This window comes from Alteraurantiacibacter lauratis (assembly GCF_037154155.1).
Taxonomy (GTDB): domain Bacteria; phylum Pseudomonadota; class Alphaproteobacteria; order Sphingomonadales; family Sphingomonadaceae; genus Alteraurantiacibacter; species Alteraurantiacibacter lauratis.
In genome coordinates, this window is the sequence record NZ_JBANRN010000007.1 from 57,672 (window position 1) to 115,342 (window position 57,671).

39 protein-coding genes, 1 tRNA gene and 1 pseudogene (2 of these 41 cut by a window edge) are annotated in these 57,671 nt (G+C 63.8%); 17 read left to right on the top strand and 24 right to left on the bottom strand.

The genetic code is table 11. The annotated features are described in order from the left end of the window. Positions 1-2,277, top strand: partial view of a glycoside hydrolase family 3 protein gene (locus tag WFP39_RS08310; RefSeq protein ID WP_336918939.1) — the 3' portion only. 255 nt of this gene lie to the left of the window's left edge; 2,277 of the gene's 2,532 nt are visible here — the last part of the coding sequence; its start codon lies off the left edge, out of view; its stop codon occupies positions 2,275-2,277. Between the two features lie 57 nt (positions 2,278-2,334). Then, complete coding sequence (locus tag WFP39_RS08315) at positions 2,335-3,456, top strand: hypothetical protein (protein ID WP_336918940.1); 1,122 nt, start codon at positions 2,335-2,337, stop codon at positions 3,454-3,456. Positions 3,457-3,480: 24 nt separating this feature from the next. Here the strand turns inward: WFP39_RS08315 and WFP39_RS08320 are convergent, their stop codons facing one another. Next, positions 3,481-4,749: an MFS transporter gene (locus WFP39_RS08320; RefSeq protein ID WP_336918941.1), complete on the bottom strand. Its 1,269-nt coding sequence runs from the start codon at positions 4,747-4,749 to the stop codon at positions 3,481-3,483. Positions 4,750-4,809: 60 nt separating this feature from the next. Further along, entirely contained in the window at positions 4,810-6,498 is a 1,689-nt protein-coding gene (locus WFP39_RS08325; RefSeq protein WP_336918943.1) for a glycoside hydrolase family 43 protein, read from the bottom strand. A gap of 98 nt (positions 6,499-6,596) precedes the next feature. On the opposite strand from WFP39_RS08325, the gene WFP39_RS08330 reads away from it, so the two are divergent. Genes WFP39_RS08330 through WFP39_RS08360 form a run of 7 tightly spaced genes read left to right on the top strand, consistent with a single transcriptional unit; the run spans position 6,597 to position 15,014 of the window. Further along, positions 6,597-7,721 (top strand): fumarylacetoacetate hydrolase family protein, encoded by a 1,125-nt coding sequence (locus WFP39_RS08330; RefSeq protein ID WP_336918945.1) that lies wholly within the window; start codon positions 6,597-6,599, stop codon positions 7,719-7,721. Between the two features lie 8 nt (positions 7,722-7,729). Further along, entirely contained in the window at positions 7,730-9,169 is a 1,440-nt protein-coding gene (locus tag WFP39_RS08335) for an aldehyde dehydrogenase family protein (RefSeq protein WP_336918947.1), read from the top strand. A gap of 5 nt (positions 9,170-9,174) precedes the next feature. After that, positions 9,175-9,960 carry a D-xylose 1-dehydrogenase gene (xylB, locus tag WFP39_RS08340; RefSeq protein WP_336918949.1) on the top strand — a complete coding sequence of 262 codons (786 nt, stop codon included), beginning with the start codon at positions 9,175-9,177 and terminating at the stop codon, positions 9,958-9,960. Continuing rightward, the gene (locus WFP39_RS08345) at positions 9,957-10,847 is read left to right on the top strand and encodes an SMP-30/gluconolactonase/LRE family protein (protein ID WP_336918951.1); all 891 of its coding nucleotides are present in this window, start codon (positions 9,957-9,959) and stop codon (positions 10,845-10,847) included. The genes xylB and WFP39_RS08345 overlap by 4 nt, the downstream gene beginning before the upstream one ends. 59 nt (positions 10,848-10,906) lie before the next feature. Further along, entirely contained in the window at positions 10,907-12,835 is a 1,929-nt protein-coding gene (locus WFP39_RS08350; RefSeq protein WP_336918953.1) for a sialate O-acetylesterase, read from the top strand. Then, positions 12,832-14,163: a glycoside hydrolase 5 family protein gene (locus WFP39_RS08355; RefSeq protein ID WP_336918955.1), complete on the top strand. Its 1,332-nt coding sequence runs from the start codon at positions 12,832-12,834 to the stop codon at positions 14,161-14,163. Before WFP39_RS08350 ends, WFP39_RS08355 begins: the two co-directional genes overlap by 4 nt. 2 nt (positions 14,164-14,165) lie before the next feature. Further along, on the top strand, positions 14,166-15,014 hold the full coding sequence (locus WFP39_RS08360; protein ID WP_336918957.1) for an aldose 1-epimerase: 849 nt from the start codon (positions 14,166-14,168) through the stop codon (positions 15,012-15,014). Positions 15,015-15,078: 64 nt separating this feature from the next. Here the strand turns inward: WFP39_RS08360 and WFP39_RS08365 are convergent, their stop codons facing one another. The 8 genes from WFP39_RS08365 to WFP39_RS08400 all read right to left on the bottom strand — a co-directional run bounded on the left by WFP39_RS08365 (position 15,079) and on the right by WFP39_RS08400 (position 27,398). Further along, positions 15,079-16,872: an IlvD/Edd family dehydratase gene (locus WFP39_RS08365; protein WP_336918958.1), complete on the bottom strand. Its 1,794-nt coding sequence runs from the start codon at positions 16,870-16,872 to the stop codon at positions 15,079-15,081. Continuing rightward, positions 16,872-17,999, bottom strand: coding sequence for a LacI family DNA-binding transcriptional regulator (locus WFP39_RS08370; RefSeq protein WP_336918959.1), 1,128 nt, complete (start codon positions 17,997-17,999; stop codon positions 16,872-16,874). The genes WFP39_RS08365 and WFP39_RS08370 overlap by 1 nt, the downstream gene beginning before the upstream one ends. Positions 18,000-18,068: 69 nt before the next feature. Then, the gene (locus WFP39_RS08375) at positions 18,069-20,156 is read right to left on the bottom strand and encodes an alpha-glucuronidase family glycosyl hydrolase (protein WP_336918960.1); all 2,088 of its coding nucleotides are present in this window, start codon (positions 20,154-20,156) and stop codon (positions 18,069-18,071) included. A gap of 32 nt (positions 20,157-20,188) precedes the next feature. Further along, on the bottom strand, positions 20,189-21,694 hold the full coding sequence (locus WFP39_RS08380) for a tryptophan halogenase family protein (protein ID WP_336918962.1): 1,506 nt from the start codon (positions 21,692-21,694) through the stop codon (positions 20,189-20,191). A gap of 19 nt (positions 21,695-21,713) precedes the next feature. Then, complete coding sequence (locus WFP39_RS08385) at positions 21,714-22,745, bottom strand: cupin-like domain-containing protein (RefSeq protein WP_336918963.1); 1,032 nt, start codon at positions 22,743-22,745, stop codon at positions 21,714-21,716. Beyond that, positions 22,745-23,476, bottom strand: coding sequence for a SapC family protein (locus tag WFP39_RS08390; protein ID WP_336918964.1), 732 nt, complete (start codon positions 23,474-23,476; stop codon positions 22,745-22,747). Before WFP39_RS08390 ends, WFP39_RS08385 begins: the two co-directional genes overlap by 1 nt. Before the next feature lie 172 nt (positions 23,477-23,648). Beyond that, a complete protein-coding gene (locus tag WFP39_RS08395) occupies positions 23,649-26,711 on the bottom strand; it encodes a TonB-dependent receptor (protein WP_336918966.1) in 3,063 nt (1,020 codons plus the stop codon). A 561-nt stretch (positions 26,712-27,272) separates the two neighbouring features. Then, positions 27,273-27,398, bottom strand: a complete 126-nt coding sequence (locus WFP39_RS08400) for a hypothetical protein (protein WP_336918967.1) — start codon at positions 27,396-27,398, stop codon at positions 27,273-27,275. Between WFP39_RS08400 and WFP39_RS08405 the strand changes: the two genes are divergently transcribed. The 3 genes from WFP39_RS08405 to WFP39_RS08415 are packed head-to-tail and all read left to right on the top strand — an operon-like array spanning position 27,397 to position 33,457. Next, positions 27,397-29,832, top strand: coding sequence for a glycoside hydrolase family 3 N-terminal domain-containing protein (locus WFP39_RS08405; protein ID WP_336918968.1), 2,436 nt, complete (start codon positions 27,397-27,399; stop codon positions 29,830-29,832). The two genes, WFP39_RS08400 and WFP39_RS08405, sit on opposite strands and share 2 nt — an antisense overlap. Beyond that, positions 29,829-32,255, top strand: a complete 2,427-nt coding sequence (locus WFP39_RS08410) for a glycoside hydrolase family 3 N-terminal domain-containing protein (RefSeq protein WP_377923388.1) — start codon at positions 29,829-29,831, stop codon at positions 32,253-32,255. Before WFP39_RS08405 ends, WFP39_RS08410 begins: the two co-directional genes overlap by 4 nt. Beyond that, positions 32,252-33,457, top strand: coding sequence for an endo-1,4-beta-xylanase (locus WFP39_RS08415; protein WP_336918969.1), 1,206 nt, complete (start codon positions 32,252-32,254; stop codon positions 33,455-33,457). Before WFP39_RS08410 ends, WFP39_RS08415 begins: the two co-directional genes overlap by 4 nt. Before the next feature lie 198 nt (positions 33,458-33,655). Here WFP39_RS08415 and WFP39_RS08420 read toward each other — a convergent pair whose 3' ends face one another. Beyond that, the gene (locus WFP39_RS08420; protein WP_336918970.1) at positions 33,656-37,027 is read right to left on the bottom strand and encodes a TonB-dependent receptor; all 3,372 of its coding nucleotides are present in this window, start codon (positions 37,025-37,027) and stop codon (positions 33,656-33,658) included. A 156-nt stretch (positions 37,028-37,183) separates the two neighbouring features. Between WFP39_RS08420 and WFP39_RS08425 the strand changes: the two genes are divergently transcribed. The 3 genes from WFP39_RS08425 to WFP39_RS08435 are packed head-to-tail and all read left to right on the top strand — an operon-like array spanning position 37,184 to position 41,315. Next, positions 37,184-38,746: a tryptophan halogenase family protein gene (locus WFP39_RS08425; protein WP_336918971.1), complete on the top strand. Its 1,563-nt coding sequence runs from the start codon at positions 37,184-37,186 to the stop codon at positions 38,744-38,746. Then, on the top strand, positions 38,743-40,287 hold the full coding sequence (locus WFP39_RS08430; protein ID WP_336918973.1) for a tryptophan halogenase family protein: 1,545 nt from the start codon (positions 38,743-38,745) through the stop codon (positions 40,285-40,287). The genes WFP39_RS08425 and WFP39_RS08430 overlap by 4 nt, the downstream gene beginning before the upstream one ends. After that, positions 40,284-41,315 (top strand): cupin-like domain-containing protein, encoded by a 1,032-nt coding sequence (locus tag WFP39_RS08435; protein WP_336918974.1) that lies wholly within the window; start codon positions 40,284-40,286, stop codon positions 41,313-41,315. The genes WFP39_RS08430 and WFP39_RS08435 overlap by 4 nt, the downstream gene beginning before the upstream one ends. Positions 41,316-41,333: 18 nt before the next feature. On the opposite strand, the gene WFP39_RS08440 is transcribed toward WFP39_RS08435, so the two are convergent. The 5 genes and pseudogenes from WFP39_RS08440 to WFP39_RS08460 all read right to left on the bottom strand — a co-directional run bounded on the left by WFP39_RS08440 (position 41,334) and on the right by WFP39_RS08460 (position 46,484). After that, a complete protein-coding gene (locus tag WFP39_RS08440; protein ID WP_336918976.1) occupies positions 41,334-42,857 on the bottom strand; it encodes a tryptophan 7-halogenase in 1,524 nt (507 codons plus the stop codon). Beyond that, positions 42,854-44,386 carry a tryptophan halogenase family protein gene (locus tag WFP39_RS08445; RefSeq protein WP_336918977.1) on the bottom strand — a complete coding sequence of 511 codons (1,533 nt, stop codon included), beginning with the start codon at positions 44,384-44,386 and terminating at the stop codon, positions 42,854-42,856. The genes WFP39_RS08440 and WFP39_RS08445 overlap by 4 nt, the downstream gene beginning before the upstream one ends. 102 nt (positions 44,387-44,488) lie before the next feature. Then, positions 44,489-45,898, bottom strand: a complete 1,410-nt coding sequence (locus WFP39_RS08450) for a sugar porter family MFS transporter (RefSeq protein ID WP_336918978.1) — start codon at positions 45,896-45,898, stop codon at positions 44,489-44,491. Positions 45,899-46,088: 190 nt separating this feature from the next. Then, positions 46,089-46,169: pseudogene (locus WFP39_RS08455) on the bottom strand (Arm DNA-binding domain-containing protein); the annotation flags it as partial. Between the two features lie 228 nt (positions 46,170-46,397). Next, positions 46,398-46,484, bottom strand: a tRNA-Leu gene (locus WFP39_RS08460). 205 nt (positions 46,485-46,689) lie between these two features. Here WFP39_RS08460 and WFP39_RS08465 point away from each other — a divergent pair. Next, on the top strand, positions 46,690-47,625 hold the full coding sequence (locus WFP39_RS08465) for an SDR family NAD(P)-dependent oxidoreductase (RefSeq protein ID WP_336918980.1): 936 nt from the start codon (positions 46,690-46,692) through the stop codon (positions 47,623-47,625). A gap of 15 nt (positions 47,626-47,640) precedes the next feature. On the opposite strand, the gene WFP39_RS08470 is transcribed toward WFP39_RS08465, so the two are convergent. The 3 genes from WFP39_RS08470 to WFP39_RS08480 form a co-directional block, all read right to left on the bottom strand. Further along, positions 47,641-48,090 (bottom strand): NfeD family protein, encoded by a 450-nt coding sequence (locus WFP39_RS08470; protein ID WP_336918981.1) that lies wholly within the window; start codon positions 48,088-48,090, stop codon positions 47,641-47,643. Next, positions 48,090-49,034 carry an SPFH domain-containing protein gene (locus WFP39_RS08475; protein WP_336919038.1) on the bottom strand — a complete coding sequence of 315 codons (945 nt, stop codon included), beginning with the start codon at positions 49,032-49,034 and terminating at the stop codon, positions 48,090-48,092. The genes WFP39_RS08470 and WFP39_RS08475 overlap by 1 nt, the downstream gene beginning before the upstream one ends. Positions 49,035-49,173: 139 nt before the next feature. Continuing rightward, positions 49,174-49,986 (bottom strand): hypothetical protein, encoded by an 813-nt coding sequence (locus WFP39_RS08480; RefSeq protein WP_336918982.1) that lies wholly within the window; start codon positions 49,984-49,986, stop codon positions 49,174-49,176. A 290-nt stretch (positions 49,987-50,276) separates the two neighbouring features. Here WFP39_RS08480 and WFP39_RS08485 point away from each other — a divergent pair, with 290 nt between their 5' ends. Further along, positions 50,277-51,473, top strand: a complete 1,197-nt coding sequence (locus WFP39_RS08485) for a transaldolase family protein (RefSeq protein ID WP_336918983.1) — start codon at positions 50,277-50,279, stop codon at positions 51,471-51,473. Positions 51,474-51,567: 94 nt separating this feature from the next. On the opposite strand, the gene WFP39_RS08490 is transcribed toward WFP39_RS08485, so the two are convergent. The 5 genes from WFP39_RS08490 to WFP39_RS08510 form a co-directional block, all read right to left on the bottom strand. Further along, a complete protein-coding gene (locus tag WFP39_RS08490; RefSeq protein ID WP_336918985.1) occupies positions 51,568-53,016 on the bottom strand; it encodes a PepSY domain-containing protein in 1,449 nt (482 codons plus the stop codon). Positions 53,017-53,034: 18 nt separating this feature from the next. Continuing rightward, on the bottom strand, positions 53,035-55,200 hold the full coding sequence (locus tag WFP39_RS08495; RefSeq protein WP_336918986.1) for a TonB-dependent receptor: 2,166 nt from the start codon (positions 55,198-55,200) through the stop codon (positions 53,035-53,037). A gap of 176 nt (positions 55,201-55,376) precedes the next feature. Next, positions 55,377-56,291, bottom strand: coding sequence for an amidohydrolase family protein (locus tag WFP39_RS08500; RefSeq protein ID WP_336918988.1), 915 nt, complete (start codon positions 56,289-56,291; stop codon positions 55,377-55,379). After that, positions 56,284-57,363, bottom strand: coding sequence for a 4-oxalomesaconate tautomerase (locus WFP39_RS08505; protein ID WP_377923400.1), 1,080 nt, complete (start codon positions 57,361-57,363; stop codon positions 56,284-56,286). The genes WFP39_RS08500 and WFP39_RS08505 overlap by 8 nt, the downstream gene beginning before the upstream one ends. Then, a protein-coding gene (locus WFP39_RS08510; RefSeq protein WP_336918991.1) for a 4-carboxy-4-hydroxy-2-oxoadipate aldolase/oxaloacetate decarboxylase crosses the window boundary here: on the bottom strand, positions 57,363-57,671 show its 3' end. Its footprint extends 366 nt past the window's final position; 309 of the gene's 675 nt are visible here — the last part of the coding sequence; the start codon falls outside the window, past its right edge — the gene reads right to left on this strand; it ends in the stop codon at positions 57,363-57,365. Before WFP39_RS08510 ends, WFP39_RS08505 begins: the two co-directional genes overlap by 1 nt.

A 57,671-nucleotide genomic window follows, 5' to 3' on the forward strand; every position in this document is an offset into this window, starting at 1 on the left:
GTGCAGGCCGATCTGTGCTGCGTCACGCCGGAGGAAGTGCGCGAATACAATCTCGGCTCGGTGCTCAACGGCGGCAATTCCGGCCCCTATGGCAATGATCTGGCCCCGGCCGAAGATTGGCTGCGGCTGGCGGACGAATTTTGGGAAGCTTCCACCGATACCAGCGATGGCGGCGTGGGCGTGCCGATCGTGTGGGGCACCGATGCGGTGCACGGCCATTCGAACATCATCGGCGCCACGATCTTTCCGCACAATATCGGCCTTGGCGCGGCGCGCGATGTCGATCTGATCGAGCGGATTGGCCGCGCCACCGCGGTGGAAATCCGGGTGACCGGGCAGGAATGGACTTTCGCCCCCACCGTGGCGGTGCCGCAGGATTTCCGCTGGGGCCGCGCGTATGAAGGCTATTCGTCCGACCCCGCGATCGTCTCCTCCTATGTCGGCGCGATGGTGCGCGGGCTGGAAGGCGGCCCCGGCGTGCGCAACATGCTGGACGGCCCTTACGTTTTGGCCTCGACCAAGCATTTCCTGGCCGATGGCGGCACCGATAACGGCACCGATCAGGGCGACAGCTCTGTCTCTGAGGAGGAACTGCGCGACATTCACGGCGCGCCCTATGGCCCCGCAATTGCCGAAGGCGTCTCCACCGTGATGGCCAGCTTTTCCAGCTGGCAGGGCGTGAAGATGACGGGCAACCATTCGCTGCTCACCGGCGTTTTGAAAGAGCGGATGGATTTCGGCGGCTTTACCGTGTCCGACTGGAACGCGCATGGGCAGGTCGCGGGCTGCACCAATGAAAGCTGCCCGCAGGCGCTTATGGCGGGGATCGACATGTATATGGCACCCGATACCTGGCGGCCGATCTATAACGACCTGCTCGCCCGCGCGCGCAGCGGCGAAATCCCCATGTCGCGCGTGGACGAGGCGGTGACGCGCATCCTGACGGTGAAGGAACGCCTCGGCCTGCTCGACGCGCCGCGCCCGTCTGAACGCTTCCTGTCGGGCCGCTACGATCTGCTTGGCGCGCCCGAACACCGCGAACTGGCGCGCGAGGCGGTGCGCAAATCGCTGGTGCTGCTGCGCAATGATGGCGTGCTGCCACTGGCACCGGGCGGGCGCCTGCTGGTGGCGGGCGACGGGGCGGACGATATTGCCCGCCAATCGGGCGGCTGGACGCTGAGCTGGCAGGGCACGGGCCTGACCAATGATCTGTTCCCCGGCGCGACCTCGATCTTTGCGGGCCTGCACGAAGCCGTGACTGCGGCGGGTGGCAGCGCGGAACTTTCGCCCGATGGCAGCTTCACCCAGCGGCCCGATGCCGCCGTGGTGGTGTTTGGCGAGGAACCCTATGCCGAATTCCAGGGCGACCGCGCGACGCTGGCGCTCGATACCGCGCTGACCGGCCCCTATGCCACCATGCGCAGCTTGCGCGAACAGGGCATCCCGGTGGTGGCGGTGATGATCACCGGCCGTCCGCTCTATGTGAACGAGGCGCTGAACAATGCCGATGCCTTTGTCGTTGCCTGGCTTCCGGGCAGCGAAGGGGGCGGGATTGCCGATGTGCTGGTGGGCGATGCAAACCGCGCGCCGCGTTACGATTTCACCGGCACGCTGCCCGCCGCATGGCCGATCACTCCGGACATGGATGACGGCACTTTGTTCCCGCTGGGCTACGGCCTCACCTATGCCAGCGCGCCTGCCGCATGGTCGGAACTGCCGCTGGCGCAAGTGGCCGAGGCGGGCGACAGCCGCGTATGGTTTGACGCCGGTGTTCCCGCAGCGGCCTGGTCGCTCACTATCGCCGATCCCGGCCAATCGGGCAGCCAAACGCGCATCACCACCATGCCTGCAGACGCGTTGGAAGGCCGCGCGCGCATTACCGCGGTGAACCATATGGTACAGGAAGGTGCGCGCCGCTTTGAAATCGCGGGCGGTTCGGCCGCGGTTTCGGTCAGCAATCTGAACCCGGTCGACATCACGCGCGAAACCAATGCCGATATCCTGCTGCTGTTCACGGTGAAGGTCGATACCGCGCCGCAGGCACTGGGCGTGGCGATGCGCGGGGCCGATGGCACGCTGGGCGTCAACCCGGTGGTGCTGCCCGCCAATGGCCGTTTCGTGCGTTACGGCCTGCCGCTCAAATGTCTACGCGACAAGGGGATCGACATGGCAAGCGTGGCCGCGCCGTTCATCCTGGCTAGCGAAGGCAGGGCGGACTGGTCTTTGGCCGAAGTGCGGCTGGGCATGGATGCGGAGCAGGTTTTGCCCTGTTCGTGATGAGGATTTGGCGCGACCGGTACGAGCCGGCGCGTGTGATGTTGGGAGAAACGCAAGATGACCCTCGCAATTCGCAAGGCAGGGGTGGGCCTGGCTGCCCTTGCTCTCGCACTGTTTCCTTCGGCGCCCACGCTAGCGCAGGATGCGGACACCGCCGCACAGCTGGCCGAGATCGATGCCAGCCTGCCCGGCACGCTGATCAACGATCCCACCTCGCTCGAATGGCGCACCGCCGGGGCACGACTGCGCACAGCGGCGATCGTCGACCCAAATATTCCTGGCGGCGGGGCGGCAACGCAGTATGAAGTGCGCCGCGCAGGCGCCAATCCGTGGGATATGCAGGCCTATGCTCCGCTGACGGCCGATATCGCATCGGGCACGCAGGTCACATACGGCTTCTGGGCGCGCACCACCGAAAGCCGCGCCGCGGATGGCAACGGCCGCGTCACCGTGCGCGTGCAGCGCGATGCCGATCCGTGGCCCGGCTTTGGCGACACGACCTTTGTCATCGGGCGCGAATGGCGCTGGTATGAAGGCACCGCCACCGCCAACATCTCGATCCCCCGGCGCGAGGCGTTTCTGGTGTTCCAGATGGGGGCCGAACAGCAAACGGTGGAAATCGGCCAGACCTTCGTGGTGGCAGGTGCAGATCGAATCCTGGGCAACAATGCCCGCCCCACGCCCACTTTGCCGCCGCAACTGGAAGGGCGCGGCACGCTGATCAGCAATCCGTTCGTGTCGGATTACAGCTACCTTGCCAATGCCGGCACCTATGCTGTGCGCGAGGAAGGGACGATCTGGCTGGGCAGCGCGGTGCAGTTCACATCCCCCGCCGTGGCTCCGCAGGCCTGGGATCTGCAAGCCGCCGTGCCGCTGACCGAAGCGATTGCCGAGGGAGACCAGCTCGAAATCGCGGTTGCCGCCCGCACCGTGTCGGCCGCTACGGAAGACGGGCGCGCGCGGATCGGCGTGCGCGTGCAGCAGAACGTGCCGCCCTTTGGCGGGTTTGGCGACAACACCTTCAGCGTGGGGCCGAACTGGCAGCTTGTCCGTGTCCGCACCACCGCCACCGCGGCAATGGCCGGCGGCAGCGCGGTGGTCGCGCTGCATCTGGGCGGCGCACAGCAGGTGGTCGATATCGGCCCGGTCTATGTGGTGAAGCTGACAGCGGGGCAATAACCTCGCCGCCAGAACCCGCGCATGTCAGTGAGCGGACATTGCCTCTGCCGCACGCAGGGGCGGTGTCCGGCTCGCCTTCACCGCGAACAGCACCAGCAGCGCGTAACACGCCGCAGGCAGCAGCATGGCGGTGACATATCCGGTTGCGCCCGACACCAGCCCCACCAGCGGCGGCAACGCCGCGCCGCCAACGATGGAGGTGCACAGGAACCCGCTCGTCGCCTGCTCGCTGGCGGTGGATCGTTCCAGCGTCAGCGTGAAGATCACCGGGAACATGATCGAATTGAACAGCCCGATCGCCAGCGCGACATAGCCTGCCGAAACGCCGCCTACTGCCACCACATAAAGACACATGGCGCAGGCAATCGCGGTGAAGATCGCCAGCAGGCGCGCGGCATCGAACCGGGCCAGCAGCAGCGAACCGATCGCCCGGCCCACCATCGCCCCGCCCCAGTAAAAGCTGACGAACTTGCCCGCATCCTGCAGCGTAATGCCCCACACGCCATCATCGTTGAGGAACAGCGCCATCTGCGTGCCGATGGCGACTTCCGCCCCGACATAAAGGAAGATCGCCGCCCCGCCGAGCAGGCACCAGCGGCTCGACACCGCGTCGGCAATCATCGCGCCGATCCCCTTGGCAGGCGCGGGTTCGGGCGCGGCGGCCGCCACCGTGCGGCGCGAGAGGAAGAAAAACGCGAACAACAGCAGCAAGAGTCCGCAGATCCAGAAATAGGCCATGTCGATGCCCAGCAGCGCGTTCTGCCGCGCTTGATCGGTCACCAATGTGCCTTCCTTGACTTCGAGCCCTTCCAGGAACAGCACCGCTCCGACATAGGGGCCGATGAAGGTGCCGAAACTGTTGAAGGTCTGCGCCAGTGTCAGGCGAAAATGGCTCTTTTCCGGCGCGCCAAGCGCCGCCGCCAGTGGGTTGGCCGCCACCTGCAGCACGGTGATCCCGCTTGCCAGCACGAACAGGCCCAGCAGCACCAGCGAATATTGCGCGATATTGGCCGCCCCCAGCATGATCAGACACGCCGCTACCATGATCGCCAGCGCCAGCAATATCGCCGGAACCGCCCGTATCCGCGCAATCAGCACGGCGGCGGGGAAGGATATCAGCGCATAGGCGATAAAGAAGGCGGAAGCAGACAGCTGCGCTTCCATATCGGTCAGGGTGAAGATGCCCTTTACCGCCGCGACCAGCGGATCGATCAGCGATGTGATCAGCCCCCAGGCAAAGAACAGCGTGGTGACGGCAATGAACGCCGCCCGCACGGTAGCCTTGTTTTGCATTGTGATCCCTCCGCGAAAAGGGGCGCTCCGTACTCCCGTCAGGAGCGCCCCATTCGCAAATTACTCCCCGGCTACTGCATAGGGGCCGATCACCACTCCCGTAAAGAGGCCAGCATGGATGGAGGACAGCGGTTCCACATTCACCGTGGTGCCCAGATTCTGCCAGTTGCGCGAACCTGCGGCGCGGAAAGCGAGATTGGCCTGCCCGCCATCGAGGTTCAGGCGCAGGTCAACCGCGCCATTGCCCGGCAGCGGCGCGCGCGCAACCACTTGGCCGCGTTCGCCATGCTCAGGCTCATAACGCAGGCGAGCGACCATTTCGCGGCCCTGCCCGGTGCCTTCGACGCCAAAGGCCAGGAAGTGCCCTTCATCCATGAAGGCCAGCAATCCGGCAAAATCACCCTGCGCGGCGGGGGCAAAGCTGACGCGCGTGCTCACTTCCGCCTGGTGGTGGCGCAGGCGGCGCCCGGTAAAGGACGGACGACCCAGGCTCCCCGCTGCATCCGGGCCTGCGGTGACCCATAATTGCCCGGCAGAGGCATCAAGCCCCCATTGCTGCGTTGCCACCGGGGTGCGCAGCGCGATCCATTCGCCCGACAAGGGCGCGGTGAAATCGTCGCGGTAACGGCTCCAGTCGGTGCCGTTGAAACGCGGCAGATTGGGCCGCTTCACCACGGCGGGCACATATTCGCCCGGATCGAGGAATCGCGGCCAGCCATCTTCCCACGTCATCGGCAGCAGGAAGGTTTCGCGCCCCATCAGCGTCGATTGCCCGGCGAAGGGACGGGTGGCGAGGAACACGCCCCACCATGTGCCATCGTCCAGTTCCACCGCATCGGCATGGCCGGTCGCCTCCACCCGGTCGGGACGATTCGGGTCCATGTTGCGCTGGGTCAGGATGGGGTTGATGGGGCCCGGCGTATAGGGGCCGGTGAGTTCGCGCGAGCGGTAGATCGTCTGCGAATGCTGGTCGGCCGTGCCACCCTCTGCTGTCAGCAGGTAATACCAGTCGCCCACCTTGTAGATATGCGGCCCTTCGGCCCAGATCGGGTTTTCCGCCGGGTTCACCCCGCCATCGACCAGCAGTGTGCGCTCCTCGGCCATAGACATGGTTTCGGGGAAAAACTGCTGGATCCAGATCGCGCGGTGGCCTTCGTAACGCGGCTCCACCGCAGGGGCATCATTATAGGTGATCCAGGTGGTGCCATCCTCGGCGAAATAGAGCGAGGGGTCGATTCCGCCGAAAGGCAGCCACACCGGATCGCTCCACGGACCTTCGGGCCGGTCAGCGGTGATAACGAAATTGTTGCCGCATTCGATGCAGGTGTTCACGATCCAGAATTTGCCGTGTCCATAGGTGATCGCGGGCGCGAACAGCGCGCGATTCGTGCCAAGGCCGCTGAAATCGACCATACCCGGCCGGTCGATCGCATGGCCGATCAGGTTCCAGTTCACCAGATCGCGGCTGTGATAGATCGGCAGGCCGGGAAACCAGCTGAAGGTGGAATTGGTGAGGTAGAAATCATCCCCTACCCGCACGATCGAGGGATCAGGCTGAAAACCCGGCAGCACCGGATTGCGGAACGAATCAGCAGGCGTTGCCGGCACCTCGCCCGTGGCGCGGTATTCCATGTAATCGAACGTGGCCGTCGGCCCCACCCGCGCCGCCGCCCCGGTTTGCGCGATTGCCGGGGAAGCCAGCACCAATGTCAGCGCCGCAATCGATAAACCTGTCAGCCTTTTACGCATTCAACTTCTCCCTTTGGCACAAACCTTGGGTGTTTGCCCTTGCCGGAACCTTTTAGGCATCTTATGGTAGCGCTATCAAGGGGGAGGAATTCACGGCAATGGTAGCCGAAGTGACCCAATATTTGCCCGCTGACTATGCGGAAGGACAGTTTATTGGACGTGCGCAGGGGCCGGATGGCCCGCATGTGCTGGCGATTCGCGGCGGCCGCCTGTTCGATCTGACCGAAACCGTGGCGACATCCGCTGGTGCGGTGGCGCGCCGCATTTTCGATGGCGGCCGGGACATCGGCGCCGTGGAAGATGGCCTGCCCGAAGGCTGGAGCCTGCTTTCCCCCATTGATCTGCAGGCAGTAAAGGCTGCTGGCGTGACCTTTGCCCTGTCCGCGATTGAACGCGTGATCGAGGAACGCGCCCGCGGCGATGCCTCGGCGGCCGAAGCGATTCGCGCCACGCTAGAAGAAAAGGTTGGCGCTGGCATCCGCTCGGTCGTCCCCGGCAGTGCGGAGGCTGCCGAACTCAAGGCCGCGCTCATTGCAGAAGGGATGTGGTCGCAATATCTCGAAGTGGCGATTGGCCCCGATGCGGAGATATTCTCCAAATCGCCCACGCTTTCGACTGTGGGCACGGGCGCGCTGATCGGGGTGCGCAGCGATTCGAGCTGGAACAACCCCGAACCCGAAGTGGTGCTGGTGTGCGATGCGCATGGCGAAATCGTGGGCGCAACGCTGGGCAATGACGTAAACCTGCGCGATTTCGAAGGGCGCAGCGCGCTGCTCCTTTCCAAGGCCAAGGACAACAACGCCAGCTGCGCGATCGGCCCGTTCATCCGCCTGTTCGATGATGGCTTTACACTCGACGATGTGCGCACCGCCAAGGTGGAATTGCAGATCGACGGGCCCGAAGGTTACCGGCTGGAAGGCACCAACGACATGGGGCAGATCAGCCGCGATCCCACCGATCTGGTGGCGCAGTGTCTGTCGGAGCATCATTATCCCGATGGATTCGTGCTGTTCTGCGGCACGCTGTTTGCCCCCACGCAGGATCGCGACACACCGGGCGCCGGTTTCACGCACAAGGTGGGTGATACCGTTACCATCAGCTCGCCGCGTATCGGCACGCTGCAAAACACCGTCACGACTTCGCGCGATGCACCGGCCTGGACCATGGGCATCAGCGAATTCGTGCGCAACCTGGCCGCACGCGGCCTGATCGACCGCATCTGAGGAGTTTCATGACCAACCGTATCCTTTCCCACTATATCGGTGGCGAGTTCACCGGCGCGAGCGACGCGCTGGAGAGCATCAACCCGTCCGATACCAGCGACATCGTCGCGCGCTTTCCCGATGGGACGGCGGCTGATGTTGGCGCGGCTGTTGCCGCGGCAAAGGCGGCGCAGCCGGCCTGGGCCAATGCCTCGCCCGAAGTGCGTTCCGATTTGCTGGAAAAGGTTGCCTCCGCCCTGTTCGCCCGCGCCGCGGAACTGGGCGAATTGCTTGCGCGCGAAGAAGGCAAGCTGCGCGCCGAAGGCATGGGCGAAGTGCTGCGCGCCGCGCGCATCTTCCGCTATTTCTCTGGCGAAGCGCTGCGCCGCCATGGGCTGACGCTCGAATCGACGCGTCCCGGCCTTGATGTGGCCACCCATCGCGAGGCATTGGGGGTTGTCGGCCTCATCACGCCGTGGAACTTCCCCATCGCCATCCCCGCATGGAAAGCCGCCCCAGCCATGGCGTTCGGCAATACGGTGGTGCTCAAGCCCGCCAATGTCACGCCCACCATGGCCTATGCCCTGGCGGAAATCATTCACGAGGCAGGCGTCCCTGCGGGCGTGTTCAACATGGTGCTGGGCCGCGGCGATGTGGGCCGCGCGATTGTGGATCACGAAGATGTGGCCGCGATCAGCTTTACCGGCAGCCAGCAGGTGGGCGGCGCGGTGGGCCTTGCCGCGATGAAGCGCGGCGCCAAGGTGCAGATGGAAATGGGCGGCAAGAACCCGCTGGTGATCCTGAACGATGCCGATCTCGACAAGGCCGTGGCAATTGCGGCCGATGGCGGCTTTTTCCAGACCGGTCAGCGCTGCACTGCGTCCAGCCGCGTAATCGTGGAAGACGGCATTCACGATGCCTTCGTGGCGGCGCTGGCGGAAAAGGCCAAGAGCCTCAAGGTCGGCCCGGCGCTCGATCCGGCAACGCAGGTCGGCCCGGCCGCCAGCGAACAGCAGTTGGAGCAGAACTTCCGGTATGTCGCGATTGCCTGTGACGAAGGCGGGCGTCTGGCGGGCGGCGGCGAGGCGGTGAAGGGCGAGACCAACGGCTATTTCATGCAGCCCACCGTGATCGCGGATACCAATCCCGACATGCGCATCAACAATGAAGAGGTTTTCGGCCCCGTCGTCTCCACCATCCGCGTGAAGAATTACGACGAGGCGCTGGAACAGGCCAATCGCGGCAATTTTGGCCTTTCATCCGGTATTGTCACCAGCAGCCTTGCCAAGGCGCGGCATTTCCGTCGCAATGTCAAGGCGGGCATGGTGATGATCAATCTGCCCACTGCCGGTGTCGATTACCACGTGCCTTTCGGCGGCACGCGCGGATCGAGCTATGGCGCGCGCGAGCAGGGCTTTGCCGCAGTGGAGTTCTACACGACCGTGAAAACGGTCTACACAGGAGACTGAGCCAGATGGCTGAGGGGATGTTGCGGCCAGTGGCTCAGGGGGCGATTTACCCCAGCCTGGCCGGTAAGAAAGTACTGGTAAGCGGTGGCGGTTCGGGCATCGGGGAAGGCATTGTGGAAGCCTTCGCCCGTCAGGGCGCGGCCGTTGCCTTTGTCGACATTCAGGAAGCGCCCAGCGCCGCCCTGGTCGCGCGCCTCGCCGACGCATCGGTTCCGCCGATCTTCATGCCGTGCGACATTACCGATTGCACCGATTACGGCGCCAAGATCGGCCAGCTGATCGAGCGCCTCGGCGGCTGTGACGTGCTAATCAACAATGCCGCCAGCGATGACCGGCACAATTTCGCCGATGTGACGCCCGAATATTGGGACGAGCGCATGGCCGTGAACCTCAAGCACCAGTTCTTTGCCGCCAAGGCGGCCGTTCCGGCTCTGCGCGCGGCGGGCGGCGGGTCGATTGTCAATCTGGGATCGATCAGCTGGCATCTGGGGCTGAAGGATCTGGTGGTTTACCAGACAGCGAAGGCCGCGATCGAGGGGCTGACGCGCAGCCTGGCGCGCGAGCTGGGTCGTGACAACATCCGCGTTAACGCCATCATACCCGGCAATGTGCAGACCCCGCGGCAAATGAAGTGGTACACACCCGAAGGCGAGGCCGAAATCGTTGCCGCGCAATGCCTCGATGGACGCATCCAGCCCGCCGACATCGCCGCCATGGCGCTGTTTCTGGCAAGCGACGATGCCCGCTTCTGCACCGCGCATAATTACTGGGTGGATGCCGGATGGCGGTGAACCTGACCTCTTCGGCGCGGCCACGCCGGCTGATCGATGTCGGCAGCAAGTTGGGCGAAGGCGCGTTCTGGGATGCCGAACGCGCCATCGTCTGGTTCGTCGATATCAAGCAGCACCGGCTGTGGCATTACGATCCGGCCACGGGCAGCAATGCCATGGCCGAGGCGCCGGAGCAGATCGGCTGGGCCCTGCCCGCCGATAACGGCCTGCTTTTGTGCGGGCTGAAGGACGGGCTATACACTTTCGATCCCGCGCATCAGCGTTTTGAAAAGCTGATGGATGTGCCGGGTGAACCTGTGGGGAACCGCCTCAACGATGCCTGCACCGATCCTTGGGGCCGCGTATGGTTCGGCTCGATGGACGACAGCGAAAGCCAGGCATCGGGCCGCTTCTATGTGTTCGAGCGCGGCGAAATCCGTCCCGCCGGCCCTTCCGGCATTTCGATTACCAATGGCCCTGCTGTCAGCGCCGCAGGTGATCGCATCTATTTTACCGACACGCTGGGCCAGAAAATCATGGTGGCCCCGCTTACCGTATCGGGTGTTGGCGAGGCTCGCCTCTTTGCCGATACCGGTGCGCTTCATCCCAATGCCTATCCCGATGGTCCGGTAGTCGATGCCGAAGACCATGTCTGGACCGGACTCTACCTCGGCAGCCGCGTCGCCCGATTCTCTCCCGACGGTGATGTGGTGGCCGAGGTGGAGTTCGAAGCGAGGGATATAACCAAGATGTGCCTGGGCGGCGCGGATTTCCGCACCGCCTTTGTCACCACCGCGACCAAGAATCTGGAAGAGGGGGAGTTCCCGCAATTCCCCCATGCCGGCAGCCTGCTGGCCTTCGATTCCCCCGTCGCCGGTTTTGCGCAGGCACGGGCAAAGCTGGGTTAAGCCTATCAACCGCGCCACCGGACGTGAAGAACCGGGGCGTTTGCGGGACAGGAGTGAAAATGGCCGCAGGCACCAAACCGCTTTTCCGCGCATCCGTTCTTGCCGCTCTGCTGACAGCGGCGTCATCGCTGGCAGTGCAGGCCGCCCCGCAGCCCGGCGCCGCTTATGGCGATCACATGGTGCTCCAGCGGGGACAGCCCATCGTCATCGAAGGTCGCGCAGAGCCGGGCGCGGAAGTTACCGGCACGCTTGGCACAGAACGCAGCACCACCCGCACCGATGCGCAAGGCCGCTTCCGCCTGACCTTCGCCGCGCGCGATGCTGCGGCAGAACCGCTGACGCTGCGCCTTGCCGATTCCACCGGCGAAACGGTGCTGCACGACCTTTTGATCGGCGATGTCTGGCTGTGTTCGGGTCAGTCGAACATGGAACTGCCCGTTGCGCGCGCGCTTAACACCGGAAGCGAGCTGCGCCGCGCCGCCGACCCCTTGATGCGCTTGCTCAAGGTGCCGCAATTCACCGCCGCGACCGAACAGGACGCCTTTGGCGCGCCCGTCGAATGGCAGGCTGCCACGGCCGAGACGGTGGAGCCGTTTTCCGCCGCGTGTTTCTTCATGGGCAAGCAGTTGCGCGCGGATCTTGGCGTGCCGGTGGGCCTGATCCATTCCAACTGGGGCGGGTCGGCCTCCAGCGCCTGGCTGAGCCCGGCGGCGGTGCGCGACCTGTATGGCGAACAGGCGGCCGAGCTGTTGCAGCTCTATTCGCGCGATCCTCTGGCTGCCGCGCAGGCTTTTGTGCCGCAATGGTATGACTGGTGGCGCGCAGGCGACAACGGGAACGAGCCGTGGACCAATCCCGATAGCCTTGCGTGGAAGCCGATCCCGCAATTTTCCTTCTGGAACAGCTGGACGGGCACCGGCCTTGACACGCAGCCTGCGGCAAATGTGTGGCTGCGCCAGACCTTCACCCTCACGGCCGAGCAGGCGGCGGCGGGCGATGCCATGCTGGCAATTGGCGCGATTGACGATCTCGACCTCACCTGGGTGAACGGCAATCCGGTCGGCTACACCTTCGGCTGGGGCGTCGAACGCAATTACCGGGTGCCGCGCGAATATCTGCGGGAAGGGGAAAACACCGTCCTGATTGCCGCCAGCAACAATTGGGATACCGGTGGCTTCTTCGGCGGGCCGGAGCGGCTGCATATTACCCCGGCGGGTGGCGCCCCGATTCCGCTGGGCGCGGACTGGGAATATGCGGTAGGTGCCATCAGCCAGATGCCGCCGCGCGCACCCTGGGATGCAATTGCCGGCTTTGGCGTGATGCACAACGCCATGATTGCCCCGCTGGGCGGTATGCGATTGGCAGGCGTGGCCTGGTATCAGGGTGAAAGCGATGTGGGGCAGGCCGGCTACGCAACACGCCTCACCCATCTGTTTGCCGGATGGCGCGCGCAATTTGGTGAACAGGCACGGATGCTGGTAGTGCAACTGGCCGATTACGGCCGCCGGGTAAGCGTGCCGGTGGCCTCAGGCTGGGGCGAATTGCGCGAGGAGCAGCGCCAGGGCGTGGTGGCCGATGCCAATGCCGCGCTGGTCACCGCCATCGACATTGGCGAGCCGAGCGACATCCACCCCGCCAACAAGAATGTTCTGGGCCTCCGCCTTGCCATGGCGGCGCAGGGCGTGGCTCTGCCCCAACCCGTCAGCGCATCGCGCGAAGGCGACACGATCACGGTCACCTTCAGCGGCGTGGAAGGCGGGCTGACCGCTTATGGCGGCCCCTATGCGCTGGGCGTGGAATTGTGCGGCGATACGCAGGACAGCTGCCGCTTTTTGTTGCCTGCGCTGTGGGGCGACAAAATGCTCATCGCAGCGGATGGGCGACCGGCGACACGCGTGCGCCACGGCTGGGCGGATGCGCCCGTGATCAATCTGTATGACGGGCGCGATTTGCCCGTGCCGGGTTTCGAGCTGGAAATCGCACAATGAGGATCGATCGCCGCAGCTTGATGGCAGGAAGCGCTGCCGGCCTTGCCTCGATCTGGCTCGGCGGATGCGCGACTGGGGCGGCGGAAGGAGCTGCGCCTGCCTTCATCACCCGCCGAGGCCAGCAATTGCTGCGCGGGGGCGCGCCTTTCCGGGTGGTGGGCGCGAATATGTGGTATGCGGCATGGCTGGGCGCGGATGCCGAATACGGCAACCGCCCGCGCCTGCTGCGCGAGCTGGACCGGCTGGCCAAGCTTGGCCTCAACAACCTGCGTATTATGGCCGCAGCCGAGGAAGGCCCGCTCAAGAACGCGATCAAGCCGGGCATGACGCGGGCCGATGGCAGCACGAATACCCCCCTGCTCGAAGGGCTGGATTTCGCCATGGCTGAAATTGCCCGGCGCGGAATGACGGCGGTGCTGGTGCTGTCCAATTTCTGGGAATGGTCGGGCGGGCTGCAAACCTTGCTGGCGCGGGTCACGGGCAGCCACATGGACATGGGCGATCCGGCGCATCCCTGGCCCGCCTTTGCCGATTCCACGGCGCAGTTCTATGCCAACCGCGAGGCGGTGGAGCTGTATCATGCGCATTTGACCAGTCTGGTGTCGCGCACCAACACCGTCACCGGCTTGCCCTATGCCGACGATCCCGCGATCATGAGCTGGCAATTGGCCAATGAACCGCGCCCCGGCGGCAGCGACGCCGCCATTGCCGCCAACCGCGAGTCCTATCTGCGCTGGATTTCCGAAAGCGCGGCGCTGATCCGGTCGCTGGACGCCAACCATCTGGTCAGCCTGGGGCAGGAAGGCACGCAGGCGACCAATGGCGATGCCGTGTTGGTGGCCGATGCGCATAACGAAGTCGATTACCTCACCGCACATATCTGGCCGCTCAACTGGGGCTGGGTAAAAGGGGACGATCTGCCCGGCACCTGGCCCGATGGGCGCGCGAAAGTGGTCGATTACCTGACCACGCACGCCGACATCGCGCGCACGCTGGACAAACCATTGGTGATCGAGGAATTCGGCTTCCCGCGCGACCGGGAATCATACGATCCTGCCGCCAGCACCGATTTTCGCCAGCTCTATTACCAGACCATCTATGACGCGGTGGAGGAAAGCTGGGCGAATGACGGCCCCGTTCAGGGCAGTAATTTCTGGGCGTGGAACGGGGAAGCGCGCGCCGCGCATCCCGACTATGCTTTCCGCGATGGTGATCTTGCCTATATGGGCGATCCGCCGCACGAACCGCAGGGCTGGTATGGCCTGTTCGATACCGATGCGGCCATGTTGCAGGCGGTGCGCGCCCATGCCGCCAAGGCGAAAGGCTGAATGTGACTGCTGATATGGTGGAACTGACCACGGATGGATGGGAAGCCGGTGTGCTTCCGCAAGCGGGGGGACTGATCGCCTTCCTGCGCCGCGCTGGCGTGGATGTGCTGCGCCCGCTGCCCGAAGGTTCCGCCAATCCGCTGGAAAGCGGATGTTTCCCGCTCGTGCCTTTCGCCAACCGCATTGCCGGTGCACGCTTCAGGCATGACGGAGCGAAGGTGCAGTTGCCGCGCAATTTCCCGCCAGAGGAATGTGCGCTGCACGGCATAGGCTGGGAGCAGCCGTGGCAGGTGACGGCGCAGGCCGCGTTCAAATGCACGCTGGAGCACAGCCACGATGGCAGGGCGGGATGGCCCTTTGCCTATCACGCGCGCCAGCGTATCCGCCTGGGGCCGCGCGGCATGGCAATCTCGCTTGATCTGACCAATCTGTCGGACCGGGTGATGCCATGCGGGCTGGGCCTGCACCCCTATTTCCGTCGGCGGCCGGAAAGTTTGGTGCGTTTTGCCTCTGCCGGCGTGGTGCTGGTGGGTGACGACCTGATCCCCTCGGGCGAGATTGCCGACGCTGCGCGCTTTTCCGATTTCGCCGCCGGATCAACCTTGCCCGATAGCCTGATCGACCATTGCTACACCGGCTGGGATGCCGCCGCGACCATCACCGATAATCTGGGCACCATCACCCTCACCGCTCGCGGCGCGCCCTGCCTGCATGTCTTCAATGGCGGCGGACAATTGTGTCTGGAGCCGGTCAGCCATGTACCCGATGCGTTGAATCAGAACCCGGCCCAGATGACGCATCTGCCGCCCGGATGCAGCGCCATGCTGGAAATGACGATCAGCGCCTCCTGACTAGTCGGAAAGGGCGGGTTTCACGACCCGCCCTTTGCTTTTTCAGCCAGATGTTTACCGCACCCTAGTGATTGTGGCGCGGCAGGCCCTTTTGCGCAGTGCCGCGGTATTTCAGCGCGAATTCCATCACCCCGCCTTCGCCCAGTTGCCCGGTCTTTTCGCGGTAGAGTTCTTCCCACGGCGTGTTCGACGGCAGAATCGGCGGCGCGGGCTCCTCCGCCAGACGGCGGGCAATCTCGGCCTCGTCCACCAGCGCGTTACAAGTGCCCTCGTTCAGATCGACGCGGATGATATCGCCATCACGCAGCCAGGCCAGCCCGCCGCCCACCGCGCTTTCGGGCGAGACATTGAGGATGGAGGGGCTGTCCGAGGTGCCCGATTGCCGGCCGTCGCCAAGTGTCGGAAGCCACGAAACACCGCGCCGGATCATCGCATCGGGCGGCTGCATGTTCACCACCTCGGCGCTGCCCGGCCAGCCGATCACCCCCGAACCACGGATCACCAGGATGCAATCCTCGTCAATATTGAGCGCGGGATCGTTGATCCGGTGGTGGTAATCGTCCGACCCGTCAAACACCACGGCGCGCGCTTCGAAAATGCCTTCTGCACCGGGGCGCGAGAGATAGCGGGCGCGAAATTCGGGCGAGATGACCGACGTTTTCAGCACACCGAAATCGAACAGATTCCCCTTCAGAACCATGAAGCCCGCCTTTTCCATCAGCGGATCGGCAAAGGGGCGGATCATCTCGCGGTCGGTGCTTTCGCGCCCCTCCAGGTTTTCCGCGATCGGCCGGCCGGTGCAGGTCAGGCAATCGGCGTGGAGCTTGCCCGCTTGCAACAACTCCCACATGACCGCCGGAACGCCGCCCGCGCGGTGGAAGCGCTCGCCCAGATATTTGCCAGCCGGCTGCATATTGAGCAGCAGCGGCAGATCATAGCCGTGATCTTGCCACACACTGGTCGGCAGATCGACCCCGGCATGGGCGGCCATCGCCTGGATATGCGGCTGCGCATTGCTCGACCCGCCGCAGGCGCTGACGACGGCCACCGCGTTTTCGAAAGCCTCGCGGGTCAGGATTTTCGACGGGCGCAGGTCTTCGTGCACCATTTCGACGATGCGCACACCGGTGCGATAGGCCATCTGTCCGCGCTCGCGGTAAGGCGCGGGAATTGCCGCACAGCCTGTGAGCGACAGACCCAGCGCTTCGGCCACGGCGTTCATCGTGCTGGCCGTGCCCATCGAATTGCAATGCCCGGCGGATGGTGCGCTGGAAGTGGCGCGATCGAGGAATTCCTCCTCGTCGATCTCGCCCGCCGCCAGCTTGCGGCGGCTGCGCCAGATCACCGTGCCGCTGCCCACCAGTTCGCCTTCATGCCAACCGTCGAGCATCGGCCCGCCCGACAGCACGATGGCGGGAATATCCACGGTCGATGCAGCCATGATCTGGCTGGGAGTGGTCTTGTCGCAGCCGGTGGTCAGAACCACGCCGTCGAGGGGATAGCCGTTGAGCAGTTCCACCAGCCCCAGATAGAGGAGGTTGCGATCAAGAGCGGCGGTGGGACGGCGGCAGTTCTCGAAGATCGGGTGCACCGGAAATTCGATGGGTATGCCGCCTGCATCGCGGATGCCATCGCGCGTGCGCTTGGCCAGATCGACATGGATGCGGTTGCAGGGGGACAGGTCGCTGCCGCTTTGCGCGATGCCGATGATCGGTTTGCCGCTACGCAGTTCTTCGGGCGTGACGCCGTAATTCATGAACCGCTCCAGATAGAGCGCGGTCATGTCCATGCGGGCAGGATTGTCAAACCAGTCGCGGCTGCGCAGACGGCGCCCCGCATTCCCATTTTCAGCAGGCATTAGTTGGATTTCCCTCGCGTGGGGCTTTGGCCTCGTGTGCGGCTCTGGGCGAGCGACGGCGCGGCATCGGATTCGCGCCGGATCAGCACATAGGGCAGGGTTTCCTGTTCGGGGCGCACTTTCTCCCCGTGCAGCTTGGCCCGGATCATCCGGGTAATCGCGCCCACGGCCCATGCGGTCATCTCGCGGATGGGCTGGCGGATCGTGGTGAGTTCGGGCCAGATCGAACTGGCCATGTCGGTATCGTCGAACCCGCACACGGTGATATCGTTGGGCACATCCAGATGGCGGCGATGCGCCACGGCAACCGTGGCAGCAGCCATATCATCGTTGGAGGCGAAGATGGCGGTGGGCCGCGGCTCCACCGAAAGCAGTTTCTCTGCCCCGTCCATGCCCGAACGGTAGGTAAAGCGGCCCTGAACAATCAGCTGCTCATCGACCTCAATCTTGGAGTCGCGCAAGGCGGCCAGATAGCCGTTGAGGCGGCGGTCGGCGGCGACCTGTTCCGGGTTACCGATGATGAAGCCAATGCGCCGATGGCCAAGGCCGATGATGTGCATCGTCATGTCATAGGCAGCCTGGAAATCGTCGATCAGCACCGCGCCCTGCGATCCGGCGGCGCGGCCCGGCCCAACCGCCACGGCAATCGCATCCAGTTCCGCCACAAGGTTGAGCACGTCCTGATCGTCGCACAAGGGCGGTGGCAGGATGAAACCGCGGATCCCGCCTTCGGCCAGATTGCGCACCAATTGCTTGGCGGAGGACACATCCTCGCACGATTGCACCACCAGCTGCACATCGCGGCGGCTGGCCTCTTCCAATGCACCCATCAGGAACTCGCTGAGATAGGAGGCCGAGGGGTTATCGAACAGCAGGGCAATGCGCACCTGTTCCCCGCCTGCAAGGCTGCGCGCGGCGCGGTTGGGGGAATAATTGAGCTTGGCAATCGCGGCCATCACCTGGTTGCGGGTGGCATCGCGCACATTGCCTTCGGAATTGATGACGCGGCTGACCGTCATGGGGGAGCAATTCGCCTCGCGCGCGACATCGGCAATGGTGGGCGCGCCAAGGTGGCGGCGTGCACCGCGCGTCCTGCGTTTGGTTACCGTCTGCCCCTCTTGCGTCATCACTATTGCCATAGACCTGCTATCCCCAGCCCCGCAAGCGTCTGTTCACAAGCGTAGTTGGCCGCAAACTCAATTTCCGGGTGCTTCCGGGAAAGTCAGCGAGCGGTAGTAATCCAGCGTGTGCGCCGGCGCCGGCGTTCCGGCCGGCAATTCGCGCCCGTTCACCGATTGCCAATAGGCGAGGCTGGCATCGCGCCACCAGCGGGCCTCGTTTGCCTGAATCGCCAGGTTTTCGGTCACCGCGCGGTGGCGCCGTGCATCGACAAAAGGCGCAAGGTTTGCCCAAGAGTCTGCCATGGCATCGACCGCGGCAACCCCGCTGTCATAACGGTGCACCAGTTCAGCCCACAGGCTGCGCCCGGACGGCATGGGGTGATCCCAGCTGACGCGGTGGAACCAGAGCAGCCAAATGGGATCCGTGCTGGCAGGATCGGCCCATTGCGCGGCGATAGCGGGCGCGTATTGCGCAAGGGCATTGGTGCCGCTTTCCGTGCGGTCGAACCCGATGCCGTTTGCATCGGCGCGGTGGTAATAGCACGGGTTCCATTCGGGCCGCTCCAGGTCGCAGACCCACGGCGCGGGTCCGTAATGGTGGCCCGTGCCCATCAGGTGCGCGAGGCCCAGCGGCGTCATGTAATTCACCACCGCCTCGCGGCTGCCCAGCATCATTGGCACAACCGAATCGAGAAAGGCGGGTGCGCGGCTGAAGGTCTGCGCGGCCCATTCGCGCGCGATCGTCTCGCTGGAAAGCGTGGGGTCCCAGGCCAAGCGGCCAAAAGCATACCAATTGGCCTGATCGAAATCGGAACCCGACCAGTTACGGTCCGACCCGGTATTGGCCACCCCTGCCATGCCGACAGGCGAGGTTACCTCTGCCACGGTCGCGCCATGGCCGGTATCGGCCCTCAGCACTTCCTCCCACATCGGGGCAAGGAAGGCGAGGTGGCTGGCAAAGCCCAGATATTCCTTGGTAATCTGCGCCTCCAGCATCAGCCGGGTATGGGGCATGGCGCCGAACATAGGGTGAAACGGCTCGCGCGGCTGGAAATCGATTGCGCCGTTCTTCACCTGCACGATGACATTCTCGGCAAACTGGCCATCGAGCGGCACGAACTCGGCATAGGCCTGCGCGTGGCGGTCGGTCTCGTCAAATTCGGAATAGACGAAAGCGCGCCAGATCACCGTGCCCCGCTCGCCCAGCGCCTCGGCCAGCATGTTCGCCCCGTCGGCGTGGGTGCGGCCGTAATCCTGCGGGCCGGGCTGGCCTTCGGAATTGGCCTTGACCAGAAAGCCGCCAAAATCGGGAATGGCGGCGTAAATCTCGTCCGCCTTGGCTTTCCACCACGCGCGCACGGCGGGGTCGAGCGGGTCCGCCGTGGGCAATCCGCCAATGTCGCGCGGGGCACTGAAGCGGGCCGACAGGAACACACGGATGCCGTAAGGCCGCCAGGCGTCCGCCAGCCGCGCGAGCTTCTCGATATAGCGGGCCTCCAGCATGAAGGCACGCGCATTGACATTGTTGACCGCCACCGCGTTGATGCCGATGCTGGCATTGGCGCGCGCGTAATCGATCATCCGCTCGTCCATTCGCTGCGGCAGATGCCACCAATCGAATATGGAACGCCCGGCATAGCCGCGCTCGACATGACCATCCGGGTTGTCCCAGTGGTTGAGCATACGCAGCGGCATGGCGGGAGCGGAGGCGATGTTGAGGCTGCGCGGATCAGCGCCCTGCGCCAGTTCGCGCAGCAGGGCGTAGGTGCCGTAGAGGCAACCCAGATCGGAACCCGCCAGCAGCGTCACGGCGTCTGCTGCACCGGCGAGGCGGAAACTGCCATCAGCAGGCAAGGCCGGATCAGCGCAATGAAGCGCGATCTTTCCTTGCCCATCATCTGCCAGAGGACGGGCCAGCATGGACGCAAGTCCACGTTCCAGTTCGGCAATTGCGATGTCGGTGGTTTCGCTGTCAGGCGTTGCGCTGTCGAAATGGACCACCGGATTGAACGCCTGCAACCGCTCCAGCGCTGCCCCTTCCAGCGGCGCATATCTCAGCCACAGATCATACCCATCCTCCGCCTGCGCCGTTTGCGACGGCAACAAGGCGAGAAACGCGGCAGCCACAACTGCGAATGGCGCTTTCCAGCTTTTTCCTCTCATGAGTGTTAGCGCTACCAGAAGGGGGCTTCCAGTCAAGCTGCCACGGGCACGGAACAATACCGATCAAGGAATTGCTGGTGTTCCGGCAGGCGCGCGACATGGTTATTTATACCATCGGCCAATCCCGCCAGCGACGCGGCGAGCCGCTCCTTGCCGATCATCCGGCCCAGACCATGCCGCCCCTGCGGCATCAGACCCTGCCCCAGCATCACCTGCACCCAGCTGTCCACGCGGAACAGTTCGTCATTCGCCTGATAGGCGGTGGCACTGTCGCGAAACAGCGCGATGCGCGCGGCAAGGCTTTCGGGAATATCCATCGTCCGGCAGGCATCCCAAAAGCTTTCCCCTTGGCGGTTGTTCAGGTGGTAATGCAGCACGATGAAATCGCGGATCGCCTCCAGCTCGCGCCGCGACAGATCGTTGTATCGGTCGCGCAACGCGTCGTTCACCCCGTCAAACGGGAACAATTGTGCCAGCCGCGTGACAGCGATCATGATGAGATGGATCGATGTGGATTCGAGTGGCTCGACAAATCCGCTCGACAGGCCGATCGCCACGCAATTGCGGTTCCAGCTCTTGCGGCGCGTGCCCGAAACATAGCGGATAAGGCGCGGATCGGTCAGCATCGGGCCGTCCAGCCGCCCTTTCAGCATGGCGAGCGCCTCGTCATCGGACAAATGGCTGCTGGCATAGACCAGCCCGTTGCCCACCCGGTGTTGCAGCGGGATCTGCCATTGCCAGCCCGCCCGGTGCGCCATGGCGCGGGTATAGGGGCGCGCAGGGCCGGATGCCTCGGTCTGGACCGCCAACGCCCGATCGGTGCCCAGCCAATGTGTCCAGTCCTCGTAGCCGGTATGCAGAGCCTGTTCGATCAGCAGTCCGCGAAAACCCGTGCAATCGATGAACAAATCGCCTTCGACCGATGCGCCATCTTCCATGTCGAGCGCGGCAATATCGCCGCTTTCCGCGTCCAGCCGGACGGATCGGATCTTGCCCTCGATCCGCTCCACGCCAAGCGGCTGGGCAAAACGACGCAGGAACTGGCCATAGGCGGTTGCATCCAAATGGTAGGCGTAATTGAGCACCGGCCCGCCCTTGGCATCACCGCCCGCGGCAAATTTCATCGCCAGCGCCGCCTGTGTTTCGAGGCTGTATTCGGCAATGTCGCCGGCCACGCCAAACGCGCGCGCTTCCAACCACATATGCTGGAAATCCGCCGCCCAGGTGCCCCGGCCCACCGTGCCAAAGGAATGGAAATAACTTTCCCCCTCGCGCGTCCAGTTCTCAAAGCTGATGCCCAGCTTGAAACTGGCCTGCGTCGCACGCACGAACTCCCGCTCGTCAATGCCCAGCAGATCGTGGAACCGGCGCGCGGTGGGGATCGTGCTTTCGCCCACGCCCACTGTCCCGATATCATCGGATTCCACCAGCGTGATCTGCACCAAAGGTCCCACGGCCTTCGCCAGCATGGCCGCCACGCACCAGCCCGCCGTGCCACCTCCTGCAATCACCACCCGCTTGACCGGCCTTCTTGCCATCGTCCTCTTGCCCTTCTGCTTACCGGTTCAGCCGGTGGAGCACCTGCGCGCGGAGCCGCCGCGCGGTCATCTCGGTCATCGGCCCAAGTGGCCCGCGTGCGCATTCGGGGATATGCGCCGCTGCCAAATCGCCGTCACCAAACACATAATATTCAAACAGTTCGCGCCACGCAGCCTTTTCGTGTGCGGGCCGGTCGCGCAAGGACAGGAGAGCGTGCAGCAGGGTTGTCTGCGGAGTGTCGATATGTGCGGGTACCGCGTTCCACCAGTAATTGACCATGGCATTGAACGGAGCCAGCGCATCGACCTGGTGCCACCACAGGGCCGGATAATAGAGCACATCGCCCGGTTCCAGATCTGCCACCAATGCCACCTCCATCGCGCGTGCAAAACGCGGGTAGCGGGCCAGATCGGGATTGCGGAAATCGACCATCGTCACCACTTGCCCGCCGGGTGTGGGTTCCAACGGGCCGGGATAGAGATTGGCCACCTGATCGGGTGGAAACAGCGTGAAGCGGCGCTGCCCCACCAGGCAGCACGCGATGTTGTTCGAGATGTCGTAATGCGCCGCTGCCGTGGTACGGTTGCCGATCCAGATGCTGGCCAGCACCGGCTTCACGGCAAAGTCGGGATGCGTCAGAGGCAGATCGTTTTCGGCGCGGAAGCCCGGCAGGAAGCGGTCAAGATCGGTCGAGCCGACATAGAGCGCGGGGGCGGAAGGATCGTCCAGGCCGGCGAGCAATTGCGCCAGCACGTCGCGCAGCGACGCACGGGTGGCATCGAAATTGAAGCCGTCCACTGCCGGTGTGTAATGAAAGCGCCCGCCGGTTTCGGGTGGCGCGGTGAAAAGCGTTACCGCCGCATCGCCGCTGAACCCGGCCAGATAAGCGGCAGCCTCCCGCGCTCCTGCAAGCCCTGCTTGCACAAGCGGCCAATCACGCGCCAAACCTTCGAGCACCACCGGCTGTCCTGCGGCAAACAGTTCGGCAAAGGGTATGGCATCGGGAGCAATTCCCGCCAGGCGGCGAACCGGGATGCCCCAATCGGGCATCAGGCCGGCACCTTCTCCAAAAGGGCCGCGCGGCGGGCGCTGCGCATATCGACAAGGCGCTGCAGATTGTCGAGCGAGGCAGCGATGAAGAAGGCCGAATGAAGGAAGCCGGGCCGATGCAGCGCTTCCAGTTCGGACCCTGAAAGCGCGGCCAACCGCTCCCTGTCGATCGTCACCGCGTTGGATATGGCGATCATCTCGTCCTCCGCCGTGCACAATTCGAGGTTGACCTGCCGCAGCAAGTCCGCGCGGGTCAGTGCCTCCACGAGGGGATCGAGCAGATCATGGCCGAGATAGATCGCACGCAGCACATTGCCGATGTGCTCCAGATAGCGCGTCTGCCCGCCATGCGGCAGAAACACCGCCTCGCCTTCCGAGCGAGACACGCGCGGATCGGCAAGGTCGATGCGGATCATTGGTTCCGTGCCTTCGGCTTCGGGCGCAGCTATGCTGAAAGGTCCGCGTTGCAGCGCCAGCGGCACATGGCGGGATTGCCAGCCAAGCGCGGGGTCAAGAAACAGATTCTCGCCATCCGCCAGCCCCAGAAGCGCCACCGGACGCAAGCGACCTTCGGCATCGTGGCGCAGCAGGATGGGAAATTCGCGCGCAGCGGCCTCGAATTCGGTGGGGAAGACCAGCACCTGATGCACCGCATCGCCATATTCCGCCGCGCCGCGCGTGATCACACGCAGATCGTGGTGGTCGACATTGTTGAGAAGGGCGTGGGTCATTCCAGTTGCAACTCGTCGTCAGGGTATGTCAGGCCATGCAGGAGCCTCGCTCGCACCAACCCTGAACCAATGTGCGGGAAATTGCCGCCTGCGGCAATGGCCCGGAAGGCAAAGAGAGGGGTCCTTGAACACAAGAACCCCTCCCCCGTTACGTCACTGTGGCGTCAGCCGATCAGAAGCGGTAGCGCGCACCCACCAGCACGCGCGGCTCCAGTTCCTGCGCGAACCAGAGCTGGTTCGTGTCGCGACCATAGGAACGCACCGGCTCGCTCAGGATGTTCACCGCTTCGAGCGAGAAGGTGATCTGCTCGTTGAAGTCATAGCTGACCGCCATGTCCAGCGTGCCGAAAGGCTCGAAGAACACCGGGTTGCGGCTGCCCCCGCGGTTCACACCCGCCAGGAACTTGTCGCGCCAGTTATAGGCAACGCGCGCCGAGATCGGACCAGCTTCGTAGATGCCGGTGATGTTGAAGCTGTCGGACAGACCGACCAGCGCGAAGACATCGGTGCCCGGATCGGACAGGATATCCACATCGACATCGCCATACACCTTCGTGAACGAGCCCGACACGCCGAACCCGGTATCGCCGAAGAAGTACTGGCCCTGCAGTTCGAAGCCATGAATGTTGCCTTCCCGGTTGTTGATCGGGGTGGACACCTGGAACACGAACAGCGGGTCGGAAGCGTTCGGCAGCACGTCGCGCGCGGCCAGCACCGTGTCCACGAAGGCCTGATTCAGCTGACCGTTGGGCTGGAGCTGTGCCTGGAACTGCGCGGTGGCCGCTGCCACATCGCCGTTGTTGGCGTCGATCAGCGCGGTCATCGTGAACAGGCTGACGTCGCTCAGCACCGCACCGAGATTGTTGATCACATCGCGCGCGGCGCCCGAACGCGTGCCAGGTGCACCAGTGGTGGGATCGCGCAGACCGAAGAGGTTCTGGTTGATCTGGCCCACGCCGACAAAGTTCGACACATTCTTCACGAAGAAGGCGCCCGACACGAAGCTGGTGGGAGCAAAATACCATTCCAGCGAGATGTCGAAATTGTCGGAGATCAGCGGCAGCAGGCCGGGGTTGCCCTGCGACCCGCCCGCGACACCGCCCAAGAGGGTCGGACGATCGGGGGCGTTGGCCGATTGCGAGGCGAACAGATTGCCATAGTCCGGACGGGCGATCGTCTTGGAATACGACACGCGGGCCACGACATCGTCAACCGGTTCGATGCGGAAGTCGATCGCGGGCAGCAACTTGCTGTATTCGCCGCCACGGGTGATTTCACCCACCTGCGCGCCGATCACGCGGGTAAAGTCGTTGTCCGAATCCCACTCGATAACCGAAGGGATCGCCACGCGCGAGAATGAGGTGGTCTTGGTGTTTTCCCACCGCGCACCCAGAACAAGGCCCGCTTCCCGGCCAGCCAGTTCGCCGTTCCAGTTGAACTGGGCATAGGCCGAGAAGATTTCTTCGCCAACGATGTCGAATTCGTTGCCGGTCACGTTGTTGGGATTGCCGCGCTGCGCGTAGATCGGGCTGAAAATTGCCGCCAGCTCCACCGCGTTGCCGAAATAGGCGACATCGGCATCACCGACATCGAACTTGTTGAACTTGCACGACAGACAGAACTCTTCCACGAGGTCACCCGCCTGCGCGGCAATTTCACCGACATTGTTGATGCCCCAGTCACCCAGCGTCTGCTGGGTCTGCGTGCGCGCGCTGGTCATCGACGAATCGATGTAGGTGGCACCAATGTCGAAGGTGCTGTTGCCATCCAGTTCCCAGTTCAACGCCGCGCCGAACTGATCAACCCGGTGGCGCTGCCGCGAGGCATTGGTGCGGTAGACCTGCGTGCCGAGATCGCCAATGTCGAGGCGGTTGTTATTGTTGCCACGGTCGTCGGCGGTACCGCGGATGCCGTCGGTTCCAAGGCCGCTGTCGTTCAGCGTCCAGCGCTGCACCGGCACACGGCCAGAGAAATCAACCGAGTGCGCATCGACCACCGGTGCACCCATGCTGAACAGCGTGGAGCTTGCACCGTTCGAGGCGCCCGGCGTCGACTGCGACACCGAGTGGTTGCCATCCAGTGTCAGCGTGAAACCATCGCCCAGTTCCCAGGCGAGGTTCAGGCCATAGGACTGCAATTCGGTGTCCGTCGCACGGAACTGCTGCTCAAAGCCGATGTCCTTGGTGCCATATCCCGCACCCTCGGCAATGAACACCGAAGTGGGCACCGGATCGTCGAGATCGAAGGTGATCCGGTCAAACGGGCGGTTGAACCAGTTGGTCTGGTCCATGCGCTGTTCCTGCTGTTCGTTGCGGACATACATCGCATCGGCAGTGATGGTCAGCGTCTCCACCGGACGGAACTGCATCGTGCCCGCCAGGTTGAGACGCTCACGCTCGAATTCCGAATAGTGGTAGCGGCTGTCGTTGGGGACAGCCACCAGCGTGTTCGGATTGCTCGGCGTGCCGGTCACCTGGGTCGAACCGCCACGGCCAGGGAAGCTGGCAAACGGACTGATATTCCACGCATTCGACGTGGCGCTGACCGCTTCGCTGTTACGCAGCTGGTAGGCCCCGAACAGCGACACGCCAAAGGTTTCAGCCTCGTCCGTCCAGGTCAGCACACCCGACAGTTCGGGGTCAACGCGGAAGTCGGAGTTCGACAGGTCATACAGTGCCTTGGCGCCGATCGAACCGCGCAGGCCATCGCCGCGCGCATCGAGCGGACGCTGGGTGACGACATTGATCGCCGCACCGATGCCACCCGACGGGATCGAGGCGCGGCCTGTCTTGTACACTTCAAGGCGCTGCACGCCTTCCGAAGCGAGATTGTTGAAGTCGAACGAACGGCCGGTGGCGCGGCTGAAGTCCACATCCTGGTCACCGCCGACCGAATTGACAAAGGTGGTGGCGATCTGGCGACCATTTACTGTCACCAGGTTGAAGGCCGGGCCGAAACCGCGAACGGTGACCTGCGAACCTTCGCCATTGATGCGGCTGATCGACACACCGGGAATGCGCTGCAGCGATTCGGCAAGGTTGGTATCGGGGAACTCGCCGATATCCTCGGCCGAAATCGCGTCCACCACGCCGAAGTTCTCGCGCTTGATGTCCATCGCCTGCTCAAGGCTGGCGCGTACGCCGGTGACGATGATCATATCAGACGTCGTGTCCTGCGCCATGGCTGCCGGAGCGGCAACGCCCAGCGCCAGGACGGATACGCCGGCAGCAAGCACGGCGCGGCCACCCGCGGACGAACGACGACAAACGGAATTACTGGCCGAAGCCTTCATGACTTTCCTCCCCTCAACGACGGCATTCATATGCCGTTCTGCCCACTGGCGGGCGGCCAGTCGGGAGACCGAGCCGCCTGTGTAGCGATGATAGCGCTACCACGATGCTGCATCTAACAGTCAGCCTTGCGTTGTCAATCGGTTCAATGCCAAGATTCCATAAAATTTCCCGCACCTTATGGCACGATAGCGTTATCGAAAAGCCTGTCGAAATGGCGGAATTCTGCCCATTTTCGGCACAAATCCCCTTCCATCTAGCCGGGCTGGCGCCTCAAAAGGCCGGCTTCGGTTCATCCCGATTTTCCCCCGGATCAGCGCCCCGCTTGCAGATCGCCGCCTTTGGCTGGCAGCCAGAGCATGGCACCAGAAACAGGCCGACTCGCGTCCGTGGGCAAGTCTTACGGAGCTCATGCGCGGCAACTGCTTGCCCTCACGATATTTCTGCCGCGCACCGCGAGAGGGAACCCATGTGAGCCGCCGCCGGGGCCGATCTCCCTTGAGCCCTTACACCAAATTCTGCGCAATTTCCGGCGAACGGCGGAAGGCGGTTGACATCGCCTTACCAATCCGGATGATAGCGCTACCAAGATAGGTGGTCGGTGAAGCGGCCGCAGGGAGAGAAACGATCATGCGTATCATGCTGCGGGCAAGTCTTGCCGCCAGCGCCGCATTAATGGCGCTCACCGGGCCGGTGGCAAGTCCAGCTCTTGCGCAGGGCGCGCCTGCTGGTTCCACGCCGGCAGATCTTGCAAGGCTGGCGCGGCCGCCCGCCGACGCGCCTTACCGCAACCCCGCGCTGCCCACTGCCCAGCGCGTGGCCGATTTGCTCGCGCGCATGACGCTGGAGGAGAAGGTCGCACAGATCATCACCTTGTGGGACAACAAGGTGGAAATCCAGAACGCCGATCACAGCTTCAACCCGGCGCTTGCCAGCCAGCGCATTCCGCACGGGCTGGGCATGCTGGCGCGGCCCAGCGATCTGGCGGGCCCCACCAGCCCGCGCGTGAACCCGCCGCGCAGCATTGAGGACAGCCTGGAATATGTCCGGCAGATGCAGGACTGGGCGATCAACGAAACCCGTCTTGGCATACCGGTGCTGTTTCACGAAGAATCGCTGCACGGCCTTGCCGCCCGCGATGCCACCAGCTTTCCGCAATCCATCGCGCTGGCCAGCACCTGGAACCCCGATCTGGTGCGCGAGGTGAACGATTACATTGCCTCAGAAGTGCGTGCCCGCGGGGTGCACATGGTGCTCTCGCCCGTGGTCGATATCGTGCGCGACCCGCGCTGGGGCCGGATCGAGGAGACCTTTGGCGAAGATCCGTTCCTCGTGGGCGAGATGGGCGTTGCCGCCGTGGAAGGCCTGCAGGGGCCGGGCCGCAACCACCGGCTGGGCGAAGGGCAGGTCTTTGCCACGCTCAAGCATATGACCGGCCACGGCCAACCCGAAAGCGGCACCAATATCGGCCCCGCGCCGATTTCGGAACGCACGCTGCGCGAGGCGTTTTTCCCGCCGTTCGAACAGGTCGTGCGCCGCACCGCGATTGCCGCCGTTATGGCCAGCTATAACGAGATTGACGGCGTGCCCAGCCATTCGAGCGACTGGCTGCTGAGGGATGTGCTGCGCGGCGAATGGGGTTTCGAAGGCGCGGTGGTATCCGATTACTACGCCATCGAGCAGATGGCGGAAATCCACCGGATTGTGCCCGATATCCCCTCGGCCGCGCGTTTGGCGCTGAACGCCGGGGTGGATATCGATCTGCCGGTAGGCGCGGCCTTCTCCACCCTGCCCGCGCAGGTCGCGGCAGGGGTGGTCGATCCGGCGCGCATTGACGAGGCGGTTGCGCGGATGCTGGCGATCAAGTTTGACGCGGGCCTATTTGAAAACCCCTATGGCGATCTGGCCGCGGCGCAGCGGTCGAATACCGAGGAAGGCATCGCCCTTGCCCGCCGCGCGGCCGAGGCTTCGCTGATCCTGCTCAAGAACGAAGGCGGCACGCTGCCGCTGGCGCTTCCGGAGGCCGGCGCACCGCGCCCCACCATTGCAGTCATCGGCCCCAATGCCGATGTGGCGCGGCTGGGCGGCTATTACGGCATCCCGCGCGCCACCGTCTCCCCGCTGGCGGGTATCCGCGCGGCTGTGGGCGACCGGGCGAATATCGTCCATGCCGAAGGCGTACGCATCACCGAGAATGACGATTGGTGGGAAGACGAGGTCACGCTGGCGGACCCTGCCGAAAACCGCGCCCGCATTGCCGAGGCGGTCGAGGCCGCGCGCGGGGCCGATACGATCGTGCTGTTTATCGGGGACACCGAACAGACCAGCCGCGAAGCCTGGGCGAATGAACATCTGGGCGACCGCAGCAGCCTTGATCTGGTGGGCGAACAGAACGAATTGTTCACCGCCCTGAAGGCACTGGGCAAGCCCATCGTTGCCGTGCTGGTGAACGGCCGCCCGCCCAGCTATCCGCTGATCGCCGCTGAGGCCGATGCGATCCTCGAAACATGGTATGCGGGCGAGCAGCAGGGCCATGCCATTGCCGATGCGCTGTTTGGCCGCATCAATCCGGGCGGCAAGCTGCCCGTGACGGTGGCGCGCGAAGTGGGCCAGTTGCCGGTTTTCTACAACCACAAGCCGACCGCGCGGCGCGGCTATTTGTTTTCGGAAGTCAGCCCGCTTTATCCCTTTGGCTTTGGCCTTTCCTACACCAGTTTCGCTTTCGGCGAGCCAGTCCTCTCCTCTCCCACCATCCGCGCGGGCGAAGCCGTGACGGTGCGCGTGCCGGTGACCAATACCGGCGCGCGTGCGGGCGACGAGGTCGTGCAGGTATACTTGCGCGACGAGGTGAGCAGCGTTACCCGCCCGGTCAAGGAACTGGCGGGTTTCCGGCGCGTCACCCTCCAGCCCGGCGAAACGCAAATGGTGGACATCACCATCCGCCCTGAAAGCTTTGCCCTGTGGAACCGCGAGATGCAGCGCGTGACCGAGCCGGGCACCTTCACCATCATGGTCGGGCCGAACTCGGTCGACCTTGTCTCCACCACGCTGGAGATCGTGCAATGAACGCTCCCTTTTTCCGCGCGTCCCTTGTTTCACGCCGCTCGGCGCTGAAACTCCTGGCGGGCGGCAGCATGGCCGCGATGGCGGTGGCACAGGCGCCTGCCGCCTTTGCCCAAGGATCGCAACCGCTATACAAGGATGCTGCCGCCCCCATCCCCCTGCGCGTGGCCGATCTGATGGCGCGCATGACCCTGCGCGAGAAGGTTCAGCAGATCCGCACCGCCTGGCAGGGCAAGGGTGACATGATCGACGATCTGGTCTTCAACCCGGCCAAGGCCAGCGCCGCTTTCCCCGATGGCATCGGCCATATCACCCGCCCGTCGGACAAGCGCGGCGTGCCCGGCATCACCGGCGCGGCGGGCGGCACGGCGGCCCGTTGGCGCACCCCGCGCGAGACGGTGGATTTCATCAACGCGGTGCAGCGCTGGGCGCTGGAAGACACGCGGCTGGGCATTCCCGTGTTGTTCCACGAGGAATCGCTGCACGGCTACATGGCGACAGAGGCTACCATGTTCCCGCAGGCCATCGCGCTGGCCGGCACATTCGACACCGATCTGATGTACCGCGTTCAATCGGTGATCGCGCGCGAGGCGCGGGCGCGCGGTGTGCGCTATGTGCTCTCGCCCGTGGTCGATACGGTGCGCGATCCGCGCTGGGGCCGGATCGAGGAATGCTGGGGCGAATGTCCCTATCTCTGCGCCGAGATGGGCGTGGCGGCGGTCGAAGGCCTGCAAGGGCGCGGCAAGTTCGAGAAGCTGGCGGATGACAAGGTCTTTGCCACGCTCAAGCACATGACCGGCCATGGTCAGCCCGAAGCGGGCAACAATATCAGCCCCGCGCAGCTTTCCGAACGCGATTTGCGCGAAAACTTCTTCCCGCCCTTCCGCGAAATCGTGCAGCGCACCAGCGTGGGGGCGGTGATGCCCAGCTATAACGAGATTGATGGCATACCCAGCCACGCCAATGTCTGGCTGCTCGACACCGTGCTGCGCGGCGAATGGGGCTTTGATGGCATCATCGCCAGCGATTACGGCGGAGTGCACGAACTCCACACGCTGCACCATGTGGCGCGCGATCTGGAAGATGCCGCGCACCAGGCGCTGCTTGCGGGCGTGGACAGCGAACTGCCCGAAGGCATGGCTTTTGCCACGCTGGAAGAGGCGGTCGAGGCGGGCCGGATTCCGCTGGAACTGGTGGACCGCGCCTGCGCCCGGATGCTCACCTTCAAGATGCGCTGCGGCCTCTTCGAAAATCCCTATGGCAGCTGGGAAAAGACCGAAGCGCTGACCGGCAATGCCGAGGCCCGCGCATTGGCGCTGGAAGCGGCGCGCAAATCAATGTGCCTGCTCACCAACCCCACCGGCGCCTTGCCTCTAGACGAGGCGACGATGGGCCGCGTCGCGGTGATCGGGCCGAACCACGCGATTGCCCGCCTGGGCGGCTATTCCAGCGTGCCCAAACAGGCGATCAGCCTGATCGAAGGCTTGCGCGAAATTGCCCCGCAGGCCGATTTCGTCACCGCGCAAGGGGTGTTCATCACCACCAGCGAGGACCGCTCGCAAAGCGATGTGCGCCTTGCCCCGCGTGACGAGAACCTGCGCCTGATTGCCGAGGCGGCCGAAGTGGCGCGCACCGCCAACACCGTGATCCTGGCGATTGGCGATACCGAACAGACCAGCCGCGAAGGCTTTGCCACCACGCATCTGGGCGACCGCACGGTGATCGACATCGTGGGCGAACAGAACGAACTGGTGGATGCCATTGCCGCCGTCTGCGCCGAAACGGGCGCGAAGCTGATCGTGTGCGCCATCAACGGCCGTTCGCCCAGCTGGCCCAATGTGGTGGCCAAGGCCGATGCCGTGCTCGAATGCTGGTATCCGGGGCAGGAAGGCGGCATCGCCATGGCCGAGGCTCTGCTGGGCCGCATCAATCCGGGCGCGAAACTGCCCGTCAGCGTGGTGCGCAATGAAGGGCAGATCCCGCTGTTCTACAATCACAAACCCAGCGCGCGGCGCGGCTATCTGTTTGACGATGTGACGCCGCTGTTCCCGTTTGGCCACGGCCTTTCCTACACCACGTTCGACATCTCGGCCCCGCGCGTGGGCAAATCCGCATTCGGCACGGCAGAGGATGTACCTGTCGAGGTCACCGTGACCAATACCGGCAACCGCGAAGGCGACGAGGTGGTGCAGCTCTACATCACCCGCCGCGACGTGTCGGTGACGCGCCCGGTGCTGGAGTTGAAAGGCTTTCAACGCGTGACCTTGCAGCCGGGTGAAAGCCGGACCCTGTCTTTCACCATCACGCCGGCGCAGCTGTCCTTCTGGAACCGCGACATGGTGGAAGTGAACGAGCCCGGCCCCGTTACCCTTTCGGCCGGCAACAGCAGCGCCAATCTGCGCGCAACGGAGATCGTGATCCAGTGACCTTGGGCAAAAATCCCCTCTCGCTTGACCGGCGCACCCTTCTGTCGGGCATGGCCGCCGCGCCTTTGATTGGTATGGGCGCAGGTGCGTTCAGCCCCGCGCGGGCCCAGCATGGGCGCGACGGTGCCGTGCCCGCGCCCGAAGGCAGCCTGGATGCGATTGCGCGCCGCAGCGGTCGCCGGTTCGGAAGCGCGATCAACTGGAACGCGGGCACCAATGGCGGCTCAATCCAGAACCCGCTGTATACCCGCATAATCAATGCCGAATGCAGCCTTGTGGTGCCGGAAAACGAGCTGAAGTGGCAGTGGACGCGCCCCGCGCCCGATACTTACGACTTCACCCGGATGGACGCGATTGCCGCCTGGGCACGGGCGAATGGCAAGGGTTTGCGTGGGCATACGCTGTTGTGGCACCGGCCACGCTGGTTCCCCGATTGGCTGAACAATTACGATTACGGCGCTAACCCGGTGCAAGAGGCGGAGCGGATGCTGGTCGATCACATCCGCACCGTGACCGACCGCTATCGCGGCCAGATCACCAGCTATGATGTGGTGAACGAAGCGATTGACCACGACACCAACCGCACCATCGAAACCAGCATGAGCCGCGCGATGGGCAGCCCCGAAGCGGTGATCGATCTGGCCTTCCATGTGGCGCGCGAACAGCTGCCCGATGGGGAACTGGTCTATAACGACTATATGAGCTGGGAGCCGGCACATCTTGCACACTGCAACGATGTGCTGCGCCTGCTCGAAGGGATGAAGGCGCGCGGTGTGCCGTGCGATGCGCTGGGGATCCAGTCGCATATCGAGATGTTCGCGATCGATCCCGCAACCGGTGTGGGCCCTTATCTGGAGCGCGAATGGCGCCGCTTCTGCGATGAGGTGGTGGGCATGGGCTACAAGCTGATGATCACCGAGTTTGACGTGAAGGACAAGGCGCTGCCCGGTGCCATTCCCGAACGCGACGCGAAGATCGCCGATTTCACGCGCCGCTATTTCGATGTGATGCTCGATTATTCGGAACTGACCGACATTCTCGCCTGGGGCATGGTCGACCGTTTCAGCTGGCTCCAGGGCTTTGCCCCGCGCGATGACGGGCTGGAAGTGCGCGCCTGCCCCTATTCCAGTGAGTACGCCGCAAAACCGATGCGTGAGGCCATTGCTTCATCGCTGATGTCGGCCGCACTGGCACAGGGATAAACCAACTTCACAGGGCAGTCTCCCCGATTGCCACCTCAAGGGGTCAGCCGAAAGGCTGGCCCCCTTTTTTGCCCGCCGTTCGCGCCGACAGCAGAACAGCAAAGGGCCGTCCGGCGCAATGCCGGACGGCCCTTTGTCTCTTTCGCGAAAAAGGGCCGCCGTGGGAGAGCGGCGGCCCTTTCCGTCCTGGCCAGGAGCTTAGAACTGGCCGCGGAGAATGAACGAGAAACGACGGTCGTTCATGAAGTAGGAACGCGGCGCAAGCTGGTCCGGATTGCCCGTATAGGCCTGCGTGGTGCGCGTCACTTCGTTGGTCAGGTTCACGCCCTGCACACCAATGCGGACATTGGGCAGGATGGCGTAAAAGATCGACGCATCCAGCTGTCCCGTCGGCTCGTTGAAGATCGAGAAGTACGGGAAAATCACGTCGCTTGCGGTCAGCAGGAAACGTGAACGCCAGTTATAGGCGGCACGCATCGAGAGCGGACCCGATTCATAGAACACCGTCACGTTCGCGTTGTGCTTGGACAGTTGCTCTAGCGGAAGGTTGCCCGGCGGCACCGTCGAGTTGTTCGGCAGGTTGCCACCGTTCAGGAAAGTGTTCGGCAGACCTGAGCTCTTGATGAAGGTGTAGTTCGCCGAGGTGCCGAGACCGCTGAGCAGGCCAGGCAAAAAGTCGAACGTCTGCTGATAGGCAATTTCGAAACCCTTGATCTCACCTGAGCCGTCGAAGTTGGCCGGCCCGCGCACAAACACGTTCTCGGTCACGCCGTTGTTGGTGATGGCACGCTGCGTCACGTCCTGGAAGAAGAAGTTCTTCACCCGCTTGTAGAACAGGTTACCAGTAAGCGAGCCGACCGTGTCGAAATACCATTCGGCGGTCAGGTCGAACTGCCACGCGGTCGCCGGCTTCAGGAACGGATTGCCGGCGTTCGCCGTCAGGTTGCCGCTCTGATCCAAGCCGATGGTCAGGAAGTTGCGGATGTAGGCGTTGTCGGGACGGGTCAGCACCTTGGACGCAGCAAAGCGCAAGATCACGTCATCTGCCGCTTCAAAACGAGCATTGAAGCTGGGCAGCCAGTAATCGTACTCGAACTGGGCAATGTCAGCCCGACCCTGACCGTTGGCGAACTGCTGCAGGGCTGCATATCCCGTCGGTCCGCGCAGACAGACGCCGCCCGGACGGCTCGGCTCGGTGCCCGGAGGGGCGCCATCGGGCACTTCCTCGATCGCGCAGCGCACATCATACGGATCCACAATGTTCAGCGCCTGCTGGGTCGGCACGCCAACCCGTCCGTCCGAACGAATATCGCTGCGCACGTAACGCACGCCGAAGTTACCGGCCAGACGGCTGCCCAGGAAGTTATCCGACGCAAAGTTGAACATGATGTAGCCGGCCGCATCCTGCTGGTAGACCGGCTGCTTGTCATCGGGGATATAGCCGTCAGCATCCGCAGCGTTTTCGGTACCGACGTTACGCTCGGCGAGCGGATTCCACGAGGGATTTGCACCCAGGGCACGCGCCTGTGCCTGAATCGAGCGGAAGAAATTCACACTGCCCGCATAATCTTTGATCAGATCGCCAGTGTAATAGAATCCGCCGAGCGGCCCCGGAGCGTTGCCGCGGAAGAAGTTGGGGAAGTCGTAATAAGCCGAAGCAGACTGTGGCGTATCCGCGAAATTGATCGGGCGATCACCTGTCCAGGTTTCGCTGAGCATACCCCAGTTGTAAGTCGAATAGCGGATATCCTGCTGACGATCCTGATAGCGCGCACCCACCTTGACCCTACGGATGAACGCATCGTCGCTGATGTCATACGCAAGATCTGCCTGCATCGCATATTGCGAACCCGTGCTGTCCTCGATGTGGTCCATCGCAGCACGCCAGAACTGGAAGCGTGGATCAGAGAAATACTCGGCCTCGGTCGCGTCGCGCAACACTGCGCTGGGCTGCGACCAGGTATAGCCGAGGAACTGCGGCTTGCGCGGTGTCACCACCGGATAGCGGCCGGTCAGGTCAAGCTCCTGATCTGCGAAGATCGAACCGAAGACGCTGACATCCAGATTGTCCTTCTGCGAATGTGCGTATTGCAGATCGAGCGAGGCGTGCAGACGATCGGTCAACTGGCTGCGAACATTGAAGCTCGCATCCATATTGGTGGTTTCGTCCAGCACCTGCCGACGGGCGAGCGATTGCTGCAGACCGCCCACTGGCACGAAATTGGAACGCCCGTCATGCACCGGACCGCGCCAGCCGTTCGATGCGTTGACGATATAACCCGACTGGAACAGGCCATTTGCGTCATATTCAAAGTCCGTGAAGCCACCCACCGGGCACTGCGCGCGCGGTGTGGGATCGCCCAGCGAACCATCGGCGTTGACCCGGTTCGGGCCGTTCTGGTTCTGCTGACACCCGATCGGGAAGGTCGAATATTCCGAAAGGTCCGGCGCGGTTTCGTAGGTATATTCGCCCCAGGCATTGGTGGTGTGCGAACGGATGAACTCGGCCGTCACGCGGGTGCCGCCATCAGGCGTTTCGTACTGGGCAGACACCGAGAAACCATCGCGCTGGCGATTGAATTCCTGCGTACGGAACTGGCCGCCCAGCGGCGCGTAACGCGTGCCCGCATAATCGGCAAAGCCATCCGCACCCGCCGCGCCCGCAGCGCCGCAGGCCGAACCCGGAGGCGGAAGAGTCGTCGTATCGGTGTCACCGGGAAGCGGGTTGCGGCATACCTGCGTGCCGCCGGCATTGGCCGCGTTAACAAGACGGCCATCGCGCGTCTGGAAATTGGTGATCTGCAGGCCGTCGGCGCGGCTCTTGATCTGCGAATAGGAGCCGGAGACGAGGATCCCGAAGGTGCCCGCATCGGTTTCCCAGGTGTTACTGATCAGGCCCGAAAGGGTGGGCGTCCACTCCTTCGCCATGTCACCGTAATTGGCTTCCGCGCCGAAAGCGATCTGGAAACCGCCGCGATCCAGCGGCTTGCGCGTGACAAGGTTCACTGTGCCCGCCAGACCACCTTCAATCATGTCGGCGGTGGCATTCTTGGAAATGACCACCGAACCGAGCAGTTCGGAAGGCACGTCGGCGAAATTCAGCGCCTGCCCACCCACGCCGGCAGCAAAGGCAGTGCGGCCGTTGAATTCGGAACGCACAAAGTTGAGGCCGCGGATAACCACGCCCGAACCTTCGACAGAGAAGTGGTCAGGATCGTTCGAACCGGCAAAGCGGTTGATCGCGATGCCCGGCACGCGCTGCAGAGCTTCGGTAACCGAACGGTCGGGCAGCGCGCCGATATCTTCGGCGGTGATCGCGTCGACAACCGTGTCGGAATCGCGCTTGATGTTCTGCGCATTCGCCAGCGACTGGCGGATGCCGGTCACCAGAATGACGTCGCTCGACGCTTCTGCCGCAACAGGCGCGGCATCCTGCGCCATCGCACCGCCCGAGAGCAGCATACCCCCCAGCACCGCGGCCGAGGCCCCGGCGCGCAGCAAATTACGGGTCTTGCGGATTTCATTTGCCCCGGTTGAACGGCCGACAAAAGCAACGTTGGTGTGAGCCACCTTTAGTCCCCTCCCATGTTAGCGCTACCATTATTGTTTGTAGCGAATTGGTCCTGAATTGGCATTGATGCATATCGGCCGATTCCCGCCTTGGCAAGAGGGGTTGGGCAAGTCTAGGATCACTCTCGCAAACTGTGCGAAAAAGGATACAGGTTCGTGGGCGAGGCTCGGAATGGTAACGATATCACCACCGTAGTGATTGTGGGTGGCGGCACCGCCGGGTGGATGGCGGCAGCTGCCTTGTCCCGCTATTTCGCTGATGGCCGGCGCCGCTTTGTGCTGGTCGAATCCGATGCCATCGGCACAGTCGGCGTTGGCGAGGCCACAATCCCGCCCATCCGTTCGTTCAACGGATTGCTGGGCGTTGACGAAAACGCTTTCCTGCGCGCCACAATGGGCACGATCAAGCTGGGGATCGAGTTCGTCAACTGGGGTCGGAAGGGCGATCGCTATATCCACCCCTTCGGCAGTTACGGGCAGGATCTGCACGGCATACCGTTCCACCAATTGTGGCTGCGCGAAGTTGCGCGCACTGGCGATTGCGGAACGATATCCGAATATTGCATGGCGGCCGTCGCTGCGGCCGAAGGCCGGTTTGCCCGCCCCGCCGCAGGCGCACGCAGCCTTGTCTCGCAGATGAATTACGCCTTCCACTTCGACGCGGGCCTTTATGCGGCCTTCCTGCGCAGAATGGCCGAATCGCAAGGCACTGTGCGCCGCGAAGGCAAGATCGTGGCCGTCCACCGCAACGGCGAAAGCGGCGATGTCGAATCGGTGCAACTGGAAAGCGGCGAACGGGTCGCCGGCGACCTGTTCATCGATTGCTCCGGCTTTGGCGGGCTGTTGATCGAACAGACGCTGGAAACCGGCTATGACGACTGGAGCCAGTGGCTGCCGATGAACCGCGCAATCGCCATGCCCACGGCGAAGGTGCGCAGCCCCATCCCCTATACCCGCGCCACCGCGCATTCGGCGGGATGGCAATGGACGATCCCGCTGCAACACCGCACCGGCAACGGCCATGTCTTCTGCAACGCTTTCATGGAAAGCGACGAAGCGCTGCGCATCCTGCAAGCCCATGTGGAGGGCGAGGCGATGGGCGATCCGCGTGAGATCCGCTTCCTGACCGGTTGCCGCCGCAAAACCTGGAACCACAATGTGGTGGCGCTGGGCCTTGCCTCAGGCTTTATCGAACCGCTCGAATCAACGAGTATCCACCTTATTCAGAACGGCATCCAGCGCCTGTTCGCCCTGTTCCCCGACAAGCAGATCAGCCCGCTGGAGCGCGACGAATACAACCGCGGGATGCGCGAGCTTTACGAAGATGTGCGCGATTTCGTGATCCTGCATTACAAGGCCACCCAGCGCGAGGACACACCGTTCTGGCGCCATGTGCAGGCAATGGAGGTGCCCGCCAGCCTGCAACGCAAGATGGATCTGTGGCGCCTGCATGGCCGGGTCTTTCGCGAGAACGCCGAACTGTTCGGCCTGCCCAGTTGGGTGGCCGTGATGCTGGGGCAGAACATCTGGCCCGCGCGTCACGATCCGATTGCCGATACGTTGGACCCTGACCGCGTGGCCGCCGCAATGGCGCAGATGCGCGCCGATTATCGACGCACCGCGTTAAGCTTGCCCGATCAGGAAAGCTTCCTGCGTCAGGCCGGCGCATGGGCTGATACGACCGCCGCCGCACCCGTTACCGCAGGAGCCGCCGCATGAGCGCCCCGCCCATCCGCAAGATCGTGATCGTCGGTGGCGGCACCGCCGGCTGGATGGCCGCCGCCGCGCTTTCCAAGGTGCTGGGCGCCATGCCCGGTCTTGCGATCACCCTGATCGAGAGCGAGGCGATCGGCACCGTGGGCGTGGGCGAGGCGACGATCCCGCAGATCGTGCATTTCAACAAGCTGCTGGGCATCAACGAAGCCGAATTCATGCGCGAGACCCACGCCACCTACAAACTCGGCATCGAGTTTGTCGACTGGACGCGTCTGGGGCACAGCTATGTCCACCCCTTCGGCCAATACGGCATCGATATGCTGGGGATCGAGTTTCACCATTTCTGGCTGAAAGGGCTGGCGCTGGGCGATGCAACTGCGCTCGATGCCTATTCGATCGGCGCAATGGCAGGCAAGGCGGGGCGGTTCTACTGGCCCGAAACGGGCAATCCCAATTCGCCGCTCGCGCGGCTTGCCTATGCGTTTCAGTTCGATGCGGGACGCTATGCCCGGTTCCTGCGCCGCCGGGCGGAGGAGGCTGGCGTTACCCGTGTCGAGGGGCGCGTGACGCAGATCGAGCAGCATCCCGAAACCGGCTTTGTCACGCGTGTCGCGCTGGAAAACGGCACGCAAGTGGACGGCGAATTGTTCATCGATTGCTCCGGCTTCCGCTCGCTGCTGCTGGGGCAGACGCTGGGCGTCCCCTTCCTTGACTGGAGCAAATGGCTGCCCTGCGACCGGGCGGTGGCGATCTCCTGCACCAAGCGCGAGACCGGTGCAGAGGATCAACCGCTTACCCGCTCCACCGCGCGCAAGGCCGGCTGGCAATGGCGTATTCCGCTGCAGCACCGTGTCGGCAACGGCCACGTCTATGCCAGCGCCTTCATGAGTGAGGACGAGGCAACCGAGACGCTGCTGGCACATCTGGATGGAACGCCGCTGGCCTCGCCCAACCATATCCGCTTTACCGGCGGGCACCGCACCCGCGTGTGGGAGAAGAACGTGGTGGCGCTGGGTCTTGCGGGCGGATTTCTCGAACCGCTTGAATCAACCGCCATCCATCTGGTGCAATCGGGCATTGCCCGGCTGCTCGCCTACTTCCCCAGCACCGCCTTCACGCAAGTGGAGATTGACCGTTTCAACGCGGAAACCGCGCAGGATTACCTCGATATCCGCGACTTCCTGGTGCTGCATTACAAGGCGACCGCGCGCAACGATTCCGAATTCTGGAATTATTGCCGCACGCTCGATCCGCCCGATGGCCTGAAGGCCAAGCTGGACATGTTCCGCAGTTCGGGCCGCATCGTGCGCGAACATAACGAGCTGTTCACCGAAACAAGCTGGCTTTCGGTGATGGCTTGCCAGGGGATTGTCGCGAGCGATCATCACCCGGCGGCCGCGCTGCTGCCTGATGACGAGGTGCTGCGCCGCCTTTCCCATGTGCGCGGCGTGATTGCCAGCGCGGTGTCGCAGATGCCAACGCAGGATCAGTTCCTGGCCTCAATCGGCGGGGCAATCGATCCCGCGATGCGCCTGTCGGCATGACGGCCCTGCCCCCGCCGTCCGCCCTGCCTGAGCGGGCGGGCCCGATTGATGCGGCCACGCTGGCGGAAATTCGGGCGGCAAACGCACCGGTTGTGATACGCGACGCCGTGCAGGATTGGCCGCTGGTGGCCGCTGGCAGGGCCGGCGCGGGCGCGGCCATCGCGTACCTGAAACGCGCGCCCAGCGCAAAGCCAGTGGGTGCGATCATGGCCCGGCCCGAAGAAGGCGGCCGCTTCTTCTACAACGCTGCGATGACGGGCATGAACTTCGCCAAGGCGCAGGGGCGGCTGGAGATGTTTCTGGATGACCTGCTGCACGCCGCCAGCATCGCCAATCCACCCGCCATGGCTGTGCAGTCCGAAATCATCCCCGATGTCCTCCCGCATCTGGCTGCGGAAAATCGGCTTCCCCCGCTAGGCCCCGCAATCGATCGTGTCGCGCCGCGCATCTGGATCGGCAACCGGATCACCGTGGCCCCGCATTATGATGTGATGGAAAATTTGGCGGTGTGCGTGACCGGGCGCCGCCGCTTCACCCTTTTCCCGCCAGAACAGATCGCCAATCTCTATCCCGGCCCGATCGAGCTGACGCCCGCCGGAACACCGGTGAGCGTGGTGGATACGCGCAAGCCTGATCTGCAACGTTTTCCGCGATTTGCTGCGGCGTGGGATGCCGCGCAACAGGCGACGCTCGAGCCGGGCGATGCGATCTATATCCCCTATTGCTGGTGGCACGGGGTGGAATCGCTGGAGAGCGTCAATATCCTCGTCAATTACTGGTGGACCCAAGGTGTGCCCGAAGGAACCGGTGCAGCCTATGACGCCATGCTGCACGCGCTGTATGCGATCAAGCCGCTGCCTCCGCATATGCGCGCCATCTGGCGGACCTGGTTCGATCATTTCGTGTTCGAGACAGGCGGCGATCCCGTGGCGCATCTGCCCCCGCAGGCGCGCGGCATGTTGGGGCCGGTGACGCCGTCCCTGCTCGAACGGATGCGCCGGATCCTGCGGCAAGCCCTGTCGAAATAAGAAGGCGGGACGCGCCGCTCAGATCGGTGCCGGCGCCGCGCCCGCCGCGAGCACTTGCTGCATGTACTCGGCGTAAGGCGGCGCAAAGGCGAGCGCGCGCTGCGCCTGGTCCTCGAACGCCCGCAGGGACGCCGCAGATTCCACCGAAGCTGTTGCCCGCGCAGATACGGGAACCGCACCCCGAAGGCCCAAGGCATCAAGCAACGCCATATATTCCGCAGCGAGCAGGGCAGCCTCCTCCCGGTGGGGCAAGCGCCCGCGCCGCGTATACTGGTCGATCACCCGCTCAAGACCTTGCGGCAAGGGTATCTCGCCAAAAATGCTGCGCGCGCGGCGTGCAGCATAATGCGTGGCCAGCGTATCGCGCACCTGCACCGCCATCAGATGCGCGCGGCGGTTGTATTCGGCACGTTCCAGCGGTTCAATCGGACGACCGGGCAGCATTTCGAGCAGCAGCGCCAATTGCCGATGCGCAAGGTCGAGATTGAGATGCGTCAGCGGCTCGAACCATGCGGCCGCATCGCCCAGCGCCACCACATTGCCCAGCCAGCTTTCGCGGTGACATCCGGCGGCAAGTTCCACCAGCCGGGCGGGCTGGGCACCCAGCGTCTGCGCCATCACCTGCACCGCGTCCTGCTCACCCATATGCGGGGCAAGACCCAGCGCCATGTGCAGGCCGTCGCGTCCGGCCTGCTCGATCAGCCAGCCTTGCGGCATCAGCGTGACGCGATCCTCCAGTGCCAGCATCGCCTGTGCAGGCCGCGCGTGGAGGATGCGGCGCACCGGCAGAACGGCGTCCCAATCTTCCCACTGCGCGCCGGGCATGGCCGAGATGAGGCGCGCGGCGGGCCCGCTGCAATCCACGAAAAGATCCGCCGCAATCGGTCCGTGCCCTTCGACGCCGATGGCCGCAATGCCGCCCTTCCCGTCGGGCTCGTATCCCTGAATCGCCCCTGGCAGATAGATCACCCCGGCCTGCTGCGCGCGTTCGATCAATATGTCCCGATAGGCCGGACTATTCCAGCGCAAGGCATAGTCCACCTCGTCAAGCGGGGTCGACATATCGCCCGGCGGAACGGCAAAACGACCTGCCTCGGCCAGCGCTTGCGGCAGAGAAGTGGCGGGCAGCCGCGAACCCGGCGCCGCCAGCGCGCCGCGCGAGCCGCCGCCCCATTCGCGGGCGAAGCGGGCGCGCGCCTGCGTATCTGCGGGTGCGCCATAAGGCACCGCGCCTGCCGCATCCGTCCCCTCTCCCGCCCAGCCAACATAGCGGGTGATCAACCGGTGGCTGGCCCCTGCGCGGCGGATCAGCTCATCCTCGGAAAGGCCCAGCCGGTCGTGCAGCTTGTTGGTGAAGGGCAGCGCGGTCGATGCCATGTCGGCATAGGCCGTGGGATCATCCGCCAGACCGATGACGATAACCTGCGCATCGGGCAGTGCGCGCTTTAACGCCAACGCGGCAATCACTCCGACCTGGCCTGAACCGGCAATGCAGATGGTGCGCAGACGTTCGCGCGGAACACTGAAGCGTGCCGCGCTCATGCCGCCAGCGCATCCTCAGGTGCCAGTCGTCCGCTCTCGCCGCGCAGAAAATCGAGATGGCCGGGCATTGCAGCCACCTCCGCCGCAATGGCACCGCGCAGCCGTTCCAGCGCACCTGCCACGCGCGCGGGATCAGCCAATGCCACGCGCGCATCATGCCGTTCGGGAAGCAGCCCCTGCCCGACATAGACCGCAATCCAGCTGGCATCGAAGAACAACCCGTCGGCATATTTCTCGATTCTCGCGGCCTTGCGCCACAATTCCAGCTTGTCGGCCAGCGTATCGGGCACCTGCATGGTGCGCACATGGTTCCAGAATTCGGAATCGTCGCGGGTGGTGGCGTTGTAATGCAGGATCAGGAAATCGCGCACCCGGTCGTATTCGACATCAACCAGCCGGTTGAATTCGGCGACATCGCGCGGATCGATCCCTCCCTGATCTGGAAACAGTTCGATCAGATAGGTGATCGCCATCTGCGCCAGATAGATCGAGGTGGATTCGAGTGGCTCCAGAAAACCGCTGGCCAGCCCCACCGCCACGACATTGTGGCTCCACGAATGCTTGCGGCGGCCGGGGCGGAATTTCAGGATGCGCGGCTCGGCCAGCGGATCGCCTTCGGCGGCGGCCTTGATCGCGGCGCACGCCTCGTCTTCCGAGATATGCGCACTGGAAAAGACATAGCCGTTGCCCATCCGGTGCTGCAGCGGGATCTGCCAACGCCAACCCGCCGGCATTGCCGTGGCGATGGTGAAAGGCCGGATATCCTGCGTTGCGTGCGTGCAGGGCATGGCGGCTGCCCGGTCACACGGCAGCCAGTGCGTCCAGTCCTCCCACTCCTCGCCCAAGGTCTGGCCCAGCAGCAACGAGCGGAAGCCTGAACAGTCGACAAACAGGTCGCCCTCGATGCGCCGCCCGTCCGCCAGCAGCAGCGCGGTGACATTGCCGGAGGCGCCGTCCCGCTCCACCTCCACCATCAGCCCTTCGTGACGGGTCACGCCGTGGCGGCAGGCAAATTCGCGCATGAAGGGCCCGAACAGCGTTGCATCGAACTGATAGGCATAGCCATAGGTGCTCGCCAGCGTGTGATCCTGTGCGGGCGGGGCAAAGCGATTGGCGCGTGCGGCGGCCACCGCCAACGAATAATCGCCCAGCGGTGCGGCACGGCCCTGCCGCTGCAATTCCAGCCAGTAATGGTGAAACCCGATGCCGGCCACTTCTTCGCCGAAACTGCCGAAGGGATGGATATAGCTTTCCCCGATACGCCCGAAATCGCGGAAGTCGATGCCCAGTTTGAAGGTGGCATGGGTGGCCTTCATGAAGGCGGCCTCGTCAATCCCCAGCTTCTCCACGAAACCGCGAATATGCGGCAGCGTCGCCTCGCCCACGCCGACGATGCCGATATCTTCGCTCTCGATCAGGTCGACGCTGGCCGTGTCCGGCAACAGGCGGATCAGGCTGGCGGCCGTCATCCAGCCGGCGGTTCCGCCGCCCAGCACCACCACGCGTACCTTCGAGCCCATCTCTGTCATATCACTCGCCGCAATTGTCTGCCTCATGGGAATAGAAAAGGGCTGGAGCGACCGCAACCGCCCCAACCCTTCGGAGTTACCTCATAAAGAAGGTGGTCGGCATCAGCCCTGCATCTGTTCCAGTTCCTTGCCCTTCGTCTCGTTGATGAGCGACTTGACGAGGAACCAGCTGATGACTGCAGCGGCGGTATAGAGCGCGTAGGTTCCCGCCAGCGACCAGCTGGCCATCGACGGGAAGCTCTGCACCACGAGGTAATTTGCGCCCCATTGTGCCAGGCCAGCCACCGCCAGCGCACTGCCGCGCATCTGGTTGGGGAACATCTCGCCCAGCATCACCCACATCACCGGGCCCCAGCTGAAATTGAAGAAGATGACATAGAGATTGGCAGCAATCAGTGCAGTGTATCCCGCCGTTTCGTTCAGCACCAGATTGCCTGCCGCATCGGTTCCTGCACCCGAAAAGGCCCAGGTCATCGCGCCCAGCGTAACCGCCATGCCGGCCGAACCGATCATCAGCAGCGGCTTGCGCCCAAGCTTGTCGATCATCACCAGCGCGGCCAGCACTGCCGCAATGGAAACGAGGCCAGAGAAGATGTTGCGCTCAAGAGCCACTTCTTCGGAAACGCCCGCCAGTTTCCACAGTGTTTCGCCATAATAGAAGATGATGTTGATGCCCACGAACTGCTGGAAAGTCGCCAGCATGATGCCAGCCCACACGATCGGGCGGAAAACGGTGCCCGGCGCGGTAACATCGGACAGCCGCGGACGGTGATCGGCGCTGAAGCTGGCCTTGATTTCCACCACTTTGCGCTGCGCCTCATCGGTCCCGAATATGCGGGTAAGTACGTCCAGCGCTTCGGCATCGCGGCCGCGGCTGACAAGATAGCGCGGGCTTTCGGGAATGAAGAACAGCGCGACGAGGAAGACGATCGCGGGAACAGCCTGCGCCAGATACATCCAGCGCCATGCCTGACGCCCGGCAATTTCAGACAACGAATCCCCTGCGGCCTGGGCCAGCAGATAATTCACGACAAACGCCGCCGTAAGGCCGGTGATGATCATCACCTGCTGCACCGTGGTCAGCCGGCCACGAATATTCGCCGGCGCCATTTCGGAGATATACAGCGGCGAGAGCACCGAGGCCGCGCCAACCGCCATGCCGGCAGCAAAGCGCGCAATCACGAAGATCGTGTGCGAATCGGTAAGCCCCTGCACCAGCGCGCTCCCCAGGAAAAGGATTGCCGCCAGGATCATCACCGTACGCCGGCCAATTATGTCGGCCAGCCGCCCGGCGAAGAACGCACCGGCCGCACACCCGATCAGCAGAGAGCCGACCGTGAAGCCCAGCGCCGCCTCGCTCAGATTGAACTTTTCGGTAAGCCCGCCCTGCGTGCCATTCACCGCACCGCTGTCGTACCCGAACAGCAGGCCCCCGATCGTCGCCACCGCGACGATAGCGCTGATCAGCGCCATATTGACCTTGGCGGCTTCGCCTTGCCCATTCAATTGCATGAAATTCCCTCTCCTGCCCTGCGTCTGCCCGCGCCATGCCTGCATGGCGCAATGCCGCATCACCCATTATTATGGTAGCGCTACCTTGAACCGGTTCTTTGCGCGGCGCAAGACGGATTCTGTCAGCGCGCTCAGGTTGGGACAAGTTTGGCAGGGAACGCAGAGATAACAAGTGCAGAGCAGTGGCAATTTATGCGCCAACTATGCGGTATTTCAAGCGCCAAAGTTTGGAACCGTTTGGCGAAACCTCGATGTAAAGGCCCTTAGCATCGGCCCGCTTTTAGGCTTTCATCGCCGGCTTGAGTGCGCGAATCTGTGTGTCAGTCAGTGCCATTTTGGGGGCATGCCTCCTTCCGGACGCCCCAGCCCGCTCGGAATGCCCCCAAATCGGATGGACTGAGAGGATATTGCGAGGATCAGCCAGAGACGATCGCACACAGAAAATGGCAGATTTCTGCGGGTTTGTCGAGATAACGGGAGCCGGTCAGAGACAGGTAGCTGGTGCCCAGAAGAGGACTCGAACCTCCACGACCTTGCGATCGCCGCCACCTGAAGACGGTGCGTCTACCAATTCCGCCATCTGGGCACCGGATCGGCTGGCTGCGCTTGCACGTCCATGCCGGGTAGGCCGGCGCCACTAGCGAACGGGGGAGGGGCTTGTCAACGCGCGATTGGTTTGGCTGGCATGATATTTCTTCCAAACCGGCAGAGAGGCAGGCTTTGGCATTGCCCACCTGCCCGCCAATGTGCTTAGGGCAGGCCAAGAATCTGCGATAACGGATGAGTGGGCCATGAGCATTTCGCTGGAAAACAAGCTGGTCGTCCTGATTGGCGGCAATGGTTTTGTCGGCCGTCACCTGGCGCAGGATCTGCTGCAACGCGGCGCGCGGGTCCGCATTGCCGCGCGCAATCCGGAAAAGGCACTCAGCGTAAAGCCGCTCGCCAATCTGGGGCAATTGCAGTTTGCGCGATGCAATGTGCGCGATGCGCAGAGTATCCGGGCTGTCGTGGCTGGAGCGGATGCGGTGGTTTACCTGGTGGGCACATTCGGCAAGGACGCGCGCCAGTTGCACGCCGACGCCGCGCGCGAAGCCGCCGAAGCGGCAGCCACCGGCAGGGCGGTTTCCTTTGTCTACCTGTCCAGCCTCGCCGCCGATGCGGAAAGTGAAGGCATGTATGCCAGCACCAAGGCGCTGGGAGAGCGGGCCGTGCTGGACGCCTTCCCCGCGGCCACAATTCTACGCCCCTCGGTCATTTTCGGGAAGGACGACCAGTTCGTCTCCATGTTCGCCGGGCTGATTTCCGTCATGCCGGTTTTGCCGGTGTTCGGGCCGGATGCGCAGTTGCAGCCTGTATGGGTGGACGATGTGGCAGCGGCCGCTGCCAACGCACTGGCCGATCCCGCCAGCCACGGCGGCAAAACGTATGAGCTGGCAGGGCCGGACGTCATGACCATGATGGAACTGCACGAGGCGATTGCCGCCGCGCAGGGCCGCCGCCGCGCCTTCATCCCTGTGCCTGACGCGCTGAGCGGAATCTTTGCCGCGCTGCCCGGCACACCGATGTCGAGCGACCAGTGGCGGATGCTCAAGGCGGGCAGCGTGGCGACCGGAACTCTGCCCGGCATCACCAAGCTCGGAATTACCCCGCGCCCGCTGTCGCTGTTCCTTGACAAGTGGATGCAGCGTTTCCGCAAACACGGCCGCTTCACCGTGCAGAAAGCGTGAGCGCGCTGCAAGCCGCTATTCGGTCGGCTCCACCAGCAGTTCGGCTCCGTCCGCCCCGGTAATGCGCACACGCGCGCCCACCGGCGCGTCTGGCCCTCGCGCGATCCATTCGGTGTCGCCGTGATGCACACGGCCCTGCCCACCGGAAATTGCCTGCGTCACCGTGGCCATCTGCCCCGCCAAGCGCAAGCCACGCTTGTTCATCGCGGGGTCGGCTGCAGCAATGGGATTGTCCCGCAAATATCGTTTACCGAGATAAAGAGTGGCAATCGCCAGCACGGCGAACAGCAGGATCTGCACCGGAACGCCAATCGGCAACAGGAATGCCAGCGCGCCGATCACCAGCGCGGCGCCTGCCAGCCAGATAAGGAATATCCCCGGAACCAGCATCTCCGCCGCCGCCAGAAACAGGCCCAGCGCCAGCCAGAACCACCAGACGTCGAGCGAAGACAGCCACTCGCCCATCAGACATTACCCCCGGCCGGCGGAACCGACGGCCGCGGTGGCATGGCGGGCCGGCGCGGCGCGGCCGGCGGCGCGGCATTGCCGTCTCCGCCCTCGCCGAGCGCCTCCTTGGCCAGCGCACCAATCCCGCCCAACGTGCCGATCAACTGCGTCGCCTCCACCGGGAACAGGATCGTCTTGGCATTGGGGCTGGTAGCGAATTTGGCCACGGCATCGGTGTATTTCTGCGCCACAAAGTAATTGATCGCCTGCACGCCAGAGGCGGAAATGGCATCGGACACCATCTGCGTCGCCTTGGCTTCGGCCTCGGCCTCGCGCTCGCGCGCCTCGGCATCGCGGAAGGCAGCTTCGCGGCGCCCCTCGGCCTCAAGGATGGCGGCCTGCTTTTCGCCCTCGGCGCGCAAGATGGCGCTGGCGCGCTTGCCTTCGGCCTCCAGAATTTCGGCGCGCTTTTCGCGCTCCGCCTTCATCTGGCGGGCCATCGAATCGGAAATGTCCTTGGGCGGGCGGATATCCTTGATCTCCACGCGCGTGATCTTGACGCCCCACGGCGAGGTCGCGTGATCAACCACCGACAGCAGGCGGGCGTTGATCTCGTCCCGCTTGGACAGTGTCTCGTCCAGATCCATGCTGCCCATCACCGTGCGCAGATTGGTGGTGGTCAGCGCCATGATGGCGATGAAAAGGTTGGATACTTCATAAGCTGCCTTGCCCGCATCGTGCACCTGGAAGAACACAACTGCGTCGACGCCCACCATCGCGTTGTCCTTGGTGATGATTTCCTGGCCCGGAATGTCGAGCACCTGCTCCATCATGTTCACCCGGTGGCCGATCCGGTCAACAAAGGGGAAGATCACCAGCAGGCCCGGTTCGGCCGCCTTGGTGTATTTGCCCAGCCGCTCCACCGTGTAGACGAAGCCCTGCTTCACAACGCGCACACCCATGACGAGGAAGACGAGCACCGCGACAACCAATGCAAAAAGAACATATTCCACGGCAGCATCTCCCCCTGGGGTTCGGCCGGCATGGTATAAGAAGGCGCGCGGGGAGCAAGCGATTATGCGCGCCGCGACCTTGCAGGATTTACCGTTCGGATGGTGCCGGGCCCGCTTCCGCCGCGCGCTCTACCCGCAGACGTTCCAACTCGCGATTGACACTGCCCAGCTTTGCTGCAGCGGGCAGGTTCGGCACCCAGTCATACAGTGCGCGCAGATAGGCGCGGTCGAAATCGGTCAGGCCTTCGGGATGTGGCCCTTGGGGATTGAACAAGGTCAGGATCGAGTTCAGCGGCAATTCGTCGGGCACCTGCGTTTCGGCCAGACCGCGCATCGTGGCATAATCGGCCAGCTGCCCCACCGACAGCCCGACAACTTCGTGGCGATCGAACACGATGGTGACGGAAGTAATGTCGCGCCGCGTGGTGGTGTAGATCAGTGAATGCGCCATTTGCTGCCGACTGACCGGCGGGCTCACGAGATTGCGTTCGCGGGCGATCGGCATCCCGTCGCGCGTGCGCGGTTCGACATGGCTGAAAACATGAACCGGTGCCGGGGCCAGCAGGCGACGGCGCTCGGCAGGCGGGACAAACTGGAATATCGCAGGGTTGCGATCGACCACGCTGCGCATGGTGGCCTGGCTGTCATCGGAAAAGATGACCACGAAATTGGGCTGGCACCCGTCTTCATGGAGGCGGATGCCGAGCTGGTGCGCGTTATCGCGGATGCGGTCGATCATCAGCATGGCGGCTTCTGCCTGAAGCCCGATGATGCCGGCGCACAGCCGGTCTTCGAACCGGGCCAGCGGCACGCGCAGATGATCGGAGGACGCAGCAACGCCGCGCGCCTGCCGGTGCACTTCGGCTGGCGAAACATCCTGGGGGCGCGTGTGCTGCACCACGATTTCGCCTGGTGATGAATCTGGCGGAGAAGGCGGCTCCTGCGCCCATGCCGCAGCAGCCAGCCCACACACCGGACCAAGCAAAGCTGGCAACAGGAAGGATCGCGGCATCATCCGTGCGGGATATAGGGGAAGATAACGCAGCGGCGGAACACGCCAATTGGTATTACTTTGTCGCACGGATTCATGGCCTTGCCCATGCGGGGTTTATCCCGGTGGTGCATTTGCGCTAGGGGGGCGGCGAAAGTTCACAAGGGCGCGAATCCGCCGCGCCCACGCAGGAGTGAGAGATGTCCAAGCACGTCCTTGAAAAGCTGGCCGAAACCAATCCCGAAGCCGAGATCTGGTGGGATTCCTCGCCGCTGATCTATCCCAGCTGGAAGGAAGAGACGCTGGCCAAGGCGCCCGATGCCAAGCGCGCCCAATGGGCCGAACAGCTCACGCGCCTGTATGATGCCGGCACGATCCACGAAACCGGCACGATGGGTTTTCGCGGCGTCACCACCAATCCGCCGCTGTCGCTGCAGGCGATCCAGCTGGCGCCCGAACTGTGGCGTGCCGAAATCAAGAAGATCGCCCGCGAGAACCCCGGCATGGATGTCGAGGGCGTGTACTGGACGATGTATCTCGATCTGGTGAAGAAGGGCGCGTCGGCCATTCATCGCGTTTATGAGACCAGCGGCGGCAAGTATGGGATGCTGTCGGGCCAGGTCGATCCGCGCTTTGTCACCGATGGCGAAAAGATGCTGGAACAGGGCCTGTCGATCGCGGCGCAGGGCGAAAATGTGATGGTCAAGCTGCCCGGCTCCAAGGAGGGCTATGAAGTGCTGGAGGAGCTGACCGCGCGCGGCATTTCCACCAACAACACCACCAGCTTCACCGTGGCGCAATATTCGCGCTGCATGGCGGCGGTGACCGCGGGCCTTCAGCGTGCGCGTGCGGCAGGCGTTGACCTGTCGAAATTCCGCAGCGTCATCACCCACATGTCCAGCCGCCTGGGCCAGCTGTCCGACTGGCAGCGCGAAGCGAAGGCACGCGGCATCGAGCTGTCGTTGATGGAAATCCGCGACGGCGAGGAAGCCGTGCTCAAGCGCGCCTACTGGTATGGCAAGTCGATCAACCACCCCTCCAAAATGCTGCAATGCTCGATGCGGGTGGAAAAGGACGATAACGGCAAGACCGTGTCGCGCCATATTCAGGACTTTGCCGGATCGGACATGGTCTATACCTGCCCGCCGGGCTACATCGCGGGGCTGATGGATGTCGAGGACGAGCTGGATTTCGATCCCAAGGCGATCGAGCGGGAGCCGAACCCCAAATCCATCGAAAAGCTGATGAAGCTCCCCAGCTTCCGGCAGGCTTACGAGTTCGAAGGGATGAAGCCCGAAGAATTCAGCCGTTATGGCAGCTTCCAGGCGACCGCCACCGAATTCGCGCTGGCCACCCGCCAGACGGTCGATTTCGTGCGCATGGTGGTGGAAGGCTAAACACCCTCAAAGGCACCCGAAGCGACACAAGGGGGCCAGCGGCACCGGAACGCATCCGGCACGCCGCTGGCCCCTTTTTTACATGTGCCTAGGATCAGCGCACCAGCCGTTTCCAGCCGATCCACACCCCGCTGATCGAAGTAACCAGGCCGAGCAGCGAGAACAGCCACAGCCACGCCTCGCGCAGCAATGGCCGTTCGAGCAGGAAGGGCACGTCCCACATATGGAACAGGTCGAACAGCCAGCGGTAAAGGCGGCTCTTGCGGTCGCGGCTGCCCAGCACTTCGCCCGTCAGCGGGTCTATGTGCAGCCAGGTGGCGGCGTCATCATCCAGCTTCACGCGCAGCACCGGAAGCGGCAATTCGCCGCGCACGCGGTACCAATAGGCATCGGGCGCAGTGAGCATCTGCGTTGACGTGATCGCCGCACCGGGGAACAGCAGCGCCAGCCTTTCGGGCAGGTCGGTGCGCGCCGTGGTGAGCGCTGCGCCCGTATCTCCGTCAAAGGCGATTGGCATTCCTTCGGGCCGCTCCACCCGCAAAACCGTTTTCCCCGCCGCGGACAGCACCGCCACGCGCCGTGCATCGGGCGCAATCTGCGCCAATGCGGCCACATCCATTGCCTCAGCAGGTAACAGCGACCCGGCATAGGTCATCTGTTGCGGCAGCCCCGGCCCGTCGCTGGCAAAATAGCGCCCCGGATCGACCGAGAGCCAGCCGCTGAAAATCCACAGCAGCAGCGGCACCCCGCCGACAAGGCCCGCCACATGGTGCCATTTCATCCACCCGGCATAGGGCGTCATCCGCCCGCCCTTGAACCTCTTGGCCCCCAAGCGCAGGCGCAAAATGCCGATCCAGATGCCGGTAATGGCAGCAAGGATCGCCGGGCCAGACAGCCACAGCACCACCTGCCGCCAGGCGGGCTGGTTTTCGCGCAAGGCGGTGAAGTAGATCCAGTGCGGCACGGTGCCAATCCAGTTCCACACCCTCTCGCTGCGCGTCGTATCGAGCAGCACCTGCCCGGTCGCCGATGAAATATAGAGATGCGGATCGTCCGGCCCGTCGAGCTGGGCCTTCCACAGGGGACGGTGCGGACCATAGCGTTCCGCGACCGTCCACTGGTCGTTTTCGATCTGCGACAATGCGGCCACCGGCATGCCGGAAAAGCGCGCTGCAATCGCACGCGCCTCGTCTGATGAAGCCGGGCCAAACGGCATGGCATCCACCGCGCTGAACAGGTTTTCACCCCCGCCCCAGTCGCGCACGCGCCAGACGGGCACATCGCCGCGCATTTCCAGCGTCACCTGCCGTGGCGGCACATCGCCTGACAGGCGCGCCGCCTCTGCCGGGCTGATGCGCACCGCCTGCCAGTCAATCGCCGCCTGCCCCGCCACCCATTCGCTGCGTTGCAGCGAGGGGTAGGGGAAATAGACCATGGCAAGGCCCGATGCGAACCAGATGGCGAACAGCAGGCAGGCCGCAATCCCGATCCAGCGGTGCGTCAGGTAAAGCCACCGCTTCAGGATGCGGCCTGCCATGGTCATTCAGCGTCTTCCTTCCGCTCAGAACGCAGCCCGCACGGCCACGCTGTAATTGCGCGGCGGCGCCAGCAGCCACTGGTTGCTGCCATAGGCCGACAGGGCGTAATTCGTGTCGAACACATTATTGGCACGCAGATCCACTGCCAGATTGTCCGTCAACGCATAACTTGCCGCAAGATCCACCACGATGAAGGACGGGATCCGGCGGTCATTCGCATTATTGGTATAGCGCTTGCCCACCCAGCGCAGGTTCGACCGCAATTGCAGCTGCTGCGTCGCATCCCAGCGCAGGGATGCATTGGCCGAGGCCTGCGGCACGCCGGGCGGGGTATTGCCGGTGAAATCCACCGCCCCGCTGGCGAAATCGTCATATTTCGCGTCGATCAGCATGGCATTGGCATCCAGCCCCAGCCCGAACGGCAGGTTGAGGCTGAGCGAGGCTTCTGCCCCGGTGGAGGATTGCTGGCCGATCTGTTCCAGCGGCCCGTTGGTGACGCGCTGCACCGTCAGGTCGTTCTTGACGATACGGAACACCGCCAGCGTCGCCTGCCCCAGCCCACGCGGCAGCAAGCCCTTGACGCCCGCCTCCACCATATTGCCCGTGGGATTGGTGAAGGCAAATTGCGCGCCGCTGGTGGTAAAGGTGGTAAGCGTGCCCACCGGATCGACCCCGGTTACATATTGGCCATAAAGAGACAGTTCGGGCGTCACTTCATACACCACACCTGCGCGCCAGGTGAAATGGTCGAAATTCTTGTAGGCCTCTGTCCCGCCCGCCAGCGCAGGGGTTTCGCCAATGATCTGCGTGCCGGCAGGATTATAGACATAATTCCAGCGGCCGACGCGGTTCTCCTCGTACCGAAGCCCGCCCACCAGCGACAGGCGCGGCGTGATTTCCAGCCGGTCTTCGGCAAAGAAGGCGATCACCCGTGTGGCGGTGCGGTAACGCGGCGCAAGGCCCACCGTATCGAGGAACGTGCCCGGATCAAATCCGGTCGCGGGCACCACATCGTTTTGCGGATCGGTGGCAAAGCTGTGCGAATAATCGAGGTCGATCCAGTTGAGATCAGCCCCCACGACCAGCGTGTTGCGCGTCTGCCCCGACAGCGGGGTTTCCAGTGTCAGGCTGGTCTGATTGCCCCATTGCACCAGATCATGCACGATCCCGAAATTGTCGGCCCGCGCCACGGTCTGCGTCGCCGGATTATAGGAATAGCTTTCCAGATTTTCCCATCTGCGCAGCGTCGACAGGCGGTAACTGGTCGAATTGACGCGCAGCCCTTCGGCAAGGCGCGCATCGACCGAGAACTGCGTGCGGTGGTCACGCCAATCGATCACCGCATCGCCGACATTGTAATTCTCGCGCCGGATGGAGGGATCGAGCGTGTTGCCGTTCACCACCGGGGTGCCCCAGTAGCGCATGGGTTCGTTGTCGCCAAAATCGTGCCGCAGCACGACCGACAGATCATCGTTCGGGCGGAACTCCAGAGCGCCGGACAGGGCAAGACTGTTCGAATCGCCCCGGTCGACATAGCCGTCGGACTGGCGGTAGCTGCCGTCGACACGCAGGCCCAGCGACCGGGTAATCGGGCCGCCCAATCCTGCGGCCAGCTGGAAGGTATCAAAACTGCCATAGCTGGCCAGCGTATCGCCTTCCCAGCGGGCAAGATTGGGGGTTTTGGGAATGACATTGATCACCCCGCCCAGCGCGCCCTGCCCATACAGCACCGATGCCGGGCCGTTCAGCACTTCGATCCTTTCGACATTCCACGTATCGAACGGAAATGTGATCGTGCCCGCAGCGGGCAACATGCGCACGCCGTTTACCAGCTGCATCACCGATCCATGTCCGCCAAAACCGCGAATCGACAGCGCGGTATTGCCATCGCCCGGCGTGCTCGACGCGGTAACGCCCGGTGCGCGGGTGACCGCCTCGACATATTGCACATCGCCGCGTGCGCGCAGTTCATCGCCCGTCAGCGTGGCGACCGAAGCGGGAGTTTCCAGCGCGGTGATGCCAAGGCGGCTGGATGTGGCCGCTTCCTGCGCCAGCATGGCCTCGCGCTGGGCGGTGACGATGATGGCGCGCTCGTCGTCGGCAGCGGCCTGAGCCTGCGCGCCGGTGGCGGCGCCTATGATCCAGATCGGGGTGGACAGAATAAGCGCACGGCGCGCGGAAATGATCACCTGTATTCTCCTCACAGAGTCTATGTGGGGAGAAGGTCGCCGCCTGCTTGCCTGTTTCAGCGCATGGGGCCAGTTCCGCTTCCTTCATCAGGTCGCGGCAAGCCCCCATGCTCTCCCGCCGCCGCCATTGCGTGCAGGGCAGCGGGGCGTAAGGTTATTTACCGTTATCGCAGACGTTACCCCGCCGTTACACGGCTGTTTGCGGACAGATCCGCCCAGTAGAGCCGGTGGGGATTGTCCACCAGCAAAGCCTGCTGCAATTCGGCCGTGGGCGCGATGCGCGGGATCATGTCGACGAGGTGCCCGTCATCGGGAATCTCGTCCTGCATATTGGGATGCGGCCAGTCGGTGCCCCAGATGCAGCGCGCGGGATAATCCGCAACCAGTGGCGCAACCGCGGCGGCGAAATTGTCCCACGGATCGCCCTTGCCGCCTTCCTTGATCGCATCGAGGCGGTCGGGGCAAGTCGGCTTGAACCATATGTCATCCCGGCTGTCGAGGAAGCGGCGGAACGCCTTCATGTCCGGGCCGTCCGGCCCCTGGGTCACATCGGGGCGGCCCATGTGATCGACCACGATCGGCACGGGAATCGCATCCATGAAGGGGCGCAGTTCCTCCAGAATATCAGCCTCGAAATAGATCACCACATGCCAGCCCTTGGGCAGGCGGCTGGCGACTTCAAGAAACTTGTCCTTGGGCGCGTCATCCACCAGCCGCTTGAGGAAATTGAAGCGGATGCCGCGGATGCCGCCCAGATGCAGCGCGGCCAGATCGTCCTCGGAAATCGCAGGATCAACCACGGCGACGCCGCGTGCCTTGCCTTCGCTGGCGGCGATGGCGTGCAGCGTGGCGGAATTGTCGGTGCCGTGGCAGCTCGCCTGCACGATCACGTTCTTTTCGAAGCCCAGATGATCGCGCAGCGCGAAGAGCATGTCGGGTCCGGCGTCCTCGGGCAGATATTTGGCCTTCGGGCTGAACGGAAACTCCGCCATCGGGCCGAACACATGGCAATGCGCGTCCACGGCGCCGGGGGGCGGGGTGAACTTCGGCTTTGACGGGTTGGCGTGCCAGGAGGTGATGCGATCAGCCATATACAATTCCATCCATCAGCTTGCGGGCGGTGCGCAGCAGAGCGGCGCTGGCCACCTGCCCATCGTCGCCCATTGTCAGCACGCAGGTCATCTCGCCCGTGGGGTGTTCGACACTGAGCGTCTTGCGCGCGCCTTCGGGCACCTTGGCGACTTCGGCCGCAGGAGAGCCTTCGATCAGCGCCGCGGTTGCCACTGTTACCGCCGCCAGCACGCCGATCGTGGCATGGGCGCGGTGCGGGATGAAGCTGCGGGTGCAGATCGCCCCGCCATCCTTGGGTGGCGAAACGAGAAACATCTTGGGGACGGACTTTTCCTTCACATCGCCCAGGTTCATCAGCGGCCCGGCCGCAAGCCGGATCGCCTCGATCTTCGCGCGGATCGGGGCAAAGGCTTCGGCCTCCAGCTCCTCGCGCGTTTCATAGCCGGTTGCGCCAAGGTCCGCCGCTTTCATCACGATGCACGGCATCCCGTTGTCGATCAGCGTGCATTTCACGCCTTCGATCTCGTCAAACGCATTGCCCGTAGGCAGCAGCGCGCCGCAGCTTGACCCGGCGGTGTCGCGGAACTCCACCGGCACGGGCGCGTGCGTGCCGGGCACCCCGTCAATCCGCGCGTCGCCGGCGTAATTCACCGTCCGTTCGCCGGTAAAGCCGCCCGGCGTTTCCACCGTGGCGACCGCAACCTGCCCGGTGTTCTCCATATAGATGGCAACCTGCGTCTCGTCGCCGGTAGGCTGCACCAGACCGCGCTCGATCGCGAAGGGGCCGACACCGGCCAGGATATTGCCGCAATTCTGCGCATCGGTGACGATGGCCTGATCGACGAAGACCTGCAGGAACAGGTAATCGACATCGATCCCCTCGCGCGCGCTCTTCTTCACCACGGCGACCTTGCTGGTCAGCGGATCGGCGCCCCCCATCCCGTCGATCTGGCGCGGATCGGGACTGCCCATCACGGCGAGCAGGAAAGCGTCACGTTCTGCCACGTCCTGCGGCAGATCCTCTGCGAGGAAGTAGCCCCCCTTGGAGGTGCCGCCCCGCATCCACATGCATGGTGCGCTGCGCATGGCCATCACACCCACTTAAGGCCCATGTCGATCAGCTTCTGGCGAAAGCCATACATGTCGAGGCCGAGTTCGCCCGCAGCCAGCCGCTCGCGCTTCGATGCCTCGTTCGCCTCGCGCGCCTGTGCCGCTTTCAGCACCTGCTCGGCCTCTTCCCGGCGGACCACGCACACACCATCGTCATCGGCCACGATCACGTCGCCGGGGCGGATATAGGCGCCGGCGCAGACGACATCGACATTCACGCTGCCGAGACTGGCCTTGATCGTGCCCTGCGCGAACACGCGCTTGGCCCAGACCGGGAACTGCATTTCGGT

Coding starts and splice junctions, on each gene's coding strand:
- WFP39_RS08315 (WP_336918940.1), top strand. CDS start 2,335: ATGACCCTCGCAATTCGCAAGGCAGGGGTGGGCCTGGCTGCCCTTGCT.
- WFP39_RS08320 (WP_336918941.1), bottom strand. CDS start 4,749: ATGCAAAACAAGGCTACCGTGCGGGCGGCGTTCATTGCCGTCACCACG.
- WFP39_RS08325 (WP_336918943.1), bottom strand. CDS start 6,498: ATGCGTAAAAGGCTGACAGGTTTATCGATTGCGGCGCTGACATTGGTG.
- WFP39_RS08330 (WP_336918945.1), top strand. CDS start 6,597: ATGGTAGCCGAAGTGACCCAATATTTGCCCGCTGACTATGCGGAAGGA.
- WFP39_RS08335 (WP_336918947.1), top strand. CDS start 7,730: ATGACCAACCGTATCCTTTCCCACTATATCGGTGGCGAGTTCACCGGC.
- xylB (WP_336918949.1), top strand. CDS start 9,175: ATGGCTGAGGGGATGTTGCGGCCAGTGGCTCAGGGGGCGATTTACCCC.
- WFP39_RS08350 (WP_336918953.1), top strand. CDS start 10,907: ATGGCCGCAGGCACCAAACCGCTTTTCCGCGCATCCGTTCTTGCCGCT.
- WFP39_RS08355 (WP_336918955.1), top strand. CDS start 12,832: ATGAGGATCGATCGCCGCAGCTTGATGGCAGGAAGCGCTGCCGGCCTT.
- WFP39_RS08365 (WP_336918958.1), bottom strand. CDS start 16,872: ATGCCTGCTGAAAATGGGAATGCGGGGCGCCGTCTGCGCAGCCGCGAC.
- WFP39_RS08370 (WP_336918959.1), bottom strand. CDS start 17,999: ATGACGCAAGAGGGGCAGACGGTAACCAAACGCAGGACGCGCGGTGCA.
- WFP39_RS08375 (WP_336918960.1), bottom strand. CDS start 20,156: ATGAGAGGAAAAAGCTGGAAAGCGCCATTCGCAGTTGTGGCTGCCGCG.
- WFP39_RS08380 (WP_336918962.1), bottom strand. CDS start 21,694: ATGGCAAGAAGGCCGGTCAAGCGGGTGGTGATTGCAGGAGGTGGCACG.
- WFP39_RS08385 (WP_336918963.1), bottom strand. CDS start 22,745: ATGCCCGATTGGGGCATCCCGGTTCGCCGCCTGGCGGGAATTGCTCCC.
- WFP39_RS08390 (WP_336918964.1), bottom strand. CDS start 23,476: ATGACCCACGCCCTTCTCAACAATGTCGACCACCACGATCTGCGTGTG.
- WFP39_RS08405 (WP_336918968.1), top strand. CDS start 27,397: ATGCGTATCATGCTGCGGGCAAGTCTTGCCGCCAGCGCCGCATTAATG.
- WFP39_RS08400 (WP_336918967.1), bottom strand. CDS start 27,398: ATGATCGTTTCTCTCCCTGCGGCCGCTTCACCGACCACCTATCTTGGT.
- WFP39_RS08410 (WP_377923388.1), top strand. CDS start 29,829: ATGAACGCTCCCTTTTTCCGCGCGTCCCTTGTTTCACGCCGCTCGGCG.
- WFP39_RS08430 (WP_336918973.1), top strand. CDS start 38,743: ATGAGCGCCCCGCCCATCCGCAAGATCGTGATCGTCGGTGGCGGCACC.
- WFP39_RS08435 (WP_336918974.1), top strand. CDS start 40,284: ATGACGGCCCTGCCCCCGCCGTCCGCCCTGCCTGAGCGGGCGGGCCCG.
- WFP39_RS08440 (WP_336918976.1), bottom strand. CDS start 42,857: ATGAGCGCGGCACGCTTCAGTGTTCCGCGCGAACGTCTGCGCACCATC.
- WFP39_RS08445 (WP_336918977.1), bottom strand. CDS start 44,386: ATGACAGAGATGGGCTCGAAGGTACGCGTGGTGGTGCTGGGCGGCGGA.
- WFP39_RS08450 (WP_336918978.1), bottom strand. CDS start 45,898: ATGCAATTGAATGGGCAAGGCGAAGCCGCCAAGGTCAATATGGCGCTG.
- WFP39_RS08465 (WP_336918980.1), top strand. CDS start 46,690: ATGAGCATTTCGCTGGAAAACAAGCTGGTCGTCCTGATTGGCGGCAAT.
- WFP39_RS08470 (WP_336918981.1), bottom strand. CDS start 48,090: ATGGGCGAGTGGCTGTCTTCGCTCGACGTCTGGTGGTTCTGGCTGGCG.
- WFP39_RS08475 (WP_336919038.1), bottom strand. CDS start 49,034: ATGGGTGTGCGCGTTGTGAAGCAGGGCTTCGTCTACACGGTGGAGCGG.
- WFP39_RS08485 (WP_336918983.1), top strand. CDS start 50,277: ATGTCCAAGCACGTCCTTGAAAAGCTGGCCGAAACCAATCCCGAAGCC.
- WFP39_RS08490 (WP_336918985.1), bottom strand. CDS start 53,016: ATGACCATGGCAGGCCGCATCCTGAAGCGGTGGCTTTACCTGACGCAC.
- WFP39_RS08500 (WP_336918988.1), bottom strand. CDS start 56,291: ATGGCTGATCGCATCACCTCCTGGCACGCCAACCCGTCAAAGCCGAAG.
- WFP39_RS08505 (WP_377923400.1), bottom strand. CDS start 57,363: ATGGCCATGCGCAGCGCACCATGCATGTGGATGCGGGGCGGCACCTCC.